The sequence below is a fragment of the Acaryochloris sp. CCMEE 5410 genome, assembly GCF_000238775.2.
In the GTDB taxonomy this organism is placed as follows: Bacteria; Cyanobacteriota; Cyanobacteriia; order Thermosynechococcales; family Thermosynechococcaceae; genus Acaryochloris.
Map to the genome: position 1 here is coordinate 1,921,579 of NZ_AFEJ02000002.1, position 57,671 is coordinate 1,979,249.

Consider the following 57,671-nt stretch of genomic DNA (forward strand, 5'->3'; position numbering starts at 1 on the left):
AATTTTTTGAGGCAATATAGTCAGCCTTAGGGTGAAGTTGCGTCAAACCATAAACGATTGAATGTTGCGAGCGGGTAAGAATAAGTATTATGGCTGCGATCGCTCCCACAATCGCCCCACCTCTCTCAAGACATCTACAGAAGGCGAGTCCATAACCTGAGCTTTCGGCTTTAACTCTATTCCCGTGTTTTGCTGCCACAGCGCGGTAGCATTATCTTCAAGTTTTACATCAGGATGAATGGGTCGAAAGCCATATTCAATCAGCACCTTTTGCTGATCCGGTTGTGACAGATAGTCAATAAAGTCTTGGGCTTTTTTGGCCGTTGGCTCATCTACTTGGCGGCGAACAATTGCTGCTGTGGGTTTATTCTCCACCGTCGGGTTGATTTCATAAATTTGATAGGGTTGGCCTTGAGACACCTTGGACTCCTGCCAGCGATTCAGGGCCACACTTTCGTAATTGGTGATGATGTCGGCATCATTTGCTCCTCGGACTACAAACTCCTGCATCAGAATATCGCTAGAACGGGCGGGCTGGTAGATCGCACGCTTCAGAGTAGACACCGCCGATTGGGCGGTCGGACTATTCAAGTCAGCTGCCTGCAAGGAAGACGTTTGCAGCTTATGGGACAGCCAGAGACTCAAGGTCATTTGCCCGCTATTCGAGCGGGTGGGATCCGTCATCACAAAGTCAAAACTGCCCCAGTTAGCAGAGCCACCGAACGAACCCCACTGCTGGGCATTCATTGCCGTTTCGAGTCGATTCCAACTAAATTTGCCGTCAGGGAATAGAGCCTTGCCGCGCTCCGGCCAAGTAATGGCAACGAGGCGAGTTTTCGCCACCGGGGTCGGGTCACCATAAAAGGCAGGCCCTGAAGCCGTCCATCGCTGCTCTAGGCGTTTAAGGGTGTCCTGATTAGCGGGAATTAATACCGTGGGTTGAAAATCATTACGGTCGTCAATAAAGCGATTCACCATATCCAAGGACCCCTGCACTTTGAGGTCAATGCGAATTTGGGGCTGCTGTTGATGAAAGGTCTCAATCAACTTTTTTAAGGGGGGTTCTAACTCAGAGCCACTGACCACCACTAGGGTGTGGACCTGATCACCCCCTAGTGGATAAAAGGTCAATCCCAAGGCTGCCGCGATAATGGCCAGAGAAATATACAGGGATCGCTGAGACTTCACCATGTTTCTCCCTAGGTCAATACCAACACATCCAGGTTTTCTTGGAAATCTCGCAGCTCATCACTGAGACTCTTAAGTTCTGCAGATTGACTCGCCTCAGCTAAGTTCGCACTCCGCAACTGATTCTGCATGGCCTGCAATACGCCAGCCGACTCGGCAATCAATTGAGACAGACTCAGGAGCTGAGCTTGTCGGGCATCTTGGCCCTGCTGGGCCAGGCTGATATTACGCTGGAGACTTTGGTCGAGCTGTTGGAGTTGCTGTTGGGTGGCTCCAGAACTCTGGGCTAGCTTCTTCTGAACTGTGACCCGTTGCTGCTGAAGTTCCTGCACGGACAAGATAGAATCATCGCCATGCAGGCGTTCGGCCATCGCTTCAATTTTTTGGGGTAATTCGGTGGTGCGATCGCACGCATATTGCAACGTCCCCAACAACTCCATTTGTGAAAATTGGGTCAGCAAGTCTTGAGCTTCTGTCTTCAATGCCTGGGCCTTTTGAGCCAGCTTGTTTGCCTGGGTGCGCAAATTACCCAGTTCCTGTTCTACGGCCGGACTCCGACGTTTGGGCTTTGCCGCTGGCGAAGACTCGGGGGCCATCACACCCGCTCCAACCACTGCCACTCCCACCGCTAGGGGCAGCATCACAAATTGGTTGAGCTTGGCAAGCCGCACGCCGCCCACTAAAACAATTCCACCAGCTAATACTGCAAGGGGATGATACAAGGGATTTACAAATTTCACCACAGCATCCTCATGACTGGCAACTGACCGTCTCTAGAACTCCACTTGTAAGTCTGCCATCAACTTGGCGATGGAGGCTGGATCTCCTTGACGATAATACCCGCCATTGGCTTCAGCAATCTGCTTCAGTACATCCGGTGCGAAATCCCCAGCATTGCCATACCCAACGGTAAAAATCGCAATCCGCTGTTCCCCTTCAAAACCACTCTTTTTCAGAGCCGATAACAATTGAGGCAAGCGTCGGCTGGACCCTGAATCTTCACCATCGGTCAGCACGATTACCGCATTAATGGCATTGGGTCGCAAATTTTGGGTGAGCCAAGTCTGCGCCGCCAGAATGGAATCGTATAACTTTGTATTTCCATCCGCCTTTAAGGCCACGACAAACTCTAAACCTTTGGACTGTCCTGCCGGTGAACCATCCACGGATACCGGCTTGCGAACCACAGAGTCAAAATCAATCAGCGAGACTTTCTCTTTAGGGCCTAGACCTTTCAAGTAAGTCTGGAGCGTAGACTGCACAGCGGCCAGCTTAGTCCCCGTCATAGATCCCGATGAATCTACCACAATCACGACCTGTGAAGGTTTCTTGGCTGCCGTTTGCCAGGATTGCAGCATCGCTTCCACCACTTCCGGTTTGGGAACCCGGAAGGAATCATACTTGGGCTGGGCTTCTACCCCCCAGTTTTGAGTAAACTTGTTCCCTAGAGCGACTCCAGGCGTTCCGGGTCGTAATCCCAGCGTCGTCGCAATCTGTTGGGTCTCTGGCTGACGGAGATATTGAATAATTTGCTCCGCTGCTTCTTTTTCAGCTGAACTGACCCAGGGTCCAGTCGCGAGAATGCCCCGCATATTCGAGGTATAGGTAATCCCAGGGTAAACGGCTTGATAGCGAGGCTGCCCTGCGGGAACTTGGGCATTGGCCGCAATCACTGAAGACTCATACACCGACCCCACGGATGCCCAAAAAGGTCCGTTAGCCACCATCGCCTTAGCGAGGGAGGTTGTTGAGGTCCCATAGCGGGTAATTTTCTGCTGAATTTCGCCGACTTTACCTTGGTGAGTTCCTACATCAGCGACCGTCAGCTGCTCCGGTCGTTTGCCTGAGACTGACGCAAACTGAGCGACTAGGGTTTGGAGTCCCGAATTAGAACGAGTGGGAGCTGTATGTACATATCGCAGGGGCAACGGCTGGCTACCCGCATCTAAGTCTTTATGGCTTTTGGCCGTGAGCAACGCTTGAAATGGATCTTTAGTCTTACGAAGACTTTGGGCTAAATCCTCCCGGACCATAAACACCATCGGACTATTGGCCAGCAGAGGGGCATCCGCCACCGTCGGCAAATAATTTTGTCCTGGGAACAATTGACTAAATTGATAGGCTAACTGGTCAACGTAAATGTCGCCATCCAAAGAAACCAAGGTCGGCCAACTCGGATCTTCCGCCGAAACACTGCCATTTTTCAGGGCGTTCGCCTGGGTCAACAACTCGGAAACAATATCTCCACTGCCTTTGGCCACACACTTCACTGAAAAGGAGCTGCCGTCCTTCAGCTTAGGTCCCGTTTGATTGAAACGCTCCATACTTTGTTGGCAAAAGTCGCCCATGGCACTCCCCACCAAAAAGGTGACCTCCATGCCTGGACTGCTCGAAGAGTTACCAGTGGGTCCACCCCCACTACATGCAGCACTCAGCAAGACCAACACTGCCGCCTGACAGCGCAGTAGGATTTTACGGGTCGTTTGTTTCGCCATTCCGGAATATCCAATGAATCAGCAGAAGAGGGGGCCGCTCTCGGCTTTAGCATACCCGCTTGGTGGTCAACACACGACCATCTCCCCACTGGGCTTAGACGAGTGTAATAGTCAACGGGGGATTATCTTCTTATTCCCACAACCGTTTCCCAAAATGTTCAAGTTCGGGACTTTAAAAGTCCATCTTCTGGCAAATATCTTGACTATTCCAGCCAATAATCTTAGCTAAAGTTAGGGATTCCTTCTCAAACCGAGCGGGGAGGGATCAATTCAATCTACTTTGGAATCTGGCAATTCCACAGATCGACATCTGCACTTCACAACCTTCAAGACGCAAGCTAACAGCCTTACCGCTTTCAACGCAGAGCCTCAGATGAAGACCTCTCTAGTCGACTTAATCAAAGCGATGTAAACGGCCAAGGGTCTACCCTAACATCAAAGTTAAAAGCCGTTTCACTCTCTGACTCACGATTGGCTTGGCTACAATAGGCATAGCCTTATTGTGCCAACCAAAGATTTTTCTTAAAAGCAATCGAACATGACAAAAAAGCAATCTCAAAGCCTAATTTTTGGGATAGTGTTCTTGCTTTTTGGCATCTTATTCGCGTTTCTCATCTATGTGCGACCTGACTTGCTGCAGGTTCCAGCATGGATTGCCTATGCCAGTGCTGGTGTTTTTGTGGTCTCAGGATTACTGGCATTTACCGTCAACTTCAACAAGCTTGATCTACAAAAGGTTCTGATACTGCTCCTCACAACACTGATCTGCCTGCCCATTGGATGGATAGCGTTTGGACCAGGGGTAAGAGAATGCTCAGTTCATGGCCATGGAGGATGGACTCAGAAAAATGGCTTAGCTTGCCGTATTCCTTTTGGAGTAGGCATCCTATTGTTTTACATCACTTTCACTTGGGCAATGATTCGTAACAAAGTACCTAGCAAGGAAGCATAGAACAGACCTCTTGCAAAATTGAGCTGGTCCAACAATCCAAGTCAGATCGTGGCATACATTTCATACAGCGCAAACAGAAACGAAATATCTGTACGAAAGCTGTTTTTGAACTGTCATCTCCTTATTTCCATAACCGTTTCCACCAAGGCTCAGGTTTGGGGGTTTGAAAGTCCATCTTCTGGCGAATATCCTGAATAGTCCACCCCGTCAACTTAGCCAGGGTCTGGGCTTCTTTTTCAAATCGAACGGGGAGGGATCGCTTGTAGCGGCGACCAGCAGGACAATCCGCCTCTTGTTTGTAAGGATGGCGCATCACATAGCGTCCTTGGAACAACTGACGGTTGCTAGTTTCTTGGAATACCAAATCTTCAGGAAATTTATCGCGACTATAGCGAACATGAAGACGGGTGATAAATACGCCCGTTGAACGAGGCGGGACCACAAAATCTCCTTGAGGCCGCTCTGGTAGCCAGAACACACCTGCTTTACGCAATTCTTCTGGGTTCAGTGGCGTTGCCGAACAGGGATCACAATTGCTCATATCCCAAGCATATTCTCGGAAGGCGACCCGCTTACCTGCTTTAACATGAGCCGTCTCAAACATGGCGGTATAGAACTCACCAAACTCATCCTTCACAAATTCGGGGATCTCGGCATCCGTGGGGATATTGGCAGTGCGATAGTTGACGAGTTCCGCCTGTCCCTTAGGAGAAAGCAAATACACAATCAAGTCTTGCTCGGCATTGGCATTAATCATGCCTAGTCGGATCGGTAACATAAACTTGGGAGAATCAAAGGCCATCTGCAAAGGCCGTAGTTTCTGAAATTCAGATTTCTCAAATTCTTCTAGGTTGACCTTGGCAACGAAGAATTTCATATTCTGGCGAATATAGGGTTTAAGTAGGGATCGCGCCCCACGGGGAATTTTGTAACCATTGTGGTTGAGCCAGGTCTGAAGACCATTGGATTCCTTGGCACTGAGAATGACAATGTCATACTCCCCAACAGTGAACTGGGCCTCGACGGTGACGCCTAAATCGGCCTCAGTTCGAGACTCTTGCAGCGGAGCCGAACTGGGGACAGCCGACAACTCCCTGTCGAGAGACTTACGAAAAACTTGGCAGGGATTTTCGTCAAAATATTCCACTAATCGGGGGGCAGAAAAATCATCAAGCCGTTTCAGAATCGTGGGATCACCCACATGCACTTGGTCTTCCTGCAGGAGAACTGGGACGGGTACCACCATGGCGAAGTCTTTCACTTCTCCTTTGAAGTCATTGGCCATGGTAAGAACGGTGCGGCTGCCATCTTTTGCGATCGCAACTTGAGACGCCTCGTTATACAAAGCCGTATCGGCTTTAGCGACATAAAACCCACAAAAGGCCAAAGCATCGGGCGACAGGCTAGTCCACATCAACACAGCCACCAGACAAGCACTAAGGAAACGTTTCATTTTCATGATCCCAAGAAACCGTCACTGAATTTCGGTCTATGCTAGCTCAACCTTTTCAGCGCAATACCCATCGTTACAAGAATTGCAACATAGGAGATATATTGCGAGGTCTGCACATTAGGTCTCGTAGCAAATATCAAGCGTAACGGTAGGACAGATTGCTGATCGTGAACACCCTATGGCTGTGAAATCGCTCATTATCCAAACCAAATGGCTGATTTATATTTGATACTTTGCTCTGCAAAATCAAATAGCGTAAACCACACCATCTTTTCAGTTTTATAGTGATCAGAACCATCATTCAGGATGAGGTCGCGAAGCTGTTCAGCCTCGTTTTTAGTTAGATGCCCTTCATTAAGCTGAATGTCTAAATATGGGGCAATCCGGACGAGTTCATCCATCAGATGATAAGTAGAACCAACCATTTCACCTAGCAACCGTTGATCAAAGATTACGTTTGGGAAATCGATGGGTAAGTAATAGCCCGTGCAGTACGAATGGTAAAGCAAATGAATTTGGGGCGTGTTCATTTGTTCGAGTTGAGGATCTAACCAAGGCCGATCCTTCTCTTTGAGTGGCGTGGGGATCCGTGGTGACGCTGCCAAAACATAAGCCGCAAAGCGCCGCAAACAATAAAGATCAAAATAGGGGAAGCTCAGGACTGCACAACGTGGTTTCGGCAACTCAAAGCCGTCTGGCTCACGATGAGTGGGTAAGTCTTGTTCCAGCAGAACTTCATTGATTGCTGTGAAATGAGCATTCACTACATCCAGGTATTCGCTACCACCTTCTTTCAAGGCAGTAACCAGCTTGCCAATGCCAATTGCAAGACCCATCTTTAAGATTCAATTGCCCGCTTAGAGATTGGACACCTCAATTAAAACTATGACTTGGTCGTTTTCTTAGCAGTGGTCTTTTTCGCTGCAGTCTTTTTAGTCGTCGTTTTCTTAGCAGTAGTCTTCTTAGTGGTTTTCTTCTTCGTGGTTGATTTAGCGCGACTCGTCTTTTTCTTACCCTTTGTTGAAGCTTTCTCAGCTAATAACGGCAGAGCCATCTCCAAGGTCACGTCTTCAACTTTTTTCCCTTCTGGCAAGGAGACATTTGTCTTATTGTGCTTAATATATGGGCCATAGGGGCCATCGTAAACATTGACGGGCGTTTCATCTTCCGGGTGGTTGCCCAGTTCTTTTAAGGCTTTTTTCGTCCCCCGACGTCCCCGAGTGCCTTTGGGCATTGCCAGTAATTCCAAGGCTCGCTCAAACGAGATGGTGAATAGATTATCTTCTTTCTTGAGTGACCGATAATCTTTGCCTTCTTTGCCTTGGTCATGGACCACATAAGGGCCAAACCGCCCCAGGCCCACCTGCACCTTGCAGCCCGTATCCGGATGCTGGCCCAACAATCGGGGCAAGGACAATAACTCGACCGCCATATCTAAAGTCACCGACTCCATCGGCACCCCCTTGGGCAGAGAGGCTCGTTTGGGCTTTTTATTTTCCTCGGTCACATCTCCTAACTGCACATAAGGCCCATAGGCACCGAGCAGAATATAAATAGGCTCTCCTTTCTCGGGGTGGAAGCCTAATTTCTCAGGACCTTCCAGTTTTTGTTTAAGGAGTTGCTCAATTTGTTCTGGTGTCAAATCCGCTGGCGTCATATCTTTGGGCAAAGACGCCTTAACGGGTTTTTCCTCATGCTCCGTCTCGATATAGGGACCAAAGCGACCAATTCTCACTTTGGCTTCCAGATTATCCAGATCAATGGTCCGAGCTTCACCTGGATCAATCTGATCCTGCCGAGTTTTGACTAGAGTTTCCAGACCTTCATCTCCCAGATAAAAGTCGCTTAGATATGGCAGCCACTCTACCTCACCAGTGGAGATGCCATCCAATCTGCGCTCCATGCGCGCCGTAAAGCTGAGATCCACTAAATCTGGGAAATGCTGCTCCAACAAAGCGGTGACAGCAAAGGCGGTAAAGGTGGGCACCAAAGCATTAGCCTGACGCTGAGCATAGCCCCGGTCAATAATCGTGCCGATTACACTGGCATAGGTACTGGGACGGCCAATCCCTTCCTTCTCCAGCGTTTTCACCAGAGATGCTTCCGTAAACCGGGCAGGTGGCTGGGTCTCATGGCCAATGGGAGACAGCTCTGTACACTCCGGTGTATCCCCTTGCTTCAGGGAAGGGAGCAACACCTCTTGATCATCTAATGCGGCATCGGGATCATCGGACCCTTCTACATAGGCCCGGGAAAATCCAGGAAAATCAATGCGCTTACCCGTCGAGCGGAACCCAGCATCTTCAACTTCTAGATGAACCGTAATGTGGGTTTGACGCGCCTCAGCCATTTGGGTAGCGACGGTGCGCTTCCAGATTAGGTCATAAAGTTTACTTTCTGCGCCCTGTAAACCCGTCTCTTTAGGGGTGCGGAAGGTTTGTCCAGCCGGACGAATCGCTTCATGAGCTTCTTGAGCCCCCTTGCTTTTCGTCTTATACTGCCTCGGCTCAGGACTCAGGTAGTTTTTCCCGTAGAGGTCTTCCACGCAGCTCCGAGCAGCCGCAATGGCCTGCTGCGACAGATTCACCGAATCCGTTCGCATATAGGTAATAAATCCCTTTTCATACAGGCTCTGGGCCACCCGCATGGTTTCCCGCGCCGATAGTCTCAGCTTTCTGTTGGCTTCCTGCTGCAGGGTAGAGGTAATAAAGGGAGGCGCAGGCTTACGAGTAGACGGGCGCTCATCCACCCCCGCAACAGACCAGGTTTTATCGGTCAGACGAGCTTGTAAAGCCAGGGTCTCTGCTTCATTCAGCAGAACCACATCTCGCCCTGCAATGATTTGCCCGGTATTCTCGTCAAAGTCATTGCCTGTGGCTAATCGCTTGCCAGCTAGGGTCACTAAACGGGACTCAAATGCCGATTTGTCTTTGCTAAGGGCTGCTTTTAAGTCCCAATAGCTGCCTTGACGGAAGGCACGTCGCTCTCGCTCCCGCTTAACGAGCAGCCGCACTGCTACAGACTGTACCCGGCCCGCAGACAAGCTAGGGGCAATCTTTTTCCACAGCAGGGGAGATAGGGTATATCCCACCAAGCGGTCTAAAATACGGCGGGTCTCTTGGGCGCGAACCAACCGCTGATCCACCTCACGGCAATTGGTTAAGGCAGCTTTAATTGCTTCATCGGTGATCTCATGAAAGACCATCCGCTTCGTCGGCACCTTAGGCTTCAGAAGCTGCAGCAGATGCCAGCTAATACTTTCTCCTTCTCGGTCTTCGTCAGTGGCTAGCACTAACTCATCGGAGTTTTTGAGGGCTTCTTTCAGCTCTTTGACAATTTTTTTCTTATCTTTGGGGACAACATATAAAGGTTCAAAATCGGACTGGACATTGACCCCTAAGCTGGACCATTTCTCCCCTTTAACCGCTGCGGGAATTTCCGATGCAGTCCGGGGTAAATCTCGAACATGCCCCATCGATGCTTCAACCCGGTATCCCGAAGGCAGATAATTGCGGATTGTTTTCGCCTTCGTCGGAGATTCAACAATAACCAGTGTGGACATAGTCTCAATGGGGAATGTGTGATGGACAAAAGATAAGCCGCCTTTGCCAATCCCAACCTAATTCATGCGGACAGACAAAGGAAGAACTAAATTCTTGCTTAGAAGTGCTGAGTTGCGATATGACCCTACCCTAACCTTAATCAGACGATTGAGTGGGTAGCTAAATGAACCCCTTCAAATTTTTTATAGCAAATGTTGCGAGTGTACCCTAAGTTTTTTGTCACTTGATCAACTGGTAGCTCTTCAAGTCTAGCCCGCTTCTCCCGGCAGAACGTCCCTTAACTTGGTATCTTGGTTGTTGGCGCTTGCGCGTTAAAATTCTCAACATAATCCTTGCCATTGAACTTTATTGTTGGATGACTGGGCTTATGTCGCCAAAGACATTACCACTCTTGACTAATGGACGTTGCCAATCTCGCTAGCCAGCTAAATGCCACCACCATCTTGCCTGAAGGCGTTTTGGTGATCTCGTTGATTCTTGTTCTCCTTGGAGATATTACCTTTGGTCGTTCATCGGCAAAATGGACCCCATACCTTGCGATCGCAAGTTTGGTAGCCTGCCTCTATCTGCTATATGCCCAGTGGGATCAAGCAGATTCCATCGGTTTTCTGGGTAGCTTTCATGCCGATAATCTCAGCATTATCTTTAGAGCCATTATTGCCCTGTCGACCCTCGTCACCATCCTGATGTCGGTGCGCTATATCGAACAGTCGGGCAGTTCTATCGGCGAATTTATGACGGTTCTGATGACCGCCACGGTCGGAGCAATGTTCCTCTGCGGTGCAGAAGAACTCGTCATGATCTTTATCTCTTTGGAAACCTTGAGTATCGCTTCTTACCTGATGACAGGTTATATGAAGCGCGATTCTCGCTCCAATGAAGCCGCCTTAAAATACCTGCTGATCGGTGCAGCGAGTTCCGCCGTTTTTCTATACGGTCTCTCCCTGCTCTATGGCCTCTCCGGTGGCAAAACCCATTTGGATGACATTGCCCTAGCCTTAACCGACACTTCTAAATCTCTGGCCCTAGTCATTTCCCTGGTGTTTGTGATTGCCAGCATCAGCTTCAAGATTGCGGCGGTCCCCTTCCACCAATGGACACCCGATGTGTATGAAGGCTCACCCACTCCAGTGGTTGCCTTTCTCTCCGTAGGGTCGAAAGCAGCCGGATTTGCCTTGGCCATTCGCCTGTTAACCCAAGCCTTCCCCAACTTAGTGGAACAGTGGCAATTTATCTTTACTGCCTTGGCCATTCTAAGTATGGTACTAGGTAACGTGGTTGCTATTGCCCAAACCAGCATGAAGCGAATGCTCGCCTATTCTTCCATTGGTCAGGCGGGCTTTGTCATGATTGGCCTCGTCATTGGTACAGAGGCAGGTTACGCCAGCATGGTTTTCTACTTGCTGATTTACCTGTTTATGAACTTGGGTGCTTTTACCTGTGTGATTCTGTTCTCTCTCCGAACTGGCACAGATGAAATCGGCGATTATGCTGGCCTCTATCTTAAGGATCCTCTCTTGACCCTAGCTTTGAGCCTCTGTTTGCTCTCCTTGGGGGGGATACCGCCGCTTGCAGGCTTCTTCGGCAAGCTATACCTCTTCTGGGCCGGTTGGCAAGCCGGAGCCTATGGTCTGGTTCTCCTGGGCTTAATTACTAGTGTGGTCTCCATCTACTACTACATTCGAGTCATCAAGATGATGGTGGTCAAAGAGCCTCAAGATATGTCTGAGGTGATCAAAAACTATCCCAGCATTGTTTGGAAACCCTTAGGAATGCGTCCCTTACAAGTGGGCTTGGTCCTCACGTTAATTGCGACCTCTTTGGCTGGAGTCCTCTCCAATCCCTTGCTCACGATTGTAAATAGCTCAGTTGCGGATGTCCCTCGCTTTAAGCAAGCAGCCATCCCTACGTCCATCGATGTTGCGATTCAGCCCGATACACCGACGATTGCACCTGAGCTATAAGCATTATTGCTAATCGGGTGGGGCCAGATATCAAGCCATAGATTTGTTAGCAACGCCTAGAAGCAAGCAGATTATCTCTTCTAGAAACAGCTTCATTAGCTAACTTGCCCCCTGACTCTAACAACCGAAAAGGAGCCTCCCATGTGAGAGGCTCCTTTTTGATAGCTGGCTGAAGTTGTTGATTTAGTAGGTTTCTACATGCCAGCGATGAGCCTTCTTCAAGGTTCGCTGATACTCGGACCAATCCACGCCATGCTTAGCAGCGGCAGCGGACATTCCTTCATCAATCCCGCCTTCCATACCTTTCAAACCACAAATATAGGTGTGGGTATTTTCCTTCTGGACCAACTCCCACAATTCATCGGCATGTTCAGCAATACGGCTTTGGATATACATCTTGCTACCATCTGCGGCCTTTTGCTCACGGCTAATGGCATAGGTCAACCGGAAGTTATCAGGATATTGACTCTGTAGCTCTTCTAACTCATCCTTGTAAAGGATATTGGGAGTGTAAGCGACCCCAAAGAAAAGCCAGGCTAAGCCTTTGAACTTATAGTCTTCATGCTTTTCTTTGAACATCCGCCATAGATAAGCGCGGAAAGGAGCGATACCAGTGCCTGTTCCCATCATGATGATGTTGGCTTCAGGATCATCGGGTAACAGCATTTCTTTACCCACTGGCCCCGTAATTTTGACATCATCACCGGGTTGCATGTCGCATAGATGCTTGGAACACACGCCATAGACCCGCTCTCCAGTCTCAGGATGGTCATATTCCAATTGGCGAACACAAAGAGAAATCGTTTTATCATCGACCCGATCGCCATGACGAGTCGAGGCAATGGAATAGAGACGCAACTTATGGGGTTTACCATTGGCATCTGTTCCAGCAGGGATAATGCCAATACTTTGACCTTCGATATAGCGGAGATCTCCTTCGGACAGATCAAACATGAGGTGCTGAACTCTCCCTTCGCCTCCTTCTCGCACTAGGGCTTCATTAGATAAGCACTTCCCGACAAAGGGGGTTTTAGGACGGTATATATTAATGGGAATATCGTCTTTTTTCTTAGCCTTTTTAGCGGACTGAGGGGGGGCAACGGGCGCTTCGGGGGCTGGTTCTGCGATGATGGGCTTTTCTTCAACCTCGGGAACGTCAATGTTGACCATTTTGGCGCCAGCTTTGGCAAAATTTCTCAAATCCTTTTTTAATCGATCGAACGGTTTTTCCATTATTTCTGAAGCTCTCCGAAGCTAACCTGTCGTAATATTTTGCAATAGAATGTCTATGATTTCAAAGGAGTGTATCTTACACTTCTTAGGGTTTCGGTTTCAATTTGGTCAATCGTTCTGCATCCTAGGGAACAGCGCAATTGTATAACGGTCATAGACCATAGGCTACAGCTTTAGACAAATCGAATTGATGGCAAAAAGCCGATAAAGCCATGTCTAAAATTGATGACTTAAATCATTTCGGTCTGTAACGAAAAAGTTAAGGTGTGTTGCAAGTTACCCTTGTGAACGGCTGTAGATGGCATTTGGTCAGGATCCCCGTGATACGATTCGCTACGTAGCCGTTAAAAGTTTGGAGGATCGCCTTGGCACTTCGGGTAGCAGTTGTTGGGTCAGGGCCAGCCGGTTCATCAGCAGCAGAAACGCTGGTAAAGGCTGGTATTGAGACCTATTTATTTGAGCGTAAATTAGATAACGCTAAACCTTGTGGTGGTGCGATTCCGCTGTGCATGGTGGACGAATTTGATCTCCCCCTTGAGATTATTGATCGTCAAGTTAGAAAGATGAGAATGATCTCTCCTTCTAATGTTGAGGTGGATATCAACATTAAAAATGAGGGTGAATATATTGGCATGTGCCGTCGGGAAGTCCTTGACGGCTTTATGCGCGATCGCGCCGCGAAATTAGGGGCGAAGTTGATCAATGGCACCGTGAATAAGCTGGATTTCCCCACTGGAGCCAACCAGCCTTATACAATTCACTATGCTGATTTAACCGGCGGTCGAGCTGAAGGGGTGATGAAAACCCTCCAAGTCGACTTGGTGATCGGTGCGGATGGCGCAAACTCCAGAATTGCAAAAGAGATTAAAGCAGGCGACTACAACTATGCGATCGCATTTCAGGAGCGCATTCGCCTTCCTGATGAGTACATGGCATACTACCAAGATCGCGCCGAGATGTACGTCGGTGACGATGTCTCCACTGACTTCTATGCTTGGGTATTCCCCAAATACGACCACGTTGCCGTTGGTACTGGCACCATGAAGGTCAACCAGGCTGACATCAAGAAGTTACAGGCCGGTATTCGTGCTCGTGCCGCTCATCGTCTCGTTGGTGGTGAAATTATCAAAGTGGAAGCTCACCCCATTCCTGAGCATCCACGTCCTCGCCGAGTTGTTGGTCGGGTTGCCTTAGTCGGTGATGCTGCTGGTACTGTGACGAAGTCTTCTGGCGAAGGCATCTACTTTGCCGCCAAGTCTGCTCGGATGTGTGCTGAAGCCATCGTTGAGTTTTCCAATAATGGTCAGCGAATTCCCACAGAAGATGAGCTGAAGATTTATCTGAAGCGTTGGGATAAAGCCTACGGCATGACCTACAAGGTGCTCGATATTTTGCAACGAGTCTTCTACCGTTCCGATGCGACACGGGAAGCCTTCGTGGAAATGTGTGCCGATGAAGATGTTCAACAAATGACGTTTGATAGTTATTTGTATAAGACGGTGGTTCCCATGAATCCCCTGAAGCAAATCAAGATTACCGCTAAAACTATCGGCAGCTTGATTAGAGGCAACGCTCTAGCTCCCTAAGTTTATGACTTGAGCGCTTCTCCATTTATAAACCAAAGCCCTTTAGATTCAACACCTAAAGGGCTTTGGTTTTTGATGAGCGCATCCTAAAAAACGCTTTCCTCACTTCTAAACATAAAGACCGATTTAAGGATTTAAAACTTTCACTTGGATTCCCCGATGATCTTCCTGTTCGGGGATCGCACCGGGTTTATCGGGGCCTGGCGTGAGTTCTACCTGTGGCGGCAGACCAATACTGAGTTCCTGGGGTTCAGGCAGTTGTTTGGGTTGAGGTTGCCAAGAACGGATACCCACTTCCTGGACCCCCAAGGTTTTAGCATCGCCGGTCTTGGAGGAAGCTGACTGCTGATTTTGCCCTCGTTGTTGAGCCATGGCATCTTCTCCCCCCATGCTCAGCACCACCATCAATAGGGTTGTACAAACGAACGTTAATCTAAACATCGTTTTAGCTCTCTTTATGATTAATAACCTAGATCAACGGGGATAGCATCAACTTTTAACGGTTGAGTGAGCTTATTTACCCGTCTCAAGTGACAAATGGATCAGATTTTCCTCAGATATCCTTATTTTAGTGAATATATTTTTGACTTTTTGGTCTAACGTAACCAAATTCAAGACTTAAAATTGTCTTTAGATCTTTACTTCAGACCAGCGCAAGTCAGGATACCCCTCCCTGAAACCCATCGAAGACCCTTTATTCTGGGAAAGAAGACACAAAGGAGCCATAAGACTATGGCTGTGACCATTCATCAGCTACGGACATGGAAAGAACAGGGACGTCCCATCTCAGTCCTGACCGCTTGGGACTTTCCCTTTGCAACGTTATTAGATCAAGCAGGAGTCGATGTCCTATTGGTGGGGGACTCCCTAGCCATGGTCGCATTAGGATATCCCACCACTCTCCCGTTGACCTTGGACGAAATGCTTTACCATGCCCAAGCTGTGACTAGAGGGGTCAACCATGCCCTAGTCATTTGTGATCTACCCTTTCTGAGCTATCAAGAAAGTCCTCAACAGGCCTTGAGAAGTGCTGGGACCTTATTGCAACAGGCAGGCGTAGCCGCCGTCAAACTAGAGGGAGGATATCCAGATATGGCGAAAACCGTTCACTATCTGGTTGAACGAGGAATCCCAGTGATGGGACATGTGGGCTTAACCCCCCAGTCTGTTCATCAGTTCAGCGGCTATCGACGTCAAGGGACCTCCGATGTAGAGGCAGATCGTATTTTACAAGAAGCGATTGCCTTGGAAGCCGCAGGCGCGTTTGCCATTGTTCTGGAGCATATTCCTGCCCACCTAGCCACGAAAATCACCCAAACATTGACCATTCCCACCATTGGCATCGGCGCAGGTCCAGGCTGTGATGGCCAGGTGCTGGTTACAGCCGATATCTTGGGCCTGTCTGCATGGCAACCGCCCTTTGCCAAAGCCTATACCAATTTGCAGGAATCGATTACTGGAGCCGTGCAGCAATTTTGTGATGATGTCCGTCATCACAAATTTCCCCAATAGGGCTGACTCCAAATCCAGTCACCTCGCTGAAACCGAAGAGAAAGCGATAAGGTAATAAAGTAGAGATGTGGCCTAGCTGGGAAAGGAAGGGATGAATGCCTATCATCGCCGTGATTGACTACGATATGGGCAATCTGCATTCAGCCTGCAAAGGACTGCAAGAAGCTGGGGCCCAAACAATTGTCAGCGATCGGCCGGAGGATCTGGTATCAGCGGATGCGGTAGTTCTACCCGGCGTAGGTGCTTTTGATCCAGCGATGCAGCATTTGCGATCGCGCCAGTTGATTCCCGTCATCCAAGACATTCTCGCCAGCGGCAAACCCTTTCTCGGCATTTGCTTAGGGCTACAAATTTTGTTTGAAGGCAGTGAAGAAGGGACTGAAGCTGGATTAGGCATTATTCCCGGTACCGTTAAGCGCTTCCAATCCGAACCCGGCATTACCATTCCCCATATGGGCTGGAACCAACTGGAGTATCAACAACCTGATTTGCCCCTATGGCGTCATTCTCCTGCTCAGCCTTGGGTCTATTTCGTACATTCCTACTATGTTGATCCCGTTGACCCCACTGTTAAAGCCGCCACCGTCACCCACGGCACTCAAACCATTACCGCAGCCATTGCCCGAGATAACCTAATGGCCGTTCAGTTCCACCCCGAAAAATCCTCCACTTTCGGGTTACAAATCCTGGCCAACTTTGTTGAGCAGGTGCAGGCCACCTTGGTGACTCCCGCTGTTTGACCCCCATGAATTACTTAATTGCCGTTCTAGCCGACCGCATCCAAGCAGAAGCCGCCTATACCGACTTAGAAAAAGCAGGCATTCCCCTCACTCAAGTTTCTATATTGGGCAGAGGTTATAAAAGCGCTGATGAATTTGGCTTTATTGATCCCAAAAAGCCCGCCCGCGAACAAGCCCGACGGCTAATGAACTTTTCCATCCCTTTAGGGCTAATTTTTGGATCCACCTTTGAGCTATACACGGGCATCCGCCTTTTTCCTGGGGTGGGAACGGTGATTAATGTCCTTTTAGGCGGACTGCTCGGCGCTTCTTTTGGTGCTTTTGGTGGGTTGTTCTCAGGAGGGCTTGCCGGTTTAACAACGGGCAGTGGCGATGCATTGGTTTATCGCAATCGCCTCAATGCAGGGAAATATATAGTGGTGGTTAAAGGTTCAGAATCCCTGACCCGCAAAGCCACTGATATTCTGCGAGGATATGACCCCGAAAATATCCAAGGCTATATTGAACCACCAGACTGATGGTCAGAATTTACGGTAACCGTCAGATTAAAACCCTACCCGGCTTACAGACCCGCCCCACTACTGCTCGGGTACGGGAAGCCCTATTTAATCGCTGGCAACATTATCTCCAGGGGTGCCATTGGCTCGATCTCTGTGCCGGCAGCGGCTCCATGGGAGCCGAAGCCCTTTGTCGAGAAGCCGCAGTGGTCTATGGCATTGAACAGGCAGGTGAGGCTTGCCGGATTATCCGCCAGAACTGGCAGTCTGTGGCCCGTCCAGCCCAAACCTTTCAAGTTCTGCGGGGAGATGTCGTCAAACGGCTGGCTAAATTGCAAAGTCAGTCTTTTGATCGGATTTACTTTGATCCACCCTATGATGGCGGCTTATATGGAGCAGTACTAGATGCGATCGCAACCCACAATCTCCTCAAAGCCACAGGAGAACTCGCCGTCGAACATCGTCCCCAGCAGCAATTCTCCATTCCCACAACACTCCACATCTGTCATACACGCATCTATGGCAACACAGCCCTGACCTTTTTCCAGGTCACACAACCGACCTAAACAAAATCAGAGAGACGAACCCATCTCTCTGATTTACAGATAACAAATATTGTGGACAGCTCACACAGAGCTGTTTCCTGCGAGGCTTAACAAACTTTATCCAACCTCTTCTCCACGCTTGTATTGTTGCCATGCAGCGACAAATAGTCCAGCTAGAGTCACTGGAACTAGGCCAAGTACAATACCTGCTAACAGAGGTTCTACCACGGTGATAACTCCTTTGTGTACGCCTTAGAATAGCGTCTGAATCGTCCTTCCTTACTCTAGTAACCTTTGGGAACCTTGACAAGCGAATCTCCATTATTCCTTAGGCAAAGCATTTTTCAAATCTGTTGATACGGGTTGTTATTATAGGTAAAACAACCCAATTTTAAAGCGATCAGAAATTGAAACAACCGATTTTTTGATCCGTCTTAACAGTAATATCACCTTAGGTCAAAGCCCTAGGCGCTCTGATTGCTGACCCATAACTATCTATTTTTATTTTTTATGAACGGCTCTTCTAATCAACTGTTTTCCAAATCATGGCAACGACCTGGGAACCTTGCCATGATGGCTTCGATCGCGGCTCACGGTGTGTTATTTGCCGGTTTAGCACTCGTACCCGCAACAGGCCAGCAAACAGACAGGAAACAACTGCGAGTCGTCAGTCTGCTCAAATCTCAACCTAATCCGGCTGCCCAACCCAACCCGGCCATTGATCCCAATGCCCCACCCCCAGCTCCTGGTGTAGCGGGTTTACCCCTCAACATCACCACCCCTGATGGTCTCGCTGAATTGCCCGTCACTGATACCCCCAATCCAGCCTTTGACCCCTTTGCCTCTTCGATTGTGGAGTTGCCTCCTCCTCCTCCACAGACGAGCTTTACCCCTTTTGATCCCAATTCCTTAGCAGCATTACCCCCTGGACGAAACCCTGCCCCACCGCAGCAAACCCCACCTCCCAGCAATTCCGGTCCATCCCTGAGTGATGAAGACTTTCAGGCTTGGCTCAACGGCACCTCCGATTTACCGAATTTGCCACCAGATCCAGGATCTACAGGTCCTTTGCCTCCACCAGGCGCTGCCCCCGGTCCTGTCGCCAGCAATACCACACCTCTAAGTCCAGCGAATGTAGGCGGGATAGACAGCAGTACGAACCCTAACGATAGTAATTCTCTGGCTTCCTCTTCCGTTGCGCCTCCGGCTCAGAATGTCAAACGCTTTGTTACCTACAACTACCCCAAAGAAGCCTGTCCAGATCGTTTAGAAGGTAAAGCAGAATATCGGATTTGGGTCAGTTCCAAAGCAGCACCCGTCGTCTCCGATATTGTCCTGTCTACTAACTCGCCGATCCTGGATCGGGCTGTATTAGAGGCAGCGAAGAAATACAAAATCAAGGCGGAAGACGCCAACAAAATCGTCATTTTACCCTTCGACATTAAATATTCCCAATCCGTTTGTGCGGCTAAGGAGCCTGCTTCACCTATCTCTGAGCCCAATTTACCGCCAGTCACCCCAGCCCCAACTCCTAAGCCACCAACTCCTGCCAAGCCACCATCAACTAATACAACCCCCGAAAGTCCTTCTCCAGCGGAACCGATTACTCCCCCGACACCACAGCCTAATTTACCTCCGGTAAATCCAGCGCAACCTGCACCACCGACTGCACCTCAGCCAGTCCAACCGGCTCCTGCTGTACCCGCCCCCAGCCCAGTGCAACCGGCTGTTCCCATCCAAGAGCCCCCAACGAACTCAGATCTACCACCGGTACCTGCCGCTCCCCAGCCAGCACCGGCCCCACCCGCTAGTCCTCAGCCTCCAGCAGCGGCACCACCAGAAGCACCTAGTGCCCCTGCTGCTCCACCCGCAGCACCCGCTGCCCCACCGGCAGATGACACTCCAGCCAACTAATTTAAGACAGACAAAAAGCCCGCTTGAATTCTGAGCCATCACAGAATTCAAGCGAGCCCATCCAGGCAGGGTTTCTTTCAGCCAACAACTTCAATCGTGCCCACCATGCCAGCTTCGGTATGACCTGGAACGGTACATCGCAGTGAATAAGTTCCAGAACGCAGTGGAACAAAGACCCACTCTGCTTCAGTATTGGCTCTCAATTCTAATTCATGAATCGCACCTTTAATTTCTACATTCCCTGCGTCAACTTTTTGCGACCAAATCCCATCCGCAAAATCTTTGGCGGTGAAGTAATGCTTTTGGCCACTAGAATTACTTAAGTGCAGGTTATAGCGACGCCCCGGCTCAAATTGTAGATTATCAGGGAAAAACTGCAAGGCTCCAGCCTCATTCCCTAACGTAATATAAACATCAATGACAGGTTGTTTGGCTAAATTAGTGGCAGCCATCCCTGCACCAGAGCTGCCTAATATCGTACCTACAGTGAGAACGGCTGTTAAGACCAAGGCCAGCACTGCTCGACGAAGCCTGTTGTTCATGACATGTCTCCTGCAACGAATGGAGAAGGATCGCCGCTTTCATTCCAGTACGGCTCAGAGTGCGATTATAGCGCCGCAACTGAAGCTATGCGAAAGACTGCAATTTAGCGTTTTAAATTGATAAATTGCGACATTCACAGCAGCATTTCTATGAATTCAACTCGACTTTAGCCATATCTTTGGGGGTTGGGTTCTGTTTCCCAATCAGTTTTGGCCAGAACAAACCAGAATTTTCTCGATACTGTTCAAACTCAGGGTATCGCGACAGAGAACGATCTTTTTTGAGCATATTAGGGATAAAAACAGCTCCAAAAAAACCGCCAAGGATGACAAAAGGCAACCAATGCATCGTCAACATCGCAAAGGATATATAAATCAACATTTCACCTAAATAGTTAGGGTTACGACAACGAGCAAAAAAGCCTTCAGTAATCAATCTCGGTTGATACTTGAGGATCAAATATTTTTGCGCATCACTCCCAAAATGGAGAAAGACACCAAAAAGATTGAGGGCTATTGCACCGGCAATCACAGGCACAGCAGGCTCAACACGACGGCTGATCAAAAGATATGGAGCCACCCAATATAAACTGATGAGTCCAAACCCCAATAAGTGAATGGGCCATGGATATTTCTGTTCCCATTGTTTATCGGGATACAGTTGATCTTTAAGTAACCACAGCAATCCATAGGTGCCATGTAAGGCCAAATAAACCCAAGCCCCCAGCATAAAGTTTTGATAAATCAACATTAGACCCAAGATAAAGATAAAGGTCGTGCCTTTATGAAGATTGATGCAGTACTTGATCTTCATCATTTGCTTCTGGTTTTTAAAAAATTTTCATCGTCCCAATCACATCTCTCAGCCGCTCTGAATAAATGTAAAAAGTCAGTCCTTAAACCAAATTATCATCAACAAAAAAACTACCAGCGATTGCTTTATACCGATCAAAGAAGAGACTTGCCTAACCTGTTCCCAGACCTATGGATGAGGACTGTATTTAGATTCTTATAGCTTTAACACTCAGGATTCAATATCAGCTTCTGATCGCTCAATTCAGCCAGTGTCGAGATGACGGCTGACTTCCTCATTGCTTCCTACCCGCCCTGCCCAGACTGATTCAGCGATTCGCTTAAAACTTGAATCATCATGCCCCCTATTCCTCTGCCGCCCTAGGACTCAGTTCATGGGTATCTTGGAGACAATGGTTATGACCGAAGTCGTCGTGGGTAACAGCTCATCTGCTACAACTCACCCAGGTGTATTTAATCTTGGCTACCGAGGCGTTGGCATATCAGACAAGCTGAAGCCCTTATGGATTGACTCGCTCAAGCTGCGCTCTCAGGTGAATCTCTGGACTATTCTCTAAATTCACTTCAATGGTAAACACAGCCCCTCAACTAATTGGCAACTCTGACTACTTGTAAATTGGAGTTTTTCTGGCCCTTGCCTTCTAAGGTCTGCGACAAATCTTGGAACAAGATAAAAGCAACGGCACCAGACAACGTGAAGGTACTGAGAAGTAGCGTAATTAGGCTCAAATGAATAACTTTCATGGATTAATTCTCCCAAGGTATGTCAGTCCCCCTCACATGACATTCAATATAGCCACCCATTCAGACTCCCAACATGACTGTCCTCACGCAGTGAATAGATCTTGATCACGACTCGAACGGCGGAGGAGAGGCCGTCACATCATGTTCTGTAAGCTTGTTTGATGCGGTACAGAATCAATCGTTCCAAAATTATTGAGACAAAATTCATCGCGCCGCCGCATAGTATTGCCCTAAAAACTATCTCAGAACCTACAAGCATATCTGTCCCAATCGATACACTAAAGAGGATTAACGTCAGTATTGAAGCCCTATGACTGAAGTCCTCGATTCAATGTCTCAGATCAGTACCCTTGCCTCAACAACGCTGCAGTATGAGGTGGCGATGCCTGATCCGACATCTCACCTATTTGAAATTACACTTCATTGCTCGCTAGGAACTGACGACACTTTAGATTTGAAGTTACCGGTCTGGACTCCCGGCTCATACCTCGTTCGGGAATATGCAAAACATCTACAGGATTTCTCGGCCGTCGACGATCAAGGCGCTCGTTTGCCCTGGCAAAAAATCAGCAAGAATCATTGGCAGATCAAAACATCCGGCGTCCAGACCGTCACCCTTCACTACCGTATCTTTGCCCATGAATTGACCGTACGCACCAATCATTTGGATGCCAGTCATGGCTACTTCAATCCAGGAGCCATGTTTTTCTATGTTCCAGGACGAGAACAAGATGCGATCGCAATCACGATTCATCTCCCTGATCCAACTTGGCAGGTCACAACCGCATTAGATCCATTGCCAGATCAGCCCCTCACCTTCCTGGCGGACAACTTTGACACCTTGGTGGATAGCCCCTTTGAGATGGGGACCCATCAGGTTTTTGACTTCGAAGCGGTGGGTAAACCTCACCAACTGGCCATTTGGGGAGAAGGGAACTATGATCCTGAGCAAATCATTGCCGATACCCAAAAAATCATTGAAGTCGAGGCTAACCTCTTCGGCGGCTTGCCCTACGATCGCTATTTTTTTCTGCTTCATGTTTCAGCCAATGGCTACGGTGGCCTAGAGCACCACGATTGTTGCTCTTTACTCTATTCCCGCTTTGGATTTCGGAAGCCGGACTCCTATAACCGCTTCATGGGACTGGTCGCCCATGAGTTTTTTCATCTGTGGAACGTGAAACGGCTGCGTCCTCAAGCCCTGCACCCTTTTGATTATGACCAGGAAAACTATACGGATGCCCTGTGGTTTTGTGAGGGCGTCACCAGTTTTTACGATCTGATTCTGCCCTACCGAGCCGGTATTTATGATGCCAAGTTCTATCTCAAACTGTTGTCAGAATCCATTACGCGCCTCCAGTCCATCCCAGGACGACACACCCAGTCCTTAACGGAGTCTAGCTTTGATACATGGATTAAGCTCTACCGCCCCCATGCCAATTCTCGAAATTGTCAGGTCTCCTACTATCTCAAGGGAGAGATCGTCTCGCTACTTCTTGACTTACAGATTCGTCAACAGCATCACAACCAACGTTCTTTAGATGATGTGATGCTGCAGCTTTGGCAAACCTACGGCCAAAAGAATTTGGGCTATACCCGAGCGCAGCTCCTAGACATCATAGAAACCATTGCAGAGATGGACCTGACTGCATTTTGGCAAAACTATCTAGATGGGACCGTGGAATTACCCTATGAGGAATTCTTGAATCCATTTGGGTTAGAAGTGGTGGCTGAGTTTGGAGAACATCCGCTGCCCTATCATGGCCTAACCCTCAGCAGCCAATCGGGAAAGACCCTGATCCAATTTGTTGATATCGCTTCGCCAGCCCAAACTGCAGGCTTACAACCGGGGGATGAACTATTGGCCTGGGATGGTTTCCGCATCCAGGCGGATCAACTCGAGCAACGCTTGCAAGATTATCAAAGGGGGGATTCAGTCTCAATCACTCTATTCCACGATGATCAGCTCACCACCCATCGCCTTACCTTAGGTGAACCCCAGCCCAAATCCTATACGGTCAAGCCAATGACTACCCCCACGGATCAACAGAAAATCAATTTCCATCAATGGCTGGGCATTGAGTTAGCAGAACTGACCTAATTTTGGCTCTGGCGTGAAGATGTTAAACCCCAAAAAAACTTGGGAATGCTAAGGGCATATGAACGAAAACTTGCGTCTCCTTTGCCCCTTTGTCGCTTGGTGTGGACTTAGGGGTATTTTATTGCCCACAAAAAATCTTTCACGGCATCTTCACCATTAGTTGATAATTTAATTCCAGAGATAAGCAAACCCTTTAAACCTCACTAGCGCGTATAGGTCGTCATCACCATATACGTGCATTCCAACAAACTGGCCCCCAATTCGGGGGCATTTTATTTGCTTATTTATACTTACGCGGTGATATAAATCACAATAATCATTCCGTAATGCCACTCAGGTAAGGGCATCGATCTGAAAGTTAGGATGAAATTGCCTCAGGGGAACTCCTCGGAGTTATCACCCCCCCTGGGGCATTTGATCTGTTTAGCCTTAGCTGAGTTGGGCGACCACCTGGTTTTTAAGTAGAGTATCTTGGGTTAACAGATCTTCAACGCTGATGCGCAGGGTGCGTCGATTATCCACCCAAAACAGTACTTTGATGCGATCGCTCCCCGGATACCCAGGTGGGGTTAACTTCGCCACTTTGCGTGACCCGTCTCGATCATTCAGGGGTTGAACCAGGGTTTGGGTTTCAGACAATTGCCGAGTCACCAACCGATCGCCATCGAAAAAGACTTCCGTGCCACTATTGGTATTACCCAACTCTCCCAAGATGAGTTCAATGCTAGGCTGAGCATCCGTTGAAGCCCCGAGGGTCAGTTCAATCGGTTCCTCCATGGGATAGGGCAAGCCTGCAGGAATAATCGGATGCCAACTATGGGCCTGTTGACGGCGGTCCCAGTAGCGAACGCCGTAGCTGTGGTAGAGAAAATCTTTCACCTCTAAACCCTGGGCTACCTGTAAAGCGCCTTGGGCAATCGCTTCAAAGGGGCGGCTACTGCAAATGCGGCTGTCATCAAAATATTGCTGCACCCAGGTTTGAACTGCAGGAATCTGACTGGTTCCCCCCACCAGCAGAACGGCTTTAATATCATCAACCTCTAAACCTTGGCGACGAGCCTGTTGCAAGACCTGGGTCATGCTGTCATCTAAACGATCAAAGAACTGATGCTCCTTGAGGATTTGCTCAAACTGTTCGCGATCCAGAGCCAGCTCATAACTATCAAAGGTTTCCTCATTAAAGTAAACCTCGGTCGCCTTGGGCTGTAGGGAGAGTTGAATTTTGAGCCGCTCGGCTAAGCGAGTCGTCAGGGGAGTGACGGCTAAGTTTTGGGTTTTGGCAAAGTGATCGACGAGCCAATTATCAATATCGGTGCCCCCCAAGTTCTGACCCGCTTTCGCCAAGACGCGGGCTGATTGCGGTCGTTGTTTTGAGGTATCCGCTAGATTCTTATCCCCCCACTTGAGGATAAATCCCAAGGGCTGGGTCTTTTGTTGAGATGGATTGATCTGCACTAAAGAGAGATCGAAGGTACCGCCTCCAAAGTCCACCACCAGCAGCACATCTTGATCGGCTTTGCCATAGCCTAAGGCTGCGGCGGTGGGTTCATCGATCATCCGCACCTGCTCTACCTGCAGATCTTGGCAGACCTGCCCCAGCCAATGGCGATAGGTTTCAAAGCTATCGACTGGAACCGTCAGAACTAAGGACTCTTTTACGTCCGGATGGGTGGTTTGGAGCTGCTGGAGAATCGTTTGCAAAAACCAGCGTCCCACCTGTTCAAACTGAATGGTTTGGCCATCCAGTTCCGGCAAAAAACCTTGGACTTTGGACCCAATTCCCCGTTTAAAGCTGCGAAAAAAGCGCGGATCATTTTGGATATCCAAGCCGCGATCTCGCACCTGTTGTCCCACACAGACTTTATTCTCTGCCGCTTGCTCTACGTAGAGCAGACTGGGGATAAGGTCAGGATTTTGGGCCGTCTGATAACTCAGGCCGGGCAAATTAATGATTTCAGATTGCTCTGTGACCGGGTTCCAACGAGCAATAACGGTATTACTGGTACCAAAATCAATTGCGTAACTCAAGAGATTTACCACTCACTGACAAGAGTTGGATCACGTTTGAGAATCCACCTAATGAAGCATTCCCAACCCAAATGGCTGGGGAAAGGGTACGCACGAAGATGTGCCTTCCAAACTGCTCATTGAGGCAATCCTCACTCAATTAGTATACAAAAGAGATCAGACGGCTCCAGCAAGCGCTGAAGTATTCTCGCCTGTGAGCACTCACTGTCCTGAGTGATATTGAACCTTTGTGGTCATCAATGCCATGCATACCCTATTTCACTGTGGCTTAAGCCTGATGATTGGACTAGCCAGCCTGTCTCCTGCAGCAGCGATGTCTTTTGCGACCCATCCGATTGTGTTTCCTCAATCCGGTAATCATATTTTTTGGGTTGCGCAAGGAGTGATGCAGTCAGAAAACTCATCCCAGTTAGGGTCGTTGCCTGACTCGATTCAACAGGCCGTTCTCCAAGATCTTGCCCAACAAACGGGCGATGCTCCAGATCAATTTCAAATTATTCAGGCCCAAGCCCAAACCTGGCCAGATGGTTGCTTAGGATTAGCTACTCCTGATGTGTTTTGCACCATGGCCCTTGTTGAGGGATGGCAGGTGCAAGTTTCCAATGGATCCCAAACATGGACATATCGTACCGATGCCTTTGGATACGTCGTGAAATTAGAACCTGCTACCGCCCCCTCTCCTAAAAATAACCCTCAAAACCGTTAGGGCAACCCTTACCTTCCCCTTGAGAGTCCATCCGAGGAAATTCTAGACAATTCATCACAGCTTTCCCAGTGCTAATTCGCTCAAGCCGTTGAGGTGCCCTTACCGTACTATGATGGCCTAGGCCTTCTCATGCAGGCTAGCCATGAGGACGATTTTAATTACAGGGGCAACTGGATTTGTAGGCGGGCATCTATTGTCCTGCTTAGAAGGGCATCCCTACAAACTCAGACTAGCCCTTAGAAAACCCCCTCAATCTCCGCTCTCACCGGGAGCAGACCTGATCCAAGTCGGGGATATCAACGCGTCAACGAACTGGCAAGAAGCCCTAATCGACGTTGATATCGTTATTCATCTGGCCTCCCGCGCTCATATTCTCAAGGAAACCGTGGCGGATCCGATGGCGGCGTTTCAAGAGGTCAATGTTGAGGGAACCCACGCCCTTGTTCAGCAATCAATAGAGGCGGGTGTTCAACACTTTATTTTTATTAGTTCAATTGGAGCCATGGCGACTTTGAGTGATGTCGGTTTAACAGAAGCGTCGCCCTGTCATCCTGACTCGCCCTATGGTCGAAGTAAGTGGCAGGCAGAGCAGGACTTGATGGCTCTTGCTCAACCCAGTGAGATGCGGTGGACGATTTTTCGACCAACGTTGGTGTATGGTCCTCGCAATCCCGGCAATATGGAACGATTAATCAAGCTGGTTGATCAGGGATTTCCCTTGCCCTTTGGCTTAATTAAAAATCGCCGCAGCCTCGTGTACGTCGGCAATTTAGTTGAGGCCATTGTGGCCAGTCTGAACCATCCCAAAGCCTTTAATCAAACCTTTCTGATCAGTGATGGGCGGACAGTATCCACAGCTGAACTGATTCGGGCCATTGCCCAAGCGTTGCAACGTCCAGCCCGATTACTACCCATACCACCCATCTTGATCAAGCTCCTGGGCCTACTAACTGGTAAAACGGATGCAGTTGATCGACTTTTAGGATCATTGGCGGTTGATAGTGATAAGATTTTCCAGACTTTAAATTGGACGCCCCCCTACTCTATGGAACAAGGCCTACTCAAAACTGCGGAATGGCATGCTCAGGGCGATTCCAAAGCGTAAGGCAAACCCATCCATCTCAATGCTCCGTGCTCAAGTGATTCACTAAGGATTCATGGTCTTTATCGTCGTTTGTTGTCTAGTAAGCTGCATATTCAGCATTATTGGGGTTTATGCATTAACCAAAACCCTCAAGCAAATCTTGATCGATATTCCCAATGAGCGTAGCTCCCATACTCAACCCACTCCCAGGGGCGGCGGGTTAGGGTTTATTCTGGCGTTTGCAGTATCCGCCTACCTCAGCCAAACCTTATTGAGCGACCCCCAGATTACGTTTGCTTATCCAGTCTGGTTGCCTTTAACCTTCCTCGTCGGGGTCGGCTGTATGGATGACTGGAAAAATTTATCCTCGACCTTAAGATATGTTGTACAGCTCTTAGTAGCTTGCATGATTGTCAGCCAGGGCAATGCCTTCCCTCAGCCCTGGTTAGAGTCTTTGGGCACCGTTGGTTTTGGGATTGCGATCGCAACCACGATCATTGGCCTCACTGCCTTGATCAATTTCTATAACTTTATGGATGGCATGGATGGCTTAGTAGCTGGCGTCAGTGCAGTCCAGTTGGGTTTTATGGCCGTTTGGTCCCAAGAGCCCGTTCTCTGGCTGTTGGTTTCAGCGTTGGTGGGCTTCCTCTATTGGAACTGGTCCCCAGCCAAAATTTTTATGGGAGATGTGGGTAGTACCTTTCTAGGGGCGGTCATGGCGATTACGCTACTCAACCAAACGGGTACCGTCGAACAAAGCTGGTCCGCCTTGGCTATTACCCTGCCGATTACGGGCGATGCCATTTATACCCTCTTCTGTCGGGCGATTCGGGGTGAAAATATTTTCAAAGCCCACCGTAGCCATATCTATCAGCGATTGCACCAAGCGAAGTGGAGTCACGGTAGAGTGGCCGCGGTCTATATGGGCGTGACGGTGGCATTGGCCCTGCTTATCTACGGCTATGGTAGTTTGGGCGCTTGGATCAGCTTGATCGGAGTTGCGATCGCAATTCTCGTCGCAGAACGATACCTGAGTACTCGCAAATCCCTCAGTAATTAAGTCTCTACAAAACACGCAGCAGGCTGGGAATCGAACTAATGGCTTCCATCTGGCGAATTTCATCTAAAGCGTGATTAAAATTACCTTCCTGGACATCGTGGGTCACCACCACAATTTCAGCTAGCTCAGCCTTAATGCCCGTTTGCACCACAGACTCCAAACTAACACCGTGATTACCAAAGACAGTCCCCAATTTGCCAATCACGCCTGGATGATCTTTGGTTAAAAACCGAGCATAGAAGCGGGTCATTAGATCATTCATGGGGGCAATATTGCAATAATGCTGGTGGGAACAGGCCAGCAACGGGTGGATGCGAGAGGATTCTGGATCATTGGCCACGATGCCTGTTTTGAGTAAAGCCGCAATATTAATCAAATCGGCAACCACGGCACTCGCCGTCGGCCCAGCCCCCGCTCCAGGACCAAAGAACATCACCTGCCCCAGCGGATTGGCTTCGATTAGCAGGGCGTTATAGACATCATTGACGTTTGCTAAGGGATGATCGAGGGGAACTAATGTGGGATGAACACGGGCCTCTAATTGAGGTGGAGGTAGCTCGTCAGTTGTGGGAGGTACTTTTGCGATCGCAAGTAGTTTGATCACAAATCCCAGATTCTTGGCATAGTTAATATCCTCTGCACTCACTTGGCGAATGCCTTCCCGATGAACCTGCTCTAAGTCAATCCGCCCTCCAAAAGCCAGGGAGGCCAGAATGGCAATCTTATCGCCTGCATCCAAGCCATCCACATCCGCAGTGGGGTCTGCTTCGGCATACCCGAGGGCTTGGGCTTCCGCCAGCACATCGTCAAAGGCCGCCCCCGACTGCTGCATCTTAGTGAGGATATAGTTGGTGGTGCCGTTGAGAATACCGATCAGGGTATGGATCCGGTTGGCCCCTAGGGATTCTTTGAGGGGCTGAATTACCGGAATTCCGCCTGCCACTGCCGCCTCAATCATGACGTAGACGCCTGCCTGAGTTGCGGCTTGAAAAATTTCTTCGCCAAAGCGGGCAATCACCGCTTTGTTGGCAGTGACCACATGCTTCCCTTGAGCGATGGCTTCTAGAATCAGGGAGCGAGCGGGTTCAAGGCCACCAATCACTTCAACCACCATATCGATGGTGGGGTCATTAACGATGGCGTTGAGATCCGTGGTGAGCACCTCAGTCGAGAGATTTAGGCTGCGCGCTTTCTCTAAGGACCGCACCCCAACTTTGGCAATTTTAAGCTCTTGCAAGAGGGGATGACGGCCTTTGGGGTTCGCAAAGATTTCGCCCACTCCTGTACCTACGGTTCCTAATCCAAGTAAGCCAATTTTGAAACCCATGGTTATGCCCCATCTCGATCACAAACTTTATTGTGACATTCAGATTCAAGTCTTCAACACGATATGGGGAAAAATTCTGGTCATCGAGTGAAGATAGGCAGATTGTGTAGTCCCAAGCGGAGGTCAGTCAGCATAAACAGTCAATTCATCGGTTAACCTAGCCACTAAAGTTTTTAGCGACTATCCGCAGGATGGGAAACCTGAGTCTTGTAGGCATTGTCATGGATGTAGTCGTTCCTCTAGCCAAAACGCTCCATTGATCGAGTCTCTGTCCCAAGATGGGTAAACCAGCAATCTCTTTGCCCCAGTAAATCTTGTTCTAAAGGTGCCCATTGATGCAGAAGCATATCAGCCGTGTCCTCCTCACCTTGATCGCCATCTCTGTGACTTTACTGCTGACTGAGTGTCACGTTGGCAAACTCACCCCAATTCTAGTTGGCAAAAAAATATGGCTGAATGATGATGAAGACCTGATGGAAAAAGAGATTCGCAAAATCATACCTGAAGGCAGCTCTATCACGGAAGCTCACAATATTTTGCACCTGAATGGATATCAGTGTGGCTATTTTAAGGAATCCGATGCTGTCGATACGATAGAGAGCAATAGAACAAGTAAAGATGCAGATTATTTATTCTGCTATTTGCAAATATCAAGGCTTGTTTGTGCCCAAACGTATAAACCTTCCATTTACTACAAGGATGAAAAGGTTACACGGGTGAATATTAAGCTTGGGGGATGGTGCTTATAATCATTACTGCGCTCACTTGGCTAACTGTAGTTTTGTCGCAACTTCAAGATCCTTAACAGGGTAAGCACTTTCAGCAGGTGTCAGAAGGGCCTCATAATTTCCAGAAATAACAGATTCACGCTGTTCTGCCACAAAGTTCGAAATATCTTCAATGTCAAGAATCCACTCTTGGGCATACTGACGAATCGCCTCTCTCCGCAAACCCAATTGAATCGCTCGCCGCTCCAGCTTATAACCGGCTGGATTATGGTCTGGGTCCCATTGCAAACGCACATCAGAGGCATGAACCGCCTTTTGCCAAGCTTCTTGGCTCTCATATAGCCCAGATTGAAAGGAAGAATGTACAGCTTGGGCCAAGATCGAGTCAAACGCAGATCGTTTTAAGCGGATAGCCAGAATAACTTCTTGCCCAGGCTTAGCACCCCAGCCCGCGCGATACATCATCCACAAAAAGTTGGGTTTAATCCACGTCATCCGCGAAAGCTTAAACTCACCACCAAAGTAACCGTGTTGAGCGGCAAAATCACCAATAGCAGGTCGATAAGCCTGATACACCACAATTGAATCAGCATCGTATTGGGCCAAGATGACTCGTCCTTGCTGGGGCCAGCGGTCTTTTTGATGGAGATAAGGTTCGGTGTGCAAGGGCATAGCCAATTGAAATGGAAGGCGAATTAAATACTACAATGTAGTATAACTAGGTTCATTGCCCACTGTCCATCTATCTCATTCAATTCAGCATCAGGAATTAAACCCCTTATTCCATAAGATCACGTCCCATATCCTTGGCTTTCTGACGGTAATATTGCGCCAATGCCGGGTTTTGCCCGTCTACCTCGTAAATCGTAGCTAAATTATGGAAAGACAATGCACAGCCTTGCGAGCCTGCCTGTTGATACCATTGTTTTGCTGTAGCACTATCTCGCTTAACCCCCAAACCTAGCTGAAACATTGAGCCGAGTAGGCATTGGGCAATCACGTTCCCTTGGTAGGCTAGCGGCGAAAGTAGCTGAAAGGCTGCGGCATACTGATGTTGAGTGTAGGCTACCTGACCAGCGTCTAGTTTTGGATGCAATGGACGCTCTGCACAGTAATGGCAGCTCATGGTGGTAAGTCTTTACCTTTGGCGATGATTTTGGGAATCGTTGTAGTACCTTCTCTGAACCATAGGACACCTTACTGGTTGTTGTTCTCTAAATTCCTAGAGGAAGATGTTATCCAACGGTTAATATCTACGTCACATGACATATAACCATAGTTATCCCATGAAGGATTGTCATCCATGCCGCTAATCCGCTCAGAATCGCAAATCGGGAACCTTCTTGACCATTATTGTGACAGCAAATCGGATAGCGAACAGGTTCGCAAATGGTACGCTGCAATGCGTGACCTGATTCCAAAACTCGATGCTGAATTGCCGAACACCAATGTTTGGGGCCTAACTTCACACGATTCTCTGTGCTTAATGTCGGTACCTGAATATAATGCTGGCGTCAATCATGTCATAATCGAGCACTACTACGATGGATGCTTCAGAATGTCATACCATCCTCCAGAAGGCGAACTTCCAGTGCCGAAATCGCACGTTACCTTTATGGCAATCGGTGTCCCGGAAGCGTTGACTCGAATTAAGGTTGCAATGGCTGCATCCAAAGGCTGGCCTGACAGCCCTGATTTATAGCCGATACGCTTGCAGAAGAAATGAGTTACTCCCCTCCCGACTTCCTATTCCTTCAGCAAGTCTCTATTCCTCCCCTCTACCAGGTTGACGGAATATATCACTAAGTCTTCAGCTTTGCCTGAAACCAATTCATATAGTCGACCAGCCAGTATTTGTTAGTCGTCCCTGAAAAACCTCATCAGACCATATACCGTAGGCCTTTCAGTCATTAAGGTATGGCTTTAATTTGCAAGTAAATTCGCTGACCCTTATAAAAACTGGCGAAACAACGCCTTTTTAGATTGCTTGAAGCTCCCAATCCTGGTAGATAATCAAATCTCTATGTTCCAAATTTGACCTCTAAGGGCTTTGATATGCAGGGGTTGTAGAAAAGCATCTCCAAAATAGGAGGGGTTTTTCAGGGATGACTTGTTAGTCTCAGTGCCAACCCAAGCTTCTTGAGATGTTACTGCCCAGGCTGAAGCACTGGTCTAACAGGATTGTCAGCAAAAATACTTTTGAGTGCATCCAGTACAGGGATATCTTGCTTTCTCAAAGTTGAAATATAACCGCGAATGCGGCAGAACTGCTGGGCACCTGCCAAGGAGCGAAAACATCCCGATATCTTCTGCTTCAACTTCATCATGCGGATATCGCGCTCAGCCTGATTGTTATCAAAAGGCACCTGAAAATCATACATAAACGCCAAGACAGCAGCTTGGTGCTTTCGAAGTCGGTCGAGCAAGTTTTGGGTGTACTCTGCTTCTGCTTGCCTCGTTTCTTGGGTGCATTTCATCGACGGTTGGCATTGGATTATGCTTGAATCCATCGGCTAACACTTGGCGATACCGCTGCTCAAACGCCTCGACTTGTCTCGCATCGAGAACGCTTAAGTGTTCAGCTTTTGCCCGCTCTACCTCAGCTTTGATATCTAGCAGCAGTGAGATCATCTCCTCAGCCCAAGGTTGTTTGTAGCGTTCAACAATAAATCGGAGTTCGCGCAAATGATGGGCATTGCATAAGCTATGCGTACAACCATAGCGGGCATAGCTCTTCCAACCATCATGAATACTCGTGCCCGTAAAGTTTGGCAGAATATCCATTTCGTCCATCGCTGCTGTGCCGCGTTTGGCATGGACAAAGTAGTAGGTTAATCCACTCGTACAAGCGACATGCAGCCACCACAACTTGCTGTTGACTCGCAACCCCGTCTCGTCAAAATGTCCCACAGCTGCTTGCTCAATAGCGTCTTTGATCTGGGCTTCAATCGGTTCTAATTGCTGGGCACAGGTTGTACGGGTGTTGCACAGGGTTCCTTCAGAAACCTGACAACCCAAGAGGTCTTTAAGCAGTTCACGGGTGCGCTCAAACGGCAACAGTTGAGCCTCCATCAAATACACCATCAAGCCTTTGAGATTACTGCCATACTGAACCACATTGGTGACATCGCTGGGGAATTTACCCCGGTTCAAGGTTTGACAGTGCTCACAATATTTGACTTCTGCTTGATGCTCGATGACCTGTAATGACAAGGAGGGCAGCTCATGAACCTGGCGCAGTTCATACTCAAGGACGGCGACCTCTGTTAACGAGGCACCACAGCCTTGACATTGAGTGACTGGATGTAACACTACGGCATCGACGGTTTCACGCCATTCCAAGGTACTACCGGGATGGCCTTTTTGACCCCACTTTTACGCTTACTCTTACCCCGTAGACTTTTGGTCCGCTTCCCAAAGCCATCGCTTGAGGGTGGTTTACTACTGTTCCGACTATCTTTGCCAAGATGCTCTTCTAGTCGCTCTATCCGTTTAATAAGAAGGGTGACCAGCTCAACAACTGCATCCTCTCCTTGATGGTAGATTGCTCGAATATCAGATTCACTAATTTTCTGGTCAGAGACTTTCTTGTTCAACGAATGAGTACGGATTGACTGCTGGTGTGCTTAAAACATAGTCTCAGATAGAGTTATACCTTCATTCTCAACACAATGATTTAAGCCTGGGCAGTAACCTTGAGATTAAGGCATGGCAGCTATCCGTCGCACATCGTGAAATGAATATTACAAGAGGTCTATTGGCTTTTGATATGAAAAGGACTGGATCTGTCTGGCAGTTAGGTTTCAACACATCAGAAAAGCCTTTGGAGATATTTTTGGTGGTGAGGAGTTGTCAGGGAGTAAACATGTCATTCTTACTGATTATCTCCATAAAAATGCACTAGAGAAAATGATTCAATACCTAGAAGAACGTCTCCAATATTTCTCAGTCAAACCAGAAAATTTGAATCATATCTAGAAGGCTTTAATCAACATGTTATTTGCTACTAATCGCACCTTCATTCAAGGTCCTTCTTGTTCCCGAAACCCTCAATTTCCTCGCTCAGTTGACTTTAACTTGGATGACAACCAAGCTGGACAATCCATTTCTTTTTGTCGTCGAAATAATACGAATAGCTACATAGAGATTGGGCACTCTGCTTTCTTTGATGCCCTAGAAGCCGATCCAGCAGAAGAAATCCTATTCTATATCCACGGATACTCTACTCTACCTGAGCCAGTAATCTTTTCTCGGACAGAAGAATTACAGCAACACTTCAATGCTCTTGGGGGCAAACGTATTCGGGTTGTTCCCCTAATTTGGCCATGCGATAACGACTCTGGTCCCTTACAAGATTACTTTGGTGATCAGATGGCAGCCGATGCCAGTGACATCGCATTTATGCGTTTTTTTGAATGGTTTTTTTCATGGCTGAGTAACCGCAACGATGGCCAGAATGCTCCCTTCAGCAAAAACTTGAATATTCTGAGCCACTCTATGGGGGCCCGAGTTCTACGTGGCGCCCTTAATCGGGCTGTTCAATATTTTCAAGTAGATGGCTTTCCGCTGATTTTTCGGAGTATTTTTCTATCAGCATCCGATATTGTCAATGAAGCACTTGAGGCAGGAGAAGAAGGACAGTGGATTCCGTCGTCTGCGAGAAATGTAGCCGTTTATTATGCCTCTGACGATTGGGCATTACGAACGACTGCAATTATTAATATAGGCAATCTGGTCGCTTCAAGACGGTTAGGTCAAAAAGGGCCAGAAAATATGAATGCAGTACCTGATAATGTCTTTGCGTTTGACTGCGGAGACTTTAACAATCGATATGATTTACCCGGCCATGGATATTTTGCCAGTGACGTTCAGGGGAATCCTGGGTTAGTCCTCAGACATATGCATGCCACGATGCAAAGGGGGCGAATTATTACGCCTAATGGACAGCGGAATGTTGTCTTAGATTCAAGCTTAGTCACTTTCAACTAGCAGGGAATGTTGCTCTTCCCTTGTCAACGACTAAATCTGATTTTGAGAAGACGCCCTATCTTGCTCCTTTGCCAAGTTAAAGGAATACATCACAAAGTCCTCAGCTGTGCCTGCAACTGACTCATATAGTCGACAAGCTGGTATATTGTCAGCCTCAGTGCCAACCCAAGCTTCTTGACAGCCTAACTCTCGCCCCAAGGTAAATAGGGCCTGCAACAACTGACGTCCGATACCTTGCCTTTGATAACGAGGGGAGACCCCCACTTCATTAATCCAGAGTTGCATGGGCTTATCAGGATGGAAATATGTCACCGCTGAGGCCATCCCCACCACTCGCTGGTCATCACAGGCGACGGCAATGTGGTGGCGAGGATCAGCCATAAAGGCTGCACTCCATGCTCGATTCAGCGGATAGTCAAAAACATCAGGAGCCACACAGTCCAGAACATGGATTTGGTCAGGCTGGAGAAGGCGAATGGTTACGGTCATGGCCAATACCCCCGTAGGTATCAGGACTTAGCTTAACGGTAGCGTGGGCCTACGGTCTGGATGAGGGGATATCAGCCATGGCCAAATTGAAAGAAGCCATGCTAGCCTGTGAGAAAGATTTTGTATCTTAGCTTTTGCACGACGATGAATTATCGCCCGTCCTACAACGGATTGATTATTACCGCCATTCCTTAATCAGTGGTGGGTTCAACGTCGTATCTAATCATTTCGAGCACTTAGAAACCCGCCTCAAGGCGGTTTTTTTATGGGCCTGCTTTGAGGCAACTCAGGAGGTCCATCATGAAAAAAGTAGCCGTCTTTGGCAATTCCGGTGGTGGGAAATCCACCCTTAGCGCTCAATTAGCCGAGGTAACGGGTTTACCCCTCCATGTCTTAGATAAAATCCAATACAAAGCTGGAGGTGAGAAGGTACCTCAGGCGGTTTATAGACAAACTCACGATCAGCTTCTGCGGGAAGAGGCCTGGGTGATCGATGGGTTTGGTTGCATGGAGACCTTATGGGAACGACTGAAGGTCGCAGACACTCTGGTTTATCTGGATTTGCCGTTGTATATCCATTTTGCCTGGGTGACCAAGCGGATGGTCACAGGGTTTGTGCAACCCCCTTCGGGCTGGCCAGAACAAAGTCCTATCCTCAAGAGCAGCCTGAATAGTTATCGGACCTTGTGGTTATGCCATCGGCATCTGACACCGCGATATCGCAATTTTGTGCAACAAGCCAGGGAGACTCAAACGGTCTATCATCTCCGATCGGTCTCTGATATCTCGGCATTTTTAACCACGGTAGCCAACTCGTAAGTCATGTATTGCTGGCAGACCCAGGCATAAACGTAGCAGTTGATATTGCTCAATCAGCTGCTACGTCTAGCTTAAGAGCTATATGCCATCCTCAAAGCTGATCGTTACACCTGTATCCGGTATATCCTGTTAAATTGTCGGTATCGCGCAGCGGAAAAGTTAAGACGTGATTGATTTAAAGCAGCTAAGGGATAATCCTGAAGCCTTTGCAGAGCGCCTCAGTCGACGAGGTGACTATGATTTGCAAGCTATTTTGGACCTGGATCAAAAACAGCGCGAACTAGAAACCGAGCGATCGCAACTGCAAGCCCGAAGTAACCAAATAGGTAAAACCATCGGTGAACGGATGAAAGGGGGGGCTAATCCCAAGGATCCTGAGATTCAAGACCTGCGCCAGGAAGGCAGTACTGTCAAAGCCACCCTCAGCGATTTAGAACCGAAAGAGCGCGACCTTAAAGCTGAAATTGGCGAGCTGCTGCTGACGATACCGAATCTACCCAGTGACGATACGCCCGTCGGTAAAGACGAAACCGCCAACGTCGAAGTGAGTCGATGGGGAAACGAATATATTCCCAAAAACGCCAAGCTCGCTCACTGGGAGATTGGCGAAAACCTGGGGATTTTGAATTTTGAGCGCTCCGTTAAAATTGCTCAAAGCCGCTTTGCTACGTTGGTGGGGGCGGGGGCTGCCCTTGAGCGGGCTCTGATTCAATTTATGCTCGATCAGCAGGTAGAAGCGGGCTATATCGAAGTGTTGCCTCCCGTTCTCGTTAACAGTGACTCCTTAACGGCCACCGGACAACTCCCCAAATTTGCTGAAGAAAGCTTCAAATGCGCTGAGGATGATTTGTGGCTCAGCCCGACGGCTGAAGTCCCCGTCACTAACCTCTATCGCGACGAGATTATCAATGCCGATGATCTACCCATTTTTCACTGTGCCTATACTCCTTGTTTTCGCCGAGAAGCGGGCAGCTATGGTCGCGATACCCGAGGGCTGATTCGACTCCACCAGTTTAATAAGGTGGAGTTAGTAAAGCTGGTTCATCCCAGTACCTCTGCTGATGAGCATGAAGCCTTAGTTAAAAATGCGGCTGCTATCCTCGAAGCCTTGAAGCTTCCCTACCGAGTGTTGCAGCTCTGTACGGGGGATTTAGGATTCTCTGCTGCTAAATGCTATGACCTGGAAGTCTGGCTCCCCTCTGCCGATTGTTACCGGGAGATTTCAAGCTGTTCCAATTTCCTGGATTTCCAAGCGAGGCGAGGGAATATTCGCTTTAAGGAATCTGGACAGAAAGGAACTCAGTTTGTCCATACCCTCAATGGTTCAGGCTTGGCGATTGGTCGGACCATGGCTGCTGTGCTGGAAAATTATCAACAGCCCGATGGCAGTGTTCAGGTCCCCGAGGTTTTGCAACCCTATTTGAAACGCAAAGTCTTGTAAACTGCCGTAGCGATGGACCTTCTACAATAGGTGGGACACTAAAGGGAGAATAATCTTCTATGCGTCTAAATCGTGTCCTAGCCTTAGCGTTAGTGACGTTATGTTTGATTGCAGCCTTAGGTAACTGGTTAGGCGGATCGGTTAGTAAGAGCAAAGCCCAGGGCTCAGCAAACGTCGCCCAAATCAATGTTTATGGCGTGATTAGCGATGAAGCGTCTGGTGGACCTTTCAGCTCGGGTGAAGGGGCCAATGCCAATAAGCTGATCAGCAATATTAAAAAAGCTAGAGAGGATGATGGCATTAAAGCCATCCTACTGCGGATAAACAGTCCAGGGGGCACGGCGGCTGCCTCCCAGGCCGTGTACGAAGAGCTAATGCGAACCCGTAAAGACACGGATATTAAAATTGTCGCCAGCTTGGGGGATGTCGCTGCTTCAGGGGGATATTACATTGCCAGTGCAGCCGATCATATTGTCGCTAACCCTTCTTCGATCACCGGATCTATTGGGGTGATTGTGCAAACCCAAAACGTGACGTCCCTCCTTGATAAAATCGGGGTCCAAACTAGCACAATTAAAAGTGGCCCTTTGAAAGATATTCTGTCTCCGTTCCGGGAGACTAAGCCTGAAGAGCGCAAAATATTGCAGTCGGTGGTAGATGAGTCCTATCAGCAGTTTTTAGATGCCATTGTTGCCGGACGGGGGATGTCCTTGGAAAAGCTAAAGCCCTTGGCCGATGGTCGTATTTATACCGGGACTCAGGCCAAAGACAACAAGCTAGTAGACTCCCTAGGGAATTACTATGACGCCTTGGACAAGACGGCGGAGCTGGCCAACATTTCCGGTGACCCCAAGGTCAAAGATTTTGGCAAAGGCAGCTTATTTGGAGATTTCGGTCCATTTCTCTCCACGTCGAATCAATCCTTTCCCCAGCTAACGACGGAATGGCTCTCTTCCAAATCCCAATGGCCCCGTTGGCATAAGATTCCGCTGACGATCATGGAGTAAGCGATGCTAGATGCTCTATTTACGACGTTCTTTGGTGCTCAATCCTCCCGAAATAATCAATCTGTCTCGATTCTGATTGGCTTTGCGCTTCTCAGCATTCTGTCCTTGAATGCAGCTGGCAAAGTGGGGGCAGGCATTGGGGGTGTGATTGTTTTCTTCCTGTTGTTTTTGGTGGCGGGTCTATTGGGGGGGCTGTGGTTAGCCGCTGCCTTTAACTTTTTTGCTCAGCTCTTGGGGGGAAAAGGTTCGGCTCAGGAGAGCTTACGGGCAGTTTTGCTGGGGTTGTGGCCGTTGATGATCTCTGGACCTGCGATCGCAGCTTCGCAGTGGCCTGGCATTTTAGGTCAATTTTTAGGTCTGTTATTGGGGCTAGTGGTTCTGATCGGGACGCTGATCACCCTGACTCGATCCATTGGTCAAGCTCATCAGCTTCAGTGGGGGAAAGCCTTATTAACAGTTATCTTTACGGCTGTGACGTCGATGCTGGCTTGGTTAGGGTTTATTCTTTGGCCCCTCGTTTTGATATTGGGTTTGTAGCGGGAATTTGATGGTCGTTGCCTGCGGTCTGCAGGACATGGGCTAGTCGGTCGCATCAACACTTTTTCATCGACTGCAATAATTCATAACGAAATTGGCCTCGTTTTTAATAAAAAGATACTGATCCCGGCTGATTTTCAGTGCATCCACCCAGATGATTTTGATAGCATCTGGTAAACAATAGAAATAAGCAACTTTTTCTATTGTGCAGTCACACCCTCATAGGGCCTAATTATGTTTCAAGACCCAACCCATACAATGTTCTGGACCATTATGGTCTGTGAGTTTTTGGTCGCTTTTGGTTTAATTACTTACCTCGCTCAAGGGGAAAAGAGCGGCGATAAAACTCAGTAATATCAGCTTTTATTTGTAGTTAGTAACATTCAACATACCTCCTAACATAACCAACGGCGGCGCAGATACAACTGTGCTGCTTTTTTCGTGGTTAATTGACTTTGGCAACGGCCATCCCAACGCCTGCCTGGAACCACCTACCAATGACTCAACTGACTCGATAAACTTTCGGGGTCAGTCCCGTCATCTGTCGAAACTGTTTACTCAAATGGCTGTGGCTGCTAAAGCCACACTCAAAGGCAATATCGACAATGGGTTGGTCAGTTTGCTTTAAAAGCTGTTTGGCCCGCTCTACCCGCTGCTGCAGCAAATACTGAAAGGGGGAAAGCCCCATAGACTGCTTGAAGAGACGGCTAAAGTGAAATTGGCTCATATCCAGCAACTGTGCTAACTCAGCCAGCTTGAGATCTTGCTCTAAATGGGCATCCATATAGTCCAACACCTGGGCAAGCTGGCGCTGGGGAATACCGCCTTCATAAACGGGTAAATGGGGTTGGATCGTTGCATACTGTCTAAGCAAATGGACGGTTAACACATTGGCTAAGGAATCCATCATCAGGCTGCTTACTGCATTCTGCTGGCCTTCCGTTAGCATCATCATGGCAATGGTTTCTATGTGTGGATCGCGCATCCGAAATCCAGGGACGAGGGACATGCGATCGCAATCTTGTTCCAGAGTTTCCTGGGCAACTTTACGGACAAACTGATCGGTCAGTTTCACCTCTAGACAATGTTCATGCCCTTCCCACCGCGCAAAAAATGGCGAGCCAGCCGGTGCCAGAGAAAAATCCCCTTTCTGAATCAGTCCGGTGAAGATATTGCCGTCTTGAGATTGGACATAGTGAAGCGGACGGGGGGCCAATGACATAAACAGGGTATGTTCTGACTCAAACTGACACTGTCCTTCTCCTGGTGGGTTCTGGAATTGGTGAACATGGACATCCTTCCCCTTTTGCTCTGAGCTTGGCAAATTGAGGTAGGCCGTGACAGCAGTTTGTTGCGGTGCTGTGTTTTCCACGATGTCTAATCAATGGGGTTAGTTGCCACTATACAATTCCAACCTATTTGCGCGAGTGAAATTGCTTACAGAATTTAGATTCCCATGGATCCTCATCAAGATTTCTGCCAGGGGGCTATACGTTCTATCGGACACCATCGATCGTCAATAGGATACGTCTCAATATCATAGACATCCCTGGTCAATACAATTAGCTCATCCTCATCCCACCGATCAATCAGCGCGATCACATCTGATTTTTGGACTGTGCCAATGGAAACTGATGATTGGAGTGGACTACCTACCGCAAACAGTAGGGCTACATCGAGCTTAAGCGTCCATGAAATGCCTTGAAGTAAGGGATCGGCATGACCACGGAATACCGCCAATTCGTCTGGTAATGCCGTCAGTTTTTCCTGTTCAGAAGACGTCATTATATGGTGGGCATGCTTGCTAAGAGGCATACCATAATCAATGCCTAATAGTAGTTCGAGAAATCCTGAAGATTGCCCCAAAGACTCGGGGTTTGTCCAAATTTGGCCCACCATTTTGAAGTATTCAGGATCTCGCTCTGGGAAATCAGGCTTGTCAGATTCTTCAATGTAAAACTTTAAAATTCGCTCTGTGACGTCTAAATGAGGGTAGTAGGATTGCCATAAGTTCGGCTCTAGCTTTCTTGCAGTATTTGTTTTGCGATATTGATAGATTTTGTTAAGACGAGCATGGAGTCTTGGAGAGATGGCCCATTCAAAATGTACTAGCGGATGGTGCAGACCCTTTTCGGATAGATAAGGCTGAAGATCAGGATGTAAACTTGGCAGCCTATAAGTTTGAAGAACTTGATCAATATTGAGTCTAGGTGACGACATCTTAAGGATTGGGAGCCAGCTCAAATACTAATTCGATGCTAACTCGACACACCTCAGTTCACCTTCTTCCACTCATCCCACATATAGGCCAGGCATAAAACGATTAGTTCAGCTATTGCATCACCATAAATGGGATGCAATAGTCAGGCAATCGTTGGTGGCGAGCTGTATAGAAATTGGCCGCAAAATTGTGACAGTGGCGCAAGAGAGTGATAGTGGCATCTAAAGGGTTTTCATAAGCTGAGATTGTCTTGACTTAGGAGAGCAACATTATGCAATTACTCATTTTTGGCGCAACAGGAAGCGTGGGTCGCCATGTCGTTGAACAAGCCTTAGCTCAGGGACATACCGTTACCGCCTTTGCCCGCAATCCCCAGAAACTTGATATTCAGAATCCCCATCTCAATCTCTTTCCAGGCGATGTGATGGATTACCCCACCGTTGAGCGGGCCATGCAAGGACAAGACGCCGTGCTCTGTTCCCTGGGCGCAGGTCGCAATGGTGTCATTCGCTCCGAAGGGACTCGGCATATCGTCCAGGCCATGGAAAATGCCTCGATATCACGTCTGATCTGTCAGACCACGCTAGGGATTGGCGATAGCCGAGACAATCTCGATTTCTTCTGGAAGTACATCATGTTTGGGCTGCTATTACGTCCTGTCTACGCAGATCATGTGACCCAAGAAACCTACGTCAAACAAAGCAACTTGGACTGGACCATTGTGCGACCTGCAGCATTTACCGACGAACCCCAAACGGAAACCTATCTACATGGCTTTCCAGCCGATCAACAAGGGCTAACTCTCACCATTTCTAGAGCCGATGTCGCTGACTTTATGCTGCAGCAATTGCAAGATCATACCTATTTGCACAAAACACCAGGCTTGTCTTACTAACTGCCAGTATCCATCAGATGTTATTCAACCGGAGAGTCGTCATGTCGAATCAACTTTTGTTCTCAATCAAACTATTCTCCCTTTTAGGGTGTGGCCTTGTTGCTGGGATGTTTTTCGCCTTCTCGACTTTTGTGATGCTAGCTCTAGGCCAACGCCCGCCTTCAGAAGGGATTGCCGTGATGCAGGCCATCAATATCACAGTAATTAATCCTTGGTTTATGATCGCGTTTCTCGGAACGGCAGTCACTTGTCTGGGCCTTACCGTATTCTCACTGACTCAGTGGCAACAACCGGAGTCTGCTTACCTGCTGGTGGGGTGTCTGTTGTATCTGATTGGGACGCTATTTGTCACCCTGCAGTTTAATGTGCCGATGAATGATGCCTTGGCTATTGTTCAACCTGAGAACCCTGATGCAGTGGGACTCTGGAATCACTACCTGTCGAGATGGACCTTTTGGAATCATATCCGAACTGCTGCTGCTCTAGCCGCAACTGCAGCACTCACCCTGGCCCTGAGAACTCCACAGGTATAGTGCCATCTCAGCTACGCCTTCTGAACCGCAGCTTCTTTGACCTCAACCTGGGAATTCCCTTCCGCCACCTCAGTTGTTCCTCGCAATTTTGGATCCAGGGCATCTCGTAAGGCATCACTAACAACGTTTAGGGAGTAAATCAACAAAAACATGGCTAACACCACTCCTGCCAAAGGCCACCAAATGCCCTGAACCAACTCCCCGGTAGCATCTGAAATCATGGCGCCCCAGCTCGCTCCATCCTGAATCCCCACCCCGATATAGGTCAGAATCACTTCCGACTTGATAGCACCCAAAATTTGCAGGGACGCACTAATAATCGCTAAATGGATGACATTGGGGAGGATATGACTAAAAATAATCTGCAGATCATTGGCCCCAATCACTCGGGCAGCAGCCACATATTCAAGATTGCGGGTTTTGAGCACCTCGCTCCGTATCAATCGACAAAGCCCCACCCAACCGAGCAGACCCATGGCCAAACAAATCGCCACTAGCCCCTTACCAATCACATAGGAGATGGCAATTACCATCAAAATATAGGGTACCGAGCTGATGACGGTATACAGCCAGACAATGCCAACATCGACTAAGCCCCCGTAATAGCCCGCCAATGCGCCTAAAATGACACCGATGGGAACAGAGATGCTGGTCACTAAGACTCCAATCAGCATTGCCGTTTTAGTTCCAGCCAAAATTTTATAGAGAACGGAGCGACCAAACAGATCGGTGCCCAGCAATTTGGCGAGTTCAAATGAAGGGGCTTCATATTCTGCCCCCACCCGAGTCTGATAGTCGGGTAAGACATTAAATCCTCCCAATAAAGCCACCAAAATATAGATAGCGATAATCCCCAAGCAGACGACAACCAGTTTTTGACGGCTGAGCTTTTGGGCAGCTTCCCAATACAGGTTAGGAATGTGGGTCATGGAGTCCTCAGTGTAGTTTGACGCGCGGATCCACCGCAGCAATCAGTAAATCTGTGATTAGGTTAAACAGGGCATAGGTGATGGTGATATACATCGTCATTCCCTTCAGCACAGGGAGATCACCATTATTAATCGCCGAAATCATCAAATCGCCTATGCCAGGAATACTAAAAAATCGCTCCATTAAAAACATCCCCAAAATCAAAAAGGGAACCGCCACAATCGTGAAGGTCAAAACTGGAATCATGGCGTTTTTAAGGATATGCGTAAAGAGTACCCCTCGTTCGCTCACGCCTTTGGCCCGAGCCGTGCGGACATAGTTTGCCTGCATTTCATTCAGAAAGATGGTGCGGTAGATCCGCACATCTGGCCCAATGGAGACCACGATAATAATCAGCCAAGGTAAAGCCAAATAGGGAATTGCATCCCATCCTGGGGCATAGCCATTGATGGGAAACCATTCCAACTCATAGGCCAGGAAGTACTGCATGGCAATGATGTAGACCAGGTAGGAGACACTCATGGAAATCACGGCGATGGCGGTGGAAAAGCGATCGAACCAGGTGCCTCGGTAGTAGGCGATCAACATGGCAATCACAATATTGATCACCAACCCCAATACAAAGGGAGGCAGCGTTAAGCTCAGTGAGACTAAGGCTCCACTGGCAAAGGCTTCACCCAGTCTCTCGCCAGTGAAGTAGGATGCCCCATAATCAAACGTCACGATTTGCCGCAGAAAGTCGAGGAACTGCTTCCAGAGAGGCTGATCTAGCCCCCATTGGGCTTCGAGATCTGCAATGGCTTGGGGGGTTGCATGCTGGCCTAAGGCAATCCTTACCGGATCTTCTCCGGCCACGTTGAACAACACAAAGATAATGACCGCAACCCCCAGAATGGTGGGAATGATGTACAGTAGGCGGCGAATAGTATATCCCACCATTACTTCAATCCTCTGGCTTTTGCTTCGGTGTCAATATCCAGAAATTTGGAGGTCGAGCCTAGCATCAGGTTGGGTTTGGAGTTGAGGAGCCATTTCTGACGCATTCCCACACTAATCGGCGCTCTAAGAAAGACAATTGGTACATCTTCTTTCAAAATTAAAGCCATTTTCTCAATGATGGTGTTGCGCTCTGCACCAGGCGACATGCGGCGCATCTGTTCGTAAAGCCGATCATATTCAGGATTTTGATAAGATCCCGCGTTTGGTCCCGGTGCCTTATTCGGGCCATAAAACAGTTGGTAAAAGTTTTCTGCGTCAGGATAGTCTGCCCCCCAACCGCTATTGGAAAGCTGAAAACTTCCGCCTTCCTTACGCTGCAGAAATTCCGAGAAGTTTAAAAACTCCCCTTTGAGCTGAAAGCCAGACTGGGCCAGTTGATTACGTAAGAACTCATGATTTTGCTTGGTGATTTTATCTTGCGATGGATACAAGATGGTGATAGGTGGTAACCCTTTCCCCTCTGGGTATCCCGCTTCTTTTAACTTTGCTTTTGCTTTGGTTGGGTCATGGGAATACCATTTCACCGGAATCGTTTCCTCACTCCCTGCAATGGGTAGGGGGACAATGGTGTTGAGAGCATGACCCCGACCATTGTCCATTTTCTCAATATAGGTAGGGGTATCTAAAGCATAGGCTAGAGCTTGGCGCACCGCTTTATTTTGACCAAAGGTTTTGTCCCTAAAGTTAATGGTGATGTAAAACGATGTCAGATCATTGGCCGAAGCAATGTTGAACTTGCCTGCGAACTCACCCTTTAGCTGAAATTTCTCTCCTACCTTTTCAGCCATCTTGGAAAAATTATCTCGATCAATGCCAATGGAATCCAGCTCACCCTTCAGAAATTTGAGCATGCGGGGTTGAGCTTCTTCAATGAGAGGCAGCCGAATTTCATCAATTAAGGGCAGTTTTTCGCCTGCATCCTCTAGCAGTCCTTGACTTTGATCATCAGGCTCGCCTTCGGTAGGGTATGTGCCATGATAATTGGGGTTTTTCTTGAGCACCATCACCCCTTTGCGCGGATTTTTATCCAGGATATATGGCCCTGTGCCGACGCCATGATGTTCCAATTTACGACCGTACTTTTCAACGGCTTCTTTAGGAACGATGGAGAGCGGACTCGTGGCAAAGGACATTAATAGCAGTGGATCCGGCTCAGTCATGACAATCTTAAAGGTGTGGGAATCTACCTTTTCGATACCTGAGACGTTTTCCTGGTCATAGTCAAGATCTTTTTGCTGCCGGGTTTTTTCCCTAAATTCATCTAGACCTTTAATCCGATTTTCTAGTAGGGCGGGGTAACTTTGGGGATTAACATTGACATCCGCAAACCGCTTTAGGGTGTAAATCACATCATCGGCATTCAGTTCCCGACCTTTTCCGTCAGGGAAACAGGGATCATCATGAAATTTGATACCTTTTCGCAATTTAAAGGTGTAGGTGAGCTTGTCCTCACCCAACTCAGGCAGGGTCTCTAAAAGATTGGGTACCAACTCATAGGGACGTTTGAGATAGTGATATTCCAACAGCGGGTCATAGATGTTGCTGATAATCCGGGCGGACGCTACATCAAATTGCTTAGGGGGATCGAGGCTTCGATAAACGGACGCCCGAAACGTATCTAAAACTTTGACACCCGTATCCCCTGCACCTTGTCGTGGCTGACATCCCAATGGCACTGCCGCTGTGGTAATCAGTAGGGCCGATAAAACAACTTGGGGAGCTTTTTGCCAGATTGAAATTTTCTTTACAGCCATAAATTCAGACAACGCTACATTAACGACAAATCCATCAGTGGGAAATCATCAAACCGTTGAGACAAGATTAATGGGAAGTTATGGTTTGATCAAATCTGAGTGTCCATTAGATCGTATTGTGGCACTGATGCCTAAAATTCGCCCTCTCAGACAGCAGAAACCACCTCAATATCGCTAGCGACAATGGCTGGAGCTAAGCTAACGATGATTAATATCTGATATGTAGCGTGACTGAGGCTCTTACCGTTTGTTCACCCCCGACCACAGGAGTAGAGGCGGATTCTGCTCGAAACACATTTGTGGCCTGAAACGGAACCGGGGGCGGCACCGGGGCATTGGCCCCATTAATTTGGATGCTAATAACGTCTTTGGCAGAAAGATTGAGGGCAGATAGTACAGCCCTGGCCTGAGCTTGGGCATCCTGGGTGGCCTTAGCTAAGGCTTGTTTTTGAGCCGATGCGATCGCATCTTCTGCAGCAACAAATGAGACGCTATCAATCCGGGACGCTCCAGCCTTCACGGCATCGTCCATGAGTGCCCCTGCCGATTCAATATCGACCCGAAAACTAACCACATTACTCCCCCGATAGCCCACCAATCGTCGCTGACCATTATTGGAGCTATAGTTGGGTCTCAGGTTAATCCCCGTGGTTTCCAGCTTGTCCACGTTGCGAGACTTTAAAAGAGAGACAACGGCAGCCGAACGGCTGGCGACCTGTTGCTGAACCGCCTCTGCTGTTCTGCCTTGCACCTCTACACCCAACCGCACTTGAGCTTCAGTGGTCTGAATATTTTCAGCCCCTTTCCCAGTAACCGACAGCACTCGATACTGCTGTTCTGAAATCCTAGGCAGTTGGGGCTGGGCATAGATGGGGGCTGATAGCCCTAGCAGCATCGTCACACCTAACAGACCAGAGCAAGCAACATGTTTCATAGGATATTGAGTTGAGTGATTTGGAAATCAGAACAGCACTGTTGGCATTGCATAAGGGCAATCGTCATCCCAATAGAGCTGTTAGTTTAGTTGTCTCCTAATATACTTTTTGGGTTCCAAAAAGCATGATCTCAGATGCGCCTGGACAATTTGTGGAGGCTTGGATAGCCCAGACAAGCTGATTTCAGAGTGCTGGTCACCATGAGTTAACAATTGTGGCAGTACTACTGGATGGCCTGTCTCGCCATTGCGATCGCACGTTCTTTCTGGGGATCTTGGCCTTGGGCATAGGGGATAGGGAAGGGCACGACAACATCTGGTGTCACGCCTACCCCCTCTAAGCGAGCCGTTTTATCGATATACACATCACTCACCGCAACATATAGCAAACTTTGATCTGGCATTAGATAGGGGCGTCCTGCCACCACTGCCCCCGCAGTAGAACTCCCAACAACGGGGCCAATATCATATTGCTGAAAGCCATAGGCCAGAATTTCCTTGGCACTGCGACTGCCTTCATTCACGAGCATCACGACAGGCTTATTCCACTGTCCCTGGTAGGTAGATGTGGCCCCATTTCTCCTAATACTGGTCAAACTGGGACCTCTCGACGTGAACAGGTGCAGTGCCGTCATCGGATCCCCGCCCCACCCATCTCGCAAATCAAGAACGAGGGCATCGGCATTCTTCAAACGGCCATAAATCACTTCATCTTCTAACTCTTGCTGATGTGAGTCTCCAGCCAAAGACCAAACATGGATATAGCCAATGCGTTGACCATCCGTTTCAATTACCTGCACACTATTAGCGATGGCTTCTACAAACATCTGGGTGCAATCGAAGCGCTTCGGCGTTACTGTGATGGTTTGTTGATCGTTAGGGTCTGCCGTTCTTTGAATTCGCACCTTGATGGGTTGGTCCGCTTTGCCCTTAAACGACTGAATGGCTTGAAAAGGTTGACCTGCCACATTTAAGATCTGGTCTCCCACTTTGAGACCTGCCTTGGCGGCTGGACTGCCTTCAAAGATAGTTTTAATAAAAGTTTTGCCTTGAATCGCCTGGGTGACAATACCAATGCCTTCGTACTGAACCTTTCCCTCGGGAAACGTGGATTTGAGCTGAGTACGTAATTCTTTAATGCGGGGATAAAAAATGCCCAGTACCTGGTAATAAGCGGGTTCATCCACAGTAAAAAGATGAGTATGAGAGGTCTGCAACTGATCCAGCATCTCGTTGATCACCTCAGCTTTTTCTGCCCGAGACGATGCCTTGGCTACCTGGGGCTGGTATTGCGATTTCAAGGCAGCCCAGTCTAAGCTATTGAATTTCGGGTCGTAAAAGTTTTCATTGACGGTGCTCCACACCGCATCCAGTAAGCTGGGTTGTGCAGAAGACACAGAAGACATCGTTCCCTGCGAGAGCCAAAGCACCAAGCCCATTCCAAGGGTTATAAGGAAGCTCAGAAGATAGCTTTTATGGCGCTTCAGTTTTTGGATAACAGTCTTCATTTTGTGTCTAACCTGCAATGAGCTGCCTTGCTAAGCCTGATATTTGAGGCTATCCCTGAATGAGACCAATCAATCGTGATGAAGTAATCCTGTCAGAGTCATGTTCTGATTCCATAACGCTTTGCGCATCATGAGCTAACGTTTCATCTGCCTTTGCGGCAAGAACTGTCTGCGCTTCAAATCACGACGTTGTTTCAGTTTCTGCCTAAATTCCTGCTGTCGCTGATTGAGAAATTCATCAATGTGTCGATGCTGCTTGAGACGGAGCTGCCGATGAAATTCTAGCTGCTGTTGAAGATGCTGCTGTTGCTGAAGCCTTGGCTGAAGCAAAGACCGCTGCTGACGATATGGCTGGGATTGAACGGGCGTTTGAGCCAGTAGAGACGATGACAGGCTAAAGATAAAAGCAGCCGTCAAAAATACGCTCTGGGATCTATGGCAAAGTGCTGTCATTAAATTGACCTCTGCCCCTAGTGTAACGAGTGAGATCAATCGCGAGCTTGAGTGCGTTTCTAACAGCTCAGGTCACAACAAGCTTACGGAACTGCCTCTATCAAAGGTCACTCTCTCACCTCTCGAATATCATGAATATTCCACGTTACTTTGCCTAAAGCCGTATATTGAGTACCTTCAAAGTCATTACGGACTGCTGCTAGGGCCAACGGATTAATCAGGTAAATGAAAGGTAGGTACTCCTGGGCAATCTGTTGGGTCTTTGCATAAATCGCTTTTCGCTTGGCCTCATCGATCTCTTGAGCACCTTCGATATAGAGATCGGCAATTTCCTGTTCCCAGTCACTTACTGTAAACCCTTGGATTGGTTCACTGGGGGGCTGGGGTTTTTGATTAAACATATGCAAGCCTCCTTCAGGAGACCAGACATTCGCCCCCGTGTTGGGTTCTAAACCACCCGTCAATCCCAACAGGGCACAGTCCCAATCTAGAGAGTCATCCAACTTATCAACCATCGTGTTGAAGGCGATGGGAGTATAGTCCACCTTGATGCCAACTTTCGATAAATCTTGCTTAATCTGAGATCCCAATGTACTCCCTGCCGGGGCCATCAGCGTAAAACGAACGGGGTTACCTTTGTCATCAAAGAGTTGTCCCCTATTTTTGGTCGTAAACCCAGCTTCTTTCAGGAGTTGTTTGGCCTTCTCCAGATCGTAGTTGTAAACTTTGAGACCTTCCTCGGGCGACAGATAGTAAGGACTTTGTACAGAGATGGGAGAGTTTTGGGGCAATCCTAACCCTTGGTAGGTATTAGCCAACATCCGATCCCGATCAATCGCATAGGCCACTGCTTGGCGAAATTTAACGTTATTAAACCACCGTGACTTAACGGGGTTGACCAGAGGCTTATTATTTCTGCGCCCTCGATTGAGATTAAAGAAAACAAAGGTTGTCCCAAAATCGGGCCCCCCTTCATAGATGGTGAAGTTGCCAGCCTTTTCTTCTCGCTTTAGGAGAGAAAAGGTACTGGCTCGCACTCCAACAGAATCTAACCCCCCTGAGCGAAATTGCAGAAGGGCTGTATCAGGAGATTCCACAATTTTCCAAATAATGCGCTCAATATTTCCGTTGGCTCGACCGGGGATTTGATAGCGCCAGTAAAATGGGTTGCGCCGAAAGACAACCCGCTGGTTGGTTTCATAGGATTCTAGTTGGTAAGGTCCATTGACAATAATTTCGCTCGGGTCTGTATCCACCCCCCAAGCAGAAATAAATTGAGGATTACCTTTGCGATCTGGCGTATCCACCAATTTCTTGAGGGCATGGGCTGGCAAAATATCGACTGCCCCAGCAGTCCGCAAAAAAGGAGCGAAAGGTTCTGGGATAGAAAACTCAACTCGCTGGTCATCTAATTTTTTAACTTTGGGTAAAGCCCGACTTTTTCCAATTCTGAGTACATCGCGAGTATCAGTTGGAATAGCTTCATTCAGGTAGACATCGTTATAGGAAAAAACAACATCGTCCGCCGTTAAGGGAGCCCCATCTGACCATTTCAGATTCGGTCGGAGGGTAAAGATAATTTTGAGTTTATCGGCCGAGAATTCCCAAGACTCTGCGAGGGCAGGCTCAATCTCACCCGTCAGACCATTCTGGGTGGTTAGCCCTTCATAAATTAAGCCGAAGACATTGTTGGCTTCTTTACTTTGGGAGGAATTAAACGTTTTAGGGGCACTCAGCAGGACATCAACATACTGGGGAACCCGTGCTGTTTGGGTTTTGAATTGGGAGAGGCTACAGCCAGGGAGTGCGATCGCAACTACCAATACCAAACTCCAAGCCACCCATCGTCGCAGAAAAGCCATACGGTTCACAGCCAACGTTTAACGCTGAGTTTGATGGTAGCGTACAAGTCTATTAGAATTGCCAAACCACTCTTAAGTCGGGTCAGCTGCAGGAGTACTGTCCGTACTGACGGGCAAAACAGGGGGCTGGATATAATCAGCAGGGGGTTCTCCGGTCAGAGATTCTAGAAAAGCGACAATATCTCCAGCTTCCGCATTAGAGAGATCTTTACCCAACTGAGTGTTAGCCATTTGCACCACAGCCGCTTTCAGGGATTTAACAGAACCATCATGAAAATAGGGACCCGTCTTCGCCACGTTGCGCAAGGAAGGCACCTTAAACAGCATCCGGTCATACTCATCACCCGTTACTTTGTAACGCCCTTGATCATCTTGATTGGGCCAAGGATTGACTCGACCCGCTTTTTGATAGGTATTACCGCCAAAATAAGTGCCGTTATGACATTGGGCACAGCCTGCATCCACAAAAAGGGTTAGACCCCGTTTTTGTTTGGCATTTAAAGCGGTTTGATCACCTGCAAAATAGCGATCAAAGGGGGCAGGGGTAACGAGACCTCGCTCGAAGGCACCAATAGCTTGACCCAAGTGATCGTAAGTAACAGACTGTTTATCATTGGGAAAGGCTGTGGCAAAGGCTTCCACATACTCCGGCATGGAATTGAGGACTTTGAGAACCTGAGCCTCGGAGGGCATCGCCATCTCCACGGGGTTGAGAATGGGGCCTTTCGCTTGAGCTTCTACATCGGCAGCACGGCCATCCCAAAACTGGGCCACATGGGCGGCAGCGTTATAAACCGAGGGAGAGTTTCGTCCCCCAAGTTGACCTTTGTGGCCAGGGGAAAAGGGCTGGTTATCAACGCCATAGCGATCGAGTTGGTGACAGCTATTGCAAGAAATATCCTGGTTTTTACTCAGGCGCTTTTCAAAGTAAAGGCTGCGACCTAAGTCCACAAGTTCAGGATCGGCGGGTTGCTGCTGAGGGTAGAAATTCTCAGGTAAGGGAGGACCAAATAGTGCGAGGTTGGGGCCTTCATCTGCGATAGCAATTTCCGACCCGCGGAGGAATATCAGCAAGGTCGCTGCCAATACCACCCAAAACACAATAAACCGATGGATCTTATCGCGGTTGCCGTGATGCCATTGCAGAGTCATGGGTCACTTCTCCTCTCAAAAACGCTCTGGGTCGCGAGCTGCGCTCCACCCAAATTTTATGAGTTAGCCAAAAGTGAATGACGACCCGTAAGAAAACGTGATAGCCCTATGACGTTTTGGCACAAAACCATACATAGCTTCGAATTTCGCAAGAAAAGGTTGAACTAATGATGCCTGCATAACGGTCATACAAAGTCGACCGTGCGGCTTGATTCTGTTCAGCTACTTGGTGGATTAAAACCAAGGCTTCACTATTGCGCTGAACGGTCATTCCCGAATTAAACTCACGTAATTCCAACAAATTTTTCGAGAAACAGATCCAATCATCAACTCCCAGCGTATACCCCTAAAGATTGGTGAATCAGAAGAAGTTAACAGCGAAGTTTGTCCGAGGCTGGACAAGCTTCTGTTGCCCATTCTCAGTCCATTTGCAGCTTAATCTTTATGGAAATTGAGTGGCGTGGTTTATGGGACTTGGCCTCTCGTTGGGCAGCATTGCCCCAGCCATGGACTCAGATCACGATGATGGTGCAACCCATACCAAGAGCCGCAATCTCAACCTGACGGACTTATATGTATTCCCCAAAGACAATCAAAATTCCCATGTTTACAGTGCTTTTGCTTTTTTTGACCAAGGACCATAATTCATCCGCATTCATGCCGTTGGTCGACACAACCTGAACTTCTCCATTGTGAATCATTTGGGTTTTATAACTGGCTGAGCAAATCACCCTCACACAGGTGTTAGTAAGCCACACCTGTGATGCGAGATAGTCTGCGAGGACTACTCCCTTCAGCATGGGTTTGAAGGATAACCGTGATAATAGAGGGTATTAAAAAGTGTCACTGAAAGTTTGTTGACAGTGCAAGCAGTGATAGCGTTAGCTGCCTTTGCTAGTCTTGCCATATTTGTGGGGCTTAGAATGACCCCATAGGGGACATTGCATGAGGGAATAGGATCACTCAACTCCCTATTGGTTTAGCAAACCCACACTTTTTTAATGCACGATCCGAAGGCTTAATACTCTGATTGAATCGAGGTAATGGTGTCCCGTCACCATACCTACATTGGCTGTATTGGTCTTTATCAATAATCGCCTTGGAATGCTCTCCAGAGTTTGCTTAAAAGCCTTGAGATATTCTGATCGATCTTTAATATTTAGGTCTCTAAATTTTCCATTTGTAGGGTCATTATTTTCTACATTGAATATAAAATAGCCCTGACTCTTGAGGTCAAAATGGTCGGCATCCAGCCATTTAGAGCGGCTTTAACCTAGCCAAATCCCACTCCAGCAAGTGTTTCCCTGTGTTTGTGTTCATCCATGTATCTGAATCGACTTATTCACTTTAAGACCCTGTTGCTATTACGAGAAGCATTTACTTCGCTCTTACCCGTCGTCTTAGTGATGAATATTGTTGTCCTACTGTCAGGTTTGTCTGACGTGCTGGCATCTCAGGGTGTCGTAGCAGAGGGTTTTATCAACGGAAATGAAGTTAGCCGACTCTACTTCTTCCTAGTTCCGTTTTTTCTCAACATTTCTCTGAGCACTTTGATGGCCAAGGAGAAAGAGCTTGATCAGGTTAGTACTGTTCTGATTTCAGCTGTTTGTTTTTTGCGCGTGTCGGGCTTCTTATTTATTGATTCAACCGGCCAAATCCTCTCTTTTCAGGGCTCCGTGATCACCAGTGTCCCAGCCACACTGGTGGCGGTCACGCTGCTCCATTATTTCAGTCGATTCTCGTCTCTACAATTTTTTCGAGGTCGATCTGAGGTGAGCCCAGTCCTCCAAAGAACGCTAAACCTCCTGATTCCGGGTCTATTGACAATGTTATGTTGTGAGTTGGTAGGTCATGGATTTCGGCTATTTTTTAAGGCCGGTGTTTTTAGCATTTTATTCGCAGCTCTACCTAAGCTTCAGGACATTCAAGAAGTCATTCTCTTTAAGCTGATTTCTCAACTCTCCTGGTTCTTCGGGATTCATGGTGAGTATAGTGCCGATGGTTTATTTCGAATTTTAAATGAGATTCCATCCTCCCAAGCCGGCAGTATTCACTTCAAAGTCTTACATGATGTATTTATGAATATTGGAGGCTCTGGCTCTACGTTTGTGGTGCCATTAGCAATTCTTTCCCTCCCCGGTTCTGCTCCCTTTAAATCCATCGCTCAGCTGAGTCTGCCGTTCGCCCTCTTCAATGTCAATGAGATTTTATTGTTCGGGCTACCGATCATCCTCAATCCACTCTTTTTAGCACCATTTTTGTTAGCCCCCCTGGTTAATCTGGCCATTGCTCTGACGGCAATTCATCTAGGGGTATTCACCATCAGTGCCCCTGCCATTAACTGGATGTCTCCTCCCTTATATAGTGCCTATGCGGTCTCTGGCGGATCGGGAGGGGCAGTCCTGACCCAGTTACTTTGTATCGCGATCGATATGAGTATCTACTATCCATTTTTGCTCCTGGCCAAGCAACAGTCGAAGACGCCATTGGATTTACGCAAGCGCTTGCACAGTGATGCCTACCAATTTGTCAACACAGAAATCAATCGCCAAGAAGAGCGACGCTTTATTACTCAGAAAATAGATCAAGTCAGAGGGATGGAAGAGACCCAACGCTTGCTGCAGCAACTCAAAGGTGGACAGTTTCTTCTGTACTTTCAGCCTAAGGTGGATGCCAAATCAAAAGCACTCGTGGGCTTAGAAACATTGCTTCGTTTCCAAGATGCAGGGGGTAAAATTACCCCTCCTACTTTTTTACCTATTCTCTACCAACAAGGGCTTTCTAAGGCCGTGGATCAGAAAGTGCTGTCGCTGGTTTTTGACCAGATCAAACAGTGGCGAGGGGATGGTCAAAAATTGCCTCAGATTAGTATTAACCTGGATAAAGATTTTTTATTAGATCCACCATCGGTAAAAGCTTTTATTGCCCAAGCCAAACAAGAAGAGATTTACTTTGAACTAGAAATCACTGAGCATACCTACACTTCGGAAGTGCAATCTCTAGCATCAGTGGTGCGGGACCTGCGAGCAGCAGGGCATCAAGTTTCAATTGATGATTTTGGGGCGGGCTATTCTTCCCTCACCACTCTAGTGTCTCTGGAAGCAGATTCGGTCAAATTAGATCGCAAACTGGTCGCTGCCCCTGAAGGGGAAAGCCAGCGGGGACAAGTGTTACTGCAGTCTAGTGTAAAGCTCTGTCATGACTTAGGATTTGCTGTAGTGGCAGAGGGGGTTGAAAGCTTGTCTCAGTTACAGTTAGTGCAGCACTGTGGGGTAGATTTTGTGCAAGGCTATTATACGGGCAAACCCATGCCTTCGGATCAGGTCAGTCGCTTATTTCAGGCTTAATTGAATGCATTAGCCTGCCCCCCAGTTCAGCTGGCAATTTCCATCGGCTGAAACTGCGCTGGGATTCAGGTTGAAGTAACACCATTCAGATCCAGCTGTTTGACACAACCGTTCAGAGGCCTACATATCAACGACTGAACTAGGGAATTAACCCTTCGATATCAATGGGGATGTCATCAATGGGCAGATCCTTGAGGGGATTATCACCATCAATGTTGATAGGCAATCCATCTTGAGGGATTTTTTCGAGTAAGGCAGTGGTGACGGCATTTGCGATCGCAACTGACAATTTCCCCTCGGCATTCTTAGAGGTCACGTCCGTTAGCTCGATATCATCAATATCCAGATTCTCTTCTAAATCAATAATGGCATTCACCTTAATCGAGGCTTTGATATTGCGAATACTCAAACGGCCAATTTTGACCACCTTCTCATTACCGCTGCTTTCGGGCTGTTCCTTTTCTTGCAGGGTATCCACCACTTTCACCAAATTATTGTCGGGGATCTGCTGCTCTACCTTCAGATCTAGGCCATTAACGGTCAGGGCCTCAAGTTCGACCTGATCTTGCCACAGGTTAGACAGCTGAAAATCTAAATCTAAATTCTGGACTTTGACCAAATGAGGGGTAGAAAAGCCCTGGGGGTTTTTAAGGGTAATAGCCTTAATGGTCAGATCTCCGGCAAAGGGCTGGAAGTTCAGACCCTCTACATCCGTGCTCACGCCCGTTGTATCTTGGATAGCCCCTTCTAAGGCCGACTCCAGAATGGCATTGCGACTGAACCAGCCAATTCCCAATGCGAGAACTGCGATCGCAACCCCACCACCCAAAATCTTTAAAGCACGCTTCGCCATAGCCACCCTGCACCGAGAACTGCCGTGCTACCACGGCAGTTCCAGCTTATCCCACAAAAATCCAGCTTGGGAAACTAGCTGTTGGATTCATTAATGGCAGTCCATTCCGTATGGAACGTTCCTTCCTTATCAATCCGCTGATAGGTATGGGCACCAAAGAAATCGCGCTGGGC

55 protein-coding genes and 2 pseudogenes (1 of these 57 running past the window's edge) are annotated in these 57,671 nt (G+C 48.2%); 24 read left to right on the top strand and 33 right to left on the bottom strand.

Annotated features, from left to right (window positions below; translation table 11 throughout):
* Positions 1-87 precede the first annotated feature (87 nt).
* From ON05_RS29675 to ON05_RS29685, 3 genes are read right to left on the bottom strand one after another with little or no spacing between them, the layout of a single operon-like run.
* Positions 88-1,191, bottom strand: a complete 1,104-nt coding sequence (locus ON05_RS29675; RefSeq protein ID WP_010474516.1) for a substrate-binding domain-containing protein — start codon at positions 1,189-1,191, stop codon at positions 88-90.
* 8 nt (positions 1,192-1,199) lie between these two features.
* A complete protein-coding gene (locus ON05_RS29680) occupies positions 1,200-1,928 on the bottom strand; it encodes a hypothetical protein (RefSeq protein ID WP_010474517.1) in 729 nt (242 codons plus the stop codon).
* A 33-nt stretch (positions 1,929-1,961) separates the two neighbouring features.
* Positions 1,962-3,683 carry a VWA domain-containing protein gene (locus ON05_RS29685; protein ID WP_010474518.1) on the bottom strand — a complete coding sequence of 574 codons (1,722 nt, stop codon included), beginning with the start codon at positions 3,681-3,683 and terminating at the stop codon, positions 1,962-1,964.
* A gap of 538 nt (positions 3,684-4,221) precedes the next feature.
* On the opposite strand from ON05_RS29685, the gene ON05_RS29690 reads away from it, so the two are divergent.
* Positions 4,222-4,635, top strand: coding sequence for a hypothetical protein (locus ON05_RS29690; protein ID WP_010474520.1), 414 nt, complete (start codon positions 4,222-4,224; stop codon positions 4,633-4,635).
* A 121-nt stretch (positions 4,636-4,756) separates the two neighbouring features.
* On the opposite strand, the gene ON05_RS29695 is transcribed toward ON05_RS29690, so the two are convergent.
* The 3 genes from ON05_RS29695 to topA all read right to left on the bottom strand — a co-directional run bounded on the left by ON05_RS29695 (position 4,757) and on the right by topA (position 9,650).
* Complete coding sequence (locus tag ON05_RS29695; RefSeq protein ID WP_029315248.1) at positions 4,757-6,094, bottom strand: DUF2330 domain-containing protein; 1,338 nt, start codon at positions 6,092-6,094, stop codon at positions 4,757-4,759.
* A 191-nt stretch (positions 6,095-6,285) separates the two neighbouring features.
* Entirely contained in the window at positions 6,286-6,924 is a 639-nt protein-coding gene (locus tag ON05_RS29700; RefSeq protein WP_010474524.1) for a hypothetical protein, read from the bottom strand.
* A gap of 47 nt (positions 6,925-6,971) precedes the next feature.
* Positions 6,972-9,650 (bottom strand): type I DNA topoisomerase, encoded by a 2,679-nt coding sequence (gene topA / locus ON05_RS29705; protein ID WP_262562472.1) that lies wholly within the window; start codon positions 9,648-9,650, stop codon positions 6,972-6,974.
* Positions 9,651-10,049: 399 nt separating this feature from the next.
* On the opposite strand from topA, the gene ON05_RS29710 reads away from it, so the two are divergent.
* Complete coding sequence (locus ON05_RS29710) at positions 10,050-11,615, top strand: NAD(P)H-quinone oxidoreductase subunit N (RefSeq protein WP_010474528.1); 1,566 nt, start codon at positions 10,050-10,052, stop codon at positions 11,613-11,615.
* A gap of 183 nt (positions 11,616-11,798) precedes the next feature.
* On the opposite strand, the pseudogene petH reads toward ON05_RS29710, so the two are convergent.
* Positions 11,799-12,854: pseudogene (petH, locus tag ON05_RS29715) on the bottom strand (ferredoxin--NADP reductase); the annotation flags it as partial.
* A 359-nt stretch (positions 12,855-13,213) separates the two neighbouring features.
* On the opposite strand from petH, the gene chlP reads away from it, so the two are divergent.
* Positions 13,214-14,434 carry a geranylgeranyl reductase gene (gene chlP, locus ON05_RS29720; protein ID WP_010474534.1) on the top strand — a complete coding sequence of 407 codons (1,221 nt, stop codon included), beginning with the start codon at positions 13,214-13,216 and terminating at the stop codon, positions 14,432-14,434.
* Positions 14,435-14,560: 126 nt separating this feature from the next.
* Here chlP and ON05_RS29725 read toward each other — a convergent pair whose 3' ends face one another.
* A complete protein-coding gene (locus tag ON05_RS29725) occupies positions 14,561-14,875 on the bottom strand; it encodes a hypothetical protein (protein ID WP_010474535.1) in 315 nt (104 codons plus the stop codon).
* Between the two features lie 291 nt (positions 14,876-15,166).
* On the opposite strand from ON05_RS29725, the gene panB reads away from it, so the two are divergent.
* The 4 genes from panB to rsmD all read left to right on the top strand — a co-directional run bounded on the left by panB (position 15,167) and on the right by rsmD (position 17,749).
* Positions 15,167-15,946 carry a 3-methyl-2-oxobutanoate hydroxymethyltransferase gene (gene panB / locus ON05_RS29730; RefSeq protein ID WP_010474538.1) on the top strand — a complete coding sequence of 260 codons (780 nt, stop codon included), beginning with the start codon at positions 15,167-15,169 and terminating at the stop codon, positions 15,944-15,946.
* 95 nt (positions 15,947-16,041) lie between these two features.
* Complete coding sequence (gene hisH, locus ON05_RS29735; protein ID WP_010474540.1) at positions 16,042-16,686, top strand: imidazole glycerol phosphate synthase subunit HisH; 645 nt, start codon at positions 16,042-16,044, stop codon at positions 16,684-16,686.
* 5 nt (positions 16,687-16,691) lie between these two features.
* Complete coding sequence (locus tag ON05_RS29740) at positions 16,692-17,204, top strand: hypothetical protein (protein WP_010474541.1); 513 nt, start codon at positions 16,692-16,694, stop codon at positions 17,202-17,204.
* The gene (gene rsmD, locus ON05_RS29745; protein ID WP_010474543.1) at positions 17,204-17,749 is read left to right on the top strand and encodes a 16S rRNA (guanine(966)-N(2))-methyltransferase RsmD; all 546 of its coding nucleotides are present in this window, start codon (positions 17,204-17,206) and stop codon (positions 17,747-17,749) included. Before ON05_RS29740 ends, rsmD begins: the two co-directional genes overlap by 1 nt.
* A gap of 96 nt (positions 17,750-17,845) precedes the next feature.
* Here rsmD and petG read toward each other — a convergent pair whose 3' ends face one another.
* Positions 17,846-17,956, bottom strand: a complete 111-nt coding sequence (petG, locus tag ON05_RS29750; protein ID WP_010474545.1) for a cytochrome b6-f complex subunit V — start codon at positions 17,954-17,956, stop codon at positions 17,846-17,848.
* 342 nt (positions 17,957-18,298) lie between these two features.
* On the opposite strand from petG, the gene ON05_RS29755 reads away from it, so the two are divergent.
* Complete coding sequence (locus ON05_RS29755; protein ID WP_262562474.1) at positions 18,299-19,642, top strand: energy transducer TonB; 1,344 nt, start codon at positions 18,299-18,301, stop codon at positions 19,640-19,642.
* Positions 19,643-19,719: 77 nt separating this feature from the next.
* Here the strand turns inward: ON05_RS29755 and ON05_RS29760 are convergent, their stop codons facing one another.
* Positions 19,720-20,184, bottom strand: a complete 465-nt coding sequence (locus tag ON05_RS29760; protein WP_010474548.1) for a plastocyanin/azurin family copper-binding protein — start codon at positions 20,182-20,184, stop codon at positions 19,720-19,722.
* A gap of 148 nt (positions 20,185-20,332) precedes the next feature.
* Positions 20,333-20,998, bottom strand: a complete 666-nt coding sequence (locus ON05_RS29765) for an isoprenylcysteine carboxylmethyltransferase family protein (RefSeq protein WP_010474551.1) — start codon at positions 20,996-20,998, stop codon at positions 20,333-20,335.
* A gap of 397 nt (positions 20,999-21,395) precedes the next feature.
* Between ON05_RS29765 and ON05_RS29770 the strand changes: the two genes are divergently transcribed.
* Positions 21,396-21,554: a hypothetical protein gene (locus tag ON05_RS29770; protein WP_175307224.1), complete on the top strand. Its 159-nt coding sequence runs from the start codon at positions 21,396-21,398 to the stop codon at positions 21,552-21,554.
* Positions 21,555-21,585: 31 nt separating this feature from the next.
* On the opposite strand, the gene ON05_RS29775 is transcribed toward ON05_RS29770, so the two are convergent.
* Positions 21,586-21,741 (bottom strand): hypothetical protein, encoded by a 156-nt coding sequence (locus ON05_RS29775; RefSeq protein WP_010474555.1) that lies wholly within the window; start codon positions 21,739-21,741, stop codon positions 21,586-21,588.
* Positions 21,742-22,051: 310 nt separating this feature from the next.
* On the opposite strand from ON05_RS29775, the gene ON05_RS29780 reads away from it, so the two are divergent.
* Complete coding sequence (locus ON05_RS29780) at positions 22,052-23,842, top strand: M61 family metallopeptidase (protein WP_010474557.1); 1,791 nt, start codon at positions 22,052-22,054, stop codon at positions 23,840-23,842.
* A 429-nt stretch (positions 23,843-24,271) separates the two neighbouring features.
* Here ON05_RS29780 and ON05_RS29785 read toward each other — a convergent pair whose 3' ends face one another.
* Entirely contained in the window at positions 24,272-25,870 is a 1,599-nt protein-coding gene (locus ON05_RS29785; protein WP_010474559.1) for an Hsp70 family protein, read from the bottom strand.
* Positions 25,871-26,114: 244 nt separating this feature from the next.
* On the opposite strand from ON05_RS29785, the gene ON05_RS29790 reads away from it, so the two are divergent.
* The 3 genes from ON05_RS29790 (at position 26,115) to ON05_RS29800 (ending at position 28,720) form a co-directional block, all read left to right on the top strand.
* Positions 26,115-26,576: a hypothetical protein gene (locus tag ON05_RS29790; RefSeq protein ID WP_010474560.1), complete on the top strand. Its 462-nt coding sequence runs from the start codon at positions 26,115-26,117 to the stop codon at positions 26,574-26,576.
* Between the two features lie 142 nt (positions 26,577-26,718).
* Positions 26,719-27,681 carry an NAD-dependent epimerase/dehydratase family protein gene (locus ON05_RS29795; protein WP_010474561.1) on the top strand — a complete coding sequence of 321 codons (963 nt, stop codon included), beginning with the start codon at positions 26,719-26,721 and terminating at the stop codon, positions 27,679-27,681.
* Positions 27,682-27,733: 52 nt separating this feature from the next.
* Positions 27,734-28,720: a glycosyltransferase family 4 protein gene (locus ON05_RS29800; protein ID WP_010474562.1), complete on the top strand. Its 987-nt coding sequence runs from the start codon at positions 27,734-27,736 to the stop codon at positions 28,718-28,720.
* A 4-nt stretch (positions 28,721-28,724) separates the two neighbouring features.
* On the opposite strand, the gene ON05_RS29805 is transcribed toward ON05_RS29800, so the two are convergent.
* Positions 28,725-30,047 (bottom strand): homoserine dehydrogenase, encoded by a 1,323-nt coding sequence (locus ON05_RS29805; protein ID WP_010474563.1) that lies wholly within the window; start codon positions 30,045-30,047, stop codon positions 28,725-28,727.
* A 335-nt stretch (positions 30,048-30,382) separates the two neighbouring features.
* Here ON05_RS29805 and ON05_RS29810 point away from each other — a divergent pair, with 335 nt between their 5' ends.
* Positions 30,383-30,796: a hypothetical protein gene (locus ON05_RS29810; protein ID WP_010474564.1), complete on the top strand. Its 414-nt coding sequence runs from the start codon at positions 30,383-30,385 to the stop codon at positions 30,794-30,796.
* A 12-nt stretch (positions 30,797-30,808) separates the two neighbouring features.
* Here the strand turns inward: ON05_RS29810 and ON05_RS29815 are convergent, their stop codons facing one another.
* Together ON05_RS29815 and ON05_RS29820 are read right to left on the bottom strand one after the other, a co-directional pair.
* Positions 30,809-31,447: a DUF4291 domain-containing protein gene (locus ON05_RS29815; protein ID WP_010474565.1), complete on the bottom strand. Its 639-nt coding sequence runs from the start codon at positions 31,445-31,447 to the stop codon at positions 30,809-30,811.
* Between the two features lie 106 nt (positions 31,448-31,553).
* On the bottom strand, positions 31,554-31,901 hold the full coding sequence (locus ON05_RS29820) for a tetratricopeptide repeat protein (RefSeq protein WP_236618984.1): 348 nt from the start codon (positions 31,899-31,901) through the stop codon (positions 31,554-31,556).
* Between the two features lie 177 nt (positions 31,902-32,078).
* Between ON05_RS29820 and ON05_RS29825 the strand changes: the two genes are divergently transcribed.
* Positions 32,079-32,477 carry a hypothetical protein gene (locus tag ON05_RS29825; RefSeq protein WP_010474568.1) on the top strand — a complete coding sequence of 133 codons (399 nt, stop codon included), beginning with the start codon at positions 32,079-32,081 and terminating at the stop codon, positions 32,475-32,477.
* A 445-nt stretch (positions 32,478-32,922) separates the two neighbouring features.
* On the opposite strand, the gene ON05_RS38775 is transcribed toward ON05_RS29825, so the two are convergent.
* Genes ON05_RS38775 through ON05_RS38780 form a run of 3 tightly spaced genes read right to left on the bottom strand, consistent with a single transcriptional unit; the run spans position 32,923 to position 34,371 of the window.
* Positions 32,923-33,156, bottom strand: coding sequence for a transposase (locus ON05_RS38775; protein WP_010469970.1), 234 nt, complete (start codon positions 33,154-33,156; stop codon positions 32,923-32,925).
* Entirely contained in the window at positions 33,149-34,117 is a 969-nt protein-coding gene (tnpC, locus tag ON05_RS29830) for an IS66 family transposase (RefSeq protein WP_396150436.1), read from the bottom strand. The genes ON05_RS38775 and tnpC overlap by 8 nt, the downstream gene beginning before the upstream one ends.
* The gene (locus tag ON05_RS38780; protein WP_396150439.1) at positions 34,087-34,371 is read right to left on the bottom strand and encodes a DUF6444 domain-containing protein; all 285 of its coding nucleotides are present in this window, start codon (positions 34,369-34,371) and stop codon (positions 34,087-34,089) included. Before ON05_RS38780 ends, tnpC begins: the two co-directional genes overlap by 31 nt.
* Positions 34,372-34,768: 397 nt before the next feature.
* Between ON05_RS38780 and ON05_RS29835 the strand changes: the two genes are divergently transcribed.
* A complete protein-coding gene (locus ON05_RS29835) occupies positions 34,769-35,764 on the top strand; it encodes an alpha/beta hydrolase (protein ID WP_010470738.1) in 996 nt (331 codons plus the stop codon).
* Positions 35,765-35,794: 30 nt separating this feature from the next.
* Here the strand turns inward: ON05_RS29835 and ON05_RS29840 are convergent, their stop codons facing one another.
* Positions 35,795-36,253, bottom strand: coding sequence for a GNAT family N-acetyltransferase (locus ON05_RS29840; protein WP_010470740.1), 459 nt, complete (start codon positions 36,251-36,253; stop codon positions 35,795-35,797).
* 300 nt (positions 36,254-36,553) lie between these two features.
* On the opposite strand from ON05_RS29840, the gene ON05_RS29845 reads away from it, so the two are divergent.
* The 4 genes from ON05_RS29845 (at position 36,554) to ON05_RS29860 (ending at position 40,057) form a co-directional block, all read left to right on the top strand.
* The gene (locus ON05_RS29845) at positions 36,554-37,072 is read left to right on the top strand and encodes a hypothetical protein (protein ID WP_010470743.1); all 519 of its coding nucleotides are present in this window, start codon (positions 36,554-36,556) and stop codon (positions 37,070-37,072) included.
* Between the two features lie 166 nt (positions 37,073-37,238).
* Positions 37,239-38,513, top strand: a complete 1,275-nt coding sequence (serS, locus tag ON05_RS29850; protein ID WP_010470745.1) for a serine--tRNA ligase — start codon at positions 37,239-37,241, stop codon at positions 38,511-38,513.
* A 59-nt stretch (positions 38,514-38,572) separates the two neighbouring features.
* Entirely contained in the window at positions 38,573-39,520 is a 948-nt protein-coding gene (gene sppA / locus ON05_RS29855) for a signal peptide peptidase SppA (protein ID WP_010470747.1), read from the top strand.
* Positions 39,521-39,523: 3 nt separating this feature from the next.
* Positions 39,524-40,057 carry a YIP1 family protein gene (locus ON05_RS29860; RefSeq protein ID WP_010470749.1) on the top strand — a complete coding sequence of 178 codons (534 nt, stop codon included), beginning with the start codon at positions 39,524-39,526 and terminating at the stop codon, positions 40,055-40,057.
* A 502-nt stretch (positions 40,058-40,559) separates the two neighbouring features.
* Here ON05_RS29860 and ON05_RS29865 read toward each other — a convergent pair.
* Together ON05_RS29865 and ON05_RS29870 are read right to left on the bottom strand one after the other, a co-directional pair.
* On the bottom strand, positions 40,560-41,429 hold the full coding sequence (locus ON05_RS29865; RefSeq protein ID WP_010470750.1) for a helix-turn-helix domain-containing protein: 870 nt from the start codon (positions 41,427-41,429) through the stop codon (positions 40,560-40,562).
* 95 nt (positions 41,430-41,524) lie between these two features.
* Positions 41,525-42,277, bottom strand: coding sequence for a hypothetical protein (locus tag ON05_RS29870; RefSeq protein ID WP_010470752.1), 753 nt, complete (start codon positions 42,275-42,277; stop codon positions 41,525-41,527).
* 272 nt (positions 42,278-42,549) lie between these two features.
* On the opposite strand from ON05_RS29870, the gene ON05_RS29875 reads away from it, so the two are divergent.
* Both ON05_RS29875 and ON05_RS29880 read left to right on the top strand, forming a co-directional pair.
* Positions 42,550-43,173 (top strand): NAD(P)-dependent oxidoreductase, encoded by a 624-nt coding sequence (locus ON05_RS29875; protein ID WP_010470754.1) that lies wholly within the window; start codon positions 42,550-42,552, stop codon positions 43,171-43,173.
* Between the two features lie 41 nt (positions 43,174-43,214).
* Positions 43,215-43,706 (top strand): DUF1772 domain-containing protein, encoded by a 492-nt coding sequence (locus tag ON05_RS29880; protein ID WP_010470755.1) that lies wholly within the window; start codon positions 43,215-43,217, stop codon positions 43,704-43,706.
* An 11-nt stretch (positions 43,707-43,717) separates the two neighbouring features.
* On the opposite strand, the gene ON05_RS29885 is transcribed toward ON05_RS29880, so the two are convergent.
* The 8 genes from ON05_RS29885 to ON05_RS29920 all read right to left on the bottom strand — a co-directional run bounded on the left by ON05_RS29885 (position 43,718) and on the right by ON05_RS29920 (position 53,298).
* Complete coding sequence (locus ON05_RS29885) at positions 43,718-44,635, bottom strand: ABC transporter permease (RefSeq protein ID WP_010470756.1); 918 nt, start codon at positions 44,633-44,635, stop codon at positions 43,718-43,720.
* Between the two features lie 7 nt (positions 44,636-44,642).
* Positions 44,643-45,575, bottom strand: coding sequence for an ABC transporter permease (locus ON05_RS29890; RefSeq protein ID WP_010470757.1), 933 nt, complete (start codon positions 45,573-45,575; stop codon positions 44,643-44,645).
* Entirely contained in the window at positions 45,575-47,389 is a 1,815-nt protein-coding gene (locus tag ON05_RS29895) for an ABC transporter substrate-binding protein (RefSeq protein WP_010470758.1), read from the bottom strand. The genes ON05_RS29890 and ON05_RS29895 overlap by 1 nt, the downstream gene beginning before the upstream one ends.
* A 208-nt stretch (positions 47,390-47,597) precedes the next feature.
* Entirely contained in the window at positions 47,598-48,323 is a 726-nt protein-coding gene (locus tag ON05_RS29900; RefSeq protein WP_029315054.1) for an SIMPL domain-containing protein, read from the bottom strand.
* A gap of 224 nt (positions 48,324-48,547) precedes the next feature.
* Complete coding sequence (locus ON05_RS29905) at positions 48,548-49,831, bottom strand: S41 family peptidase (protein WP_010470760.1); 1,284 nt, start codon at positions 49,829-49,831, stop codon at positions 48,548-48,550.
* 135 nt (positions 49,832-49,966) lie between these two features.
* Complete coding sequence (locus ON05_RS29910; protein ID WP_010470761.1) at positions 49,967-50,284, bottom strand: hypothetical protein; 318 nt, start codon at positions 50,282-50,284, stop codon at positions 49,967-49,969.
* Between the two features lie 107 nt (positions 50,285-50,391).
* Positions 50,392-52,146 (bottom strand): ABC transporter substrate-binding protein, encoded by a 1,755-nt coding sequence (locus tag ON05_RS29915; RefSeq protein WP_010470762.1) that lies wholly within the window; start codon positions 52,144-52,146, stop codon positions 50,392-50,394.
* 72 nt (positions 52,147-52,218) lie between these two features.
* Positions 52,219-53,298: a cytochrome-c peroxidase gene (locus ON05_RS29920; protein ID WP_010470763.1), complete on the bottom strand. Its 1,080-nt coding sequence runs from the start codon at positions 53,296-53,298 to the stop codon at positions 52,219-52,221.
* A 467-nt stretch (positions 53,299-53,765) separates the two neighbouring features.
* Here ON05_RS29920 and ON05_RS38785 point away from each other — a divergent pair, with 467 nt between their 5' ends.
* On the top strand, positions 53,766-53,942 hold the full coding sequence (locus ON05_RS38785; RefSeq protein WP_010470767.1) for a hypothetical protein: 177 nt from the start codon (positions 53,766-53,768) through the stop codon (positions 53,940-53,942).
* Here ON05_RS38785 and ON05_RS29925 read toward each other — a convergent pair.
* A pseudogene (locus tag ON05_RS29925) lies at positions 53,916-54,245 on the bottom strand (IS1 family transposase); the annotation flags it as partial. The gene ON05_RS38785 and the pseudogene ON05_RS29925 sit on opposite strands and share 27 nt — an antisense overlap.
* 375 nt (positions 54,246-54,620) lie before the next feature.
* Between ON05_RS29925 and ON05_RS29930 the strand changes: the two are divergent.
* On the top strand, positions 54,621-56,645 hold the full coding sequence (locus ON05_RS29930; RefSeq protein WP_010470769.1) for an EAL domain-containing protein: 2,025 nt from the start codon (positions 54,621-54,623) through the stop codon (positions 56,643-56,645).
* Positions 56,646-56,784: 139 nt separating this feature from the next.
* On the opposite strand, the gene ON05_RS29935 is transcribed toward ON05_RS29930, so the two are convergent.
* Both ON05_RS29935 and gndA read right to left on the bottom strand, forming a co-directional pair.
* A complete protein-coding gene (locus ON05_RS29935; RefSeq protein WP_010470770.1) occupies positions 56,785-57,498 on the bottom strand; it encodes an AsmA family protein in 714 nt (237 codons plus the stop codon).
* Positions 57,499-57,572: 74 nt separating this feature from the next.
* A protein-coding gene (gene gndA, locus ON05_RS29940) for an NADP-dependent phosphogluconate dehydrogenase (RefSeq protein ID WP_010470771.1) crosses the window boundary here: on the bottom strand, positions 57,573-57,671 show its final stretch. 1,332 nt of this gene lie beyond the right edge of the window; only the last 99 of its 1,431 coding nucleotides appear in the window; its start codon lies off the right edge, out of view; it ends in the stop codon at positions 57,573-57,575.

Bases quoted from the DNA above. Each gene is read 5' to 3' on its own strand.
- ON05_RS29675 (WP_010474516.1), bottom strand. From the start codon at position 1,191: ATGGTGAAGTCTCAGCGATCCCTGTATATTTCTCTGGCCATTATCGCG.
- ON05_RS29685 (WP_010474518.1), bottom strand. From the start codon at position 3,683: ATGGCGAAACAAACGACCCGTAAAATCCTACTGCGCTGTCAGGCGGCA.
- ON05_RS29690 (WP_010474520.1), top strand. From the start codon at position 4,222: ATGACAAAAAAGCAATCTCAAAGCCTAATTTTTGGGATAGTGTTCTTG.
- ON05_RS29695 (WP_029315248.1), bottom strand. From the start codon at position 6,094: ATGAAAATGAAACGTTTCCTTAGTGCTTGTCTGGTGGCTGTGTTGATG.
- ON05_RS29700 (WP_010474524.1), bottom strand. From the start codon at position 6,924: ATGGGTCTTGCAATTGGCATTGGCAAGCTGGTTACTGCCTTGAAAGAA.
- topA (WP_262562472.1), bottom strand. From the start codon at position 9,650: ATGTCCACACTGGTTATTGTTGAATCTCCGACGAAGGCGAAAACAATC.
- ON05_RS29710 (WP_010474528.1), top strand. From the start codon at position 10,050: ATGGACGTTGCCAATCTCGCTAGCCAGCTAAATGCCACCACCATCTTG.
- ON05_RS29725 (WP_010474535.1), bottom strand. From the start codon at position 14,875: ATGTTTAGATTAACGTTCGTTTGTACAACCCTATTGATGGTGGTGCTG.
- panB (WP_010474538.1), top strand. From the start codon at position 15,167: ATGGCTGTGACCATTCATCAGCTACGGACATGGAAAGAACAGGGACGT.
- hisH (WP_010474540.1), top strand. From the start codon at position 16,042: ATGCCTATCATCGCCGTGATTGACTACGATATGGGCAATCTGCATTCA.
- ON05_RS29740 (WP_010474541.1), top strand. From the start codon at position 16,692: ATGAATTACTTAATTGCCGTTCTAGCCGACCGCATCCAAGCAGAAGCC.
- rsmD (WP_010474543.1), top strand. From the start codon at position 17,204: ATGGTCAGAATTTACGGTAACCGTCAGATTAAAACCCTACCCGGCTTA.
- ON05_RS29755 (WP_262562474.1), top strand. From the start codon at position 18,299: ATGATGGCTTCGATCGCGGCTCACGGTGTGTTATTTGCCGGTTTAGCA.
- ON05_RS29760 (WP_010474548.1), bottom strand. From the start codon at position 20,184: ATGAACAACAGGCTTCGTCGAGCAGTGCTGGCCTTGGTCTTAACAGCC.
- ON05_RS29765 (WP_010474551.1), bottom strand. From the start codon at position 20,998: ATGAAGATCAAGTACTGCATCAATCTTCATAAAGGCACGACCTTTATC.
- ON05_RS29770 (WP_175307224.1), top strand. From the start codon at position 21,396: ATGACCGAAGTCGTCGTGGGTAACAGCTCATCTGCTACAACTCACCCA.
- ON05_RS29775 (WP_010474555.1), bottom strand. From the start codon at position 21,741: ATGAAAGTTATTCATTTGAGCCTAATTACGCTACTTCTCAGTACCTTC.
- ON05_RS29780 (WP_010474557.1), top strand. From the start codon at position 22,052: ATGACTGAAGTCCTCGATTCAATGTCTCAGATCAGTACCCTTGCCTCA.
- ON05_RS29790 (WP_010474560.1), top strand. From the start codon at position 26,115: ATGCATACCCTATTTCACTGTGGCTTAAGCCTGATGATTGGACTAGCC.
- ON05_RS29795 (WP_010474561.1), top strand. From the start codon at position 26,719: ATGAGGACGATTTTAATTACAGGGGCAACTGGATTTGTAGGCGGGCAT.
- ON05_RS29800 (WP_010474562.1), top strand. From the start codon at position 27,734: ATGGTCTTTATCGTCGTTTGTTGTCTAGTAAGCTGCATATTCAGCATT.
- ON05_RS29805 (WP_010474563.1), bottom strand. From the start codon at position 30,047: ATGGGTTTCAAAATTGGCTTACTTGGATTAGGAACCGTAGGTACAGGA.
- ON05_RS29810 (WP_010474564.1), top strand. From the start codon at position 30,383: ATGCAGAAGCATATCAGCCGTGTCCTCCTCACCTTGATCGCCATCTCT.
- ON05_RS29815 (WP_010474565.1), bottom strand. From the start codon at position 31,447: ATGCCCTTGCACACCGAACCTTATCTCCATCAAAAAGACCGCTGGCCC.
- ON05_RS29820 (WP_236618984.1), bottom strand. From the start codon at position 31,901: ATGAGCTGCCATTACTGTGCAGAGCGTCCATTGCATCCAAAACTAGAC.
- ON05_RS29825 (WP_010474568.1), top strand. From the start codon at position 32,079: ATGCCGCTAATCCGCTCAGAATCGCAAATCGGGAACCTTCTTGACCAT.
- ON05_RS38775 (WP_010469970.1), bottom strand. From the start codon at position 33,156: ATGTATGATTTTCAGGTGCCTTTTGATAACAATCAGGCTGAGCGCGAT.
- ON05_RS29835 (WP_010470738.1), top strand. From the start codon at position 34,769: ATGTTATTTGCTACTAATCGCACCTTCATTCAAGGTCCTTCTTGTTCC.
- ON05_RS29840 (WP_010470740.1), bottom strand. From the start codon at position 36,253: ATGACCGTAACCATTCGCCTTCTCCAGCCTGACCAAATCCATGTTCTG.
- ON05_RS29845 (WP_010470743.1), top strand. From the start codon at position 36,554: ATGAAAAAAGTAGCCGTCTTTGGCAATTCCGGTGGTGGGAAATCCACC.
- sppA (WP_010470747.1), top strand. From the start codon at position 38,573: ATGCGTCTAAATCGTGTCCTAGCCTTAGCGTTAGTGACGTTATGTTTG.
- ON05_RS29860 (WP_010470749.1), top strand. From the start codon at position 39,524: ATGCTAGATGCTCTATTTACGACGTTCTTTGGTGCTCAATCCTCCCGA.
- ON05_RS29870 (WP_010470752.1), bottom strand. From the start codon at position 42,277: ATGTCGTCACCTAGACTCAATATTGATCAAGTTCTTCAAACTTATAGG.
- ON05_RS29875 (WP_010470754.1), top strand. From the start codon at position 42,550: ATGCAATTACTCATTTTTGGCGCAACAGGAAGCGTGGGTCGCCATGTC.
- ON05_RS29880 (WP_010470755.1), top strand. From the start codon at position 43,215: ATGTCGAATCAACTTTTGTTCTCAATCAAACTATTCTCCCTTTTAGGG.
- ON05_RS29885 (WP_010470756.1), bottom strand. From the start codon at position 44,635: ATGACCCACATTCCTAACCTGTATTGGGAAGCTGCCCAAAAGCTCAGC.
- ON05_RS29890 (WP_010470757.1), bottom strand. From the start codon at position 45,575: ATGGTGGGATATACTATTCGCCGCCTACTGTACATCATTCCCACCATT.
- ON05_RS29895 (WP_010470758.1), bottom strand. From the start codon at position 47,389: ATGGCTGTAAAGAAAATTTCAATCTGGCAAAAAGCTCCCCAAGTTGTT.
- ON05_RS29900 (WP_029315054.1), bottom strand. From the start codon at position 48,323: ATGAAACATGTTGCTTGCTCTGGTCTGTTAGGTGTGACGATGCTGCTA.
- ON05_RS29905 (WP_010470760.1), bottom strand. From the start codon at position 49,831: ATGAAGACTGTTATCCAAAAACTGAAGCGCCATAAAAGCTATCTTCTG.
- ON05_RS29910 (WP_010470761.1), bottom strand. From the start codon at position 50,284: ATGACAGCACTTTGCCATAGATCCCAGAGCGTATTTTTGACGGCTGCT.
- ON05_RS29915 (WP_010470762.1), bottom strand. From the start codon at position 52,146: ATGGCTTTTCTGCGACGATGGGTGGCTTGGAGTTTGGTATTGGTAGTT.
- ON05_RS29920 (WP_010470763.1), bottom strand. From the start codon at position 53,298: ATGACTCTGCAATGGCATCACGGCAACCGCGATAAGATCCATCGGTTT.
- ON05_RS38785 (WP_010470767.1), top strand. From the start codon at position 53,766: ATGGGACTTGGCCTCTCGTTGGGCAGCATTGCCCCAGCCATGGACTCA.
- ON05_RS29930 (WP_010470769.1), top strand. From the start codon at position 54,621: ATGTATCTGAATCGACTTATTCACTTTAAGACCCTGTTGCTATTACGA.
- ON05_RS29935 (WP_010470770.1), bottom strand. From the start codon at position 57,498: ATGGCGAAGCGTGCTTTAAAGATTTTGGGTGGTGGGGTTGCGATCGCA.